This window comes from Streptomyces sp. NPDC002055 (genome assembly GCF_040296705.1).
Taxonomy (GTDB): domain Bacteria; phylum Actinomycetota; class Actinomycetes; order Streptomycetales; family Streptomycetaceae; genus Streptomyces.
Genome location: NZ_JBEOXS010000039.1, coordinates 1 through 57,671, shown reverse-complemented (window position 1 = coordinate 57,671; position 57,671 = coordinate 1). Strand labels below are relative to the sequence as shown.

At 71.4% G+C, this 57,671-nt stretch carries 48 protein-coding genes, 5 tRNA genes and 1 pseudogene (1 of these 54 running past the window's edge); 33 read left to right on the top strand and 21 right to left on the bottom strand.

From position 1 onward, the window contains the following. Positions 1-648 carry the end of a helix-turn-helix transcriptional regulator gene (locus ABT112_RS23450; protein ID WP_351512587.1) on the top strand. Its footprint begins 2,673 nt before the window's first position, so 648 of the gene's 3,321 nt are visible here — the last part of the coding sequence; its start codon lies beyond the left edge, outside the window; it ends in the stop codon at positions 646-648. Positions 649-880: 232 nt separating this feature from the next. Here ABT112_RS23450 and ABT112_RS23445 read toward each other — a convergent pair whose 3' ends face one another. Together ABT112_RS23445 and ABT112_RS23440 are read right to left on the bottom strand one after the other, a co-directional pair. Beyond that, positions 881-2,047: a PQQ-dependent sugar dehydrogenase gene (locus ABT112_RS23445; RefSeq protein ID WP_351512567.1), complete on the bottom strand. Its 1,167-nt coding sequence runs from the start codon at positions 2,045-2,047 to the stop codon at positions 881-883. Positions 2,048-2,461: 414 nt separating this feature from the next. After that, a complete protein-coding gene (locus ABT112_RS23440; RefSeq protein WP_351512565.1) occupies positions 2,462-3,499 on the bottom strand; it encodes an aldo/keto reductase in 1,038 nt (345 codons plus the stop codon). A gap of 174 nt (positions 3,500-3,673) precedes the next feature. On the opposite strand from ABT112_RS23440, the gene ABT112_RS23435 reads away from it, so the two are divergent. The 6 genes from ABT112_RS23435 (at position 3,674) to serA (ending at position 13,783) form a co-directional block, all read left to right on the top strand. Beyond that, complete coding sequence (locus ABT112_RS23435) at positions 3,674-4,612, top strand: 2-hydroxyacid dehydrogenase (RefSeq protein WP_351512563.1); 939 nt, start codon at positions 3,674-3,676, stop codon at positions 4,610-4,612. A gap of 331 nt (positions 4,613-4,943) precedes the next feature. Further along, the gene (locus ABT112_RS23430) at positions 4,944-7,907 is read left to right on the top strand and encodes a putative bifunctional diguanylate cyclase/phosphodiesterase (RefSeq protein ID WP_351512561.1); all 2,964 of its coding nucleotides are present in this window, start codon (positions 4,944-4,946) and stop codon (positions 7,905-7,907) included. Between the two features lie 244 nt (positions 7,908-8,151). Next, the gene (locus tag ABT112_RS23425; RefSeq protein WP_351512559.1) at positions 8,152-10,029 is read left to right on the top strand and encodes an acetolactate synthase large subunit; all 1,878 of its coding nucleotides are present in this window, start codon (positions 8,152-8,154) and stop codon (positions 10,027-10,029) included. A 43-nt stretch (positions 10,030-10,072) separates the two neighbouring features. Next, positions 10,073-10,597 carry an acetolactate synthase small subunit gene (ilvN, locus tag ABT112_RS23420; RefSeq protein ID WP_351512557.1) on the top strand — a complete coding sequence of 175 codons (525 nt, stop codon included), beginning with the start codon at positions 10,073-10,075 and terminating at the stop codon, positions 10,595-10,597. A gap of 101 nt (positions 10,598-10,698) precedes the next feature. Next, positions 10,699-11,697: a ketol-acid reductoisomerase gene (gene ilvC, locus ABT112_RS23415; RefSeq protein ID WP_351512585.1), complete on the top strand. Its 999-nt coding sequence runs from the start codon at positions 10,699-10,701 to the stop codon at positions 11,695-11,697. A 493-nt stretch (positions 11,698-12,190) separates the two neighbouring features. Next, positions 12,191-13,783 (top strand): phosphoglycerate dehydrogenase, encoded by a 1,593-nt coding sequence (gene serA / locus ABT112_RS23410; RefSeq protein ID WP_351512555.1) that lies wholly within the window; start codon positions 12,191-12,193, stop codon positions 13,781-13,783. Between the two features lie 164 nt (positions 13,784-13,947). Here the strand turns inward: serA and ABT112_RS23405 are convergent, their stop codons facing one another. Continuing rightward, on the bottom strand, positions 13,948-15,180 hold the full coding sequence (locus tag ABT112_RS23405; RefSeq protein WP_351512553.1) for a PucR family transcriptional regulator: 1,233 nt from the start codon (positions 15,178-15,180) through the stop codon (positions 13,948-13,950). 209 nt (positions 15,181-15,389) lie between these two features. Between ABT112_RS23405 and ABT112_RS23400 the strand changes: the two genes are divergently transcribed. Beyond that, on the top strand, positions 15,390-16,316 hold the full coding sequence (locus ABT112_RS23400; protein WP_351512551.1) for a proline dehydrogenase family protein: 927 nt from the start codon (positions 15,390-15,392) through the stop codon (positions 16,314-16,316). Positions 16,317-16,367: 51 nt separating this feature from the next. Continuing rightward, the gene (pruA, locus tag ABT112_RS23395) at positions 16,368-17,999 is read left to right on the top strand and encodes an L-glutamate gamma-semialdehyde dehydrogenase (protein WP_351512549.1); all 1,632 of its coding nucleotides are present in this window, start codon (positions 16,368-16,370) and stop codon (positions 17,997-17,999) included. Positions 18,000-18,239: 240 nt separating this feature from the next. Here the strand turns inward: pruA and ABT112_RS23390 are convergent, their stop codons facing one another. The 3 genes from ABT112_RS23390 to ABT112_RS23380 all read right to left on the bottom strand — a co-directional run bounded on the left by ABT112_RS23390 (position 18,240) and on the right by ABT112_RS23380 (position 20,486). Beyond that, positions 18,240-19,277 (bottom strand): hypothetical protein, encoded by a 1,038-nt coding sequence (locus ABT112_RS23390; protein ID WP_502975419.1) that lies wholly within the window; start codon positions 19,275-19,277, stop codon positions 18,240-18,242. Then, positions 19,265-19,915, bottom strand: coding sequence for a hypothetical protein (locus ABT112_RS23385; RefSeq protein ID WP_351512545.1), 651 nt, complete (start codon positions 19,913-19,915; stop codon positions 19,265-19,267). The genes ABT112_RS23390 and ABT112_RS23385 overlap by 13 nt, the downstream gene beginning before the upstream one ends. A gap of 277 nt (positions 19,916-20,192) precedes the next feature. Continuing rightward, positions 20,193-20,486: a hypothetical protein gene (locus ABT112_RS23380; protein WP_351512543.1), complete on the bottom strand. Its 294-nt coding sequence runs from the start codon at positions 20,484-20,486 to the stop codon at positions 20,193-20,195. Between the two features lie 459 nt (positions 20,487-20,945). Here ABT112_RS23380 and ABT112_RS23375 point away from each other — a divergent pair, with 459 nt between their 5' ends. Beyond that, positions 20,946-21,077 carry a hypothetical protein gene (locus tag ABT112_RS23375; RefSeq protein ID WP_351512542.1) on the top strand — a complete coding sequence of 44 codons (132 nt, stop codon included), beginning with the start codon at positions 20,946-20,948 and terminating at the stop codon, positions 21,075-21,077. A 398-nt stretch (positions 21,078-21,475) separates the two neighbouring features. Here the strand turns inward: ABT112_RS23375 and ABT112_RS23370 are convergent, their stop codons facing one another. After that, entirely contained in the window at positions 21,476-23,113 is a 1,638-nt protein-coding gene (locus tag ABT112_RS23370; RefSeq protein ID WP_351512540.1) for a purple acid phosphatase family protein, read from the bottom strand. A 154-nt stretch (positions 23,114-23,267) separates the two neighbouring features. On the opposite strand from ABT112_RS23370, the gene ABT112_RS23365 reads away from it, so the two are divergent. From ABT112_RS23365 to cimA, 4 genes are all read left to right on the top strand, one after another. Continuing rightward, positions 23,268-24,305 carry a 3-isopropylmalate dehydrogenase gene (locus ABT112_RS23365; protein ID WP_351512538.1) on the top strand — a complete coding sequence of 346 codons (1,038 nt, stop codon included), beginning with the start codon at positions 23,268-23,270 and terminating at the stop codon, positions 24,303-24,305. Positions 24,306-24,649: 344 nt separating this feature from the next. Next, positions 24,650-25,753, top strand: coding sequence for a branched-chain amino acid aminotransferase (locus ABT112_RS23360; protein ID WP_351512536.1), 1,104 nt, complete (start codon positions 24,650-24,652; stop codon positions 25,751-25,753). A gap of 269 nt (positions 25,754-26,022) precedes the next feature. Next, on the top strand, positions 26,023-27,357 hold the full coding sequence (locus ABT112_RS23355) for an MFS transporter (RefSeq protein WP_351512534.1): 1,335 nt from the start codon (positions 26,023-26,025) through the stop codon (positions 27,355-27,357). A gap of 490 nt (positions 27,358-27,847) precedes the next feature. Beyond that, positions 27,848-29,461, top strand: a complete 1,614-nt coding sequence (gene cimA / locus ABT112_RS23350) for a citramalate synthase (RefSeq protein ID WP_351512532.1) — start codon at positions 27,848-27,850, stop codon at positions 29,459-29,461. Positions 29,462-29,700: 239 nt separating this feature from the next. Here cimA and ABT112_RS23345 read toward each other — a convergent pair whose 3' ends face one another. Then, the gene (locus tag ABT112_RS23345; protein ID WP_351512530.1) at positions 29,701-30,321 is read right to left on the bottom strand and encodes a YceI family protein; all 621 of its coding nucleotides are present in this window, start codon (positions 30,319-30,321) and stop codon (positions 29,701-29,703) included. A 335-nt stretch (positions 30,322-30,656) separates the two neighbouring features. On the opposite strand from ABT112_RS23345, the gene ABT112_RS23340 reads away from it, so the two are divergent. The 3 genes from ABT112_RS23340 (at position 30,657) to ABT112_RS23330 (ending at position 35,065) form a co-directional block, all read left to right on the top strand. Continuing rightward, positions 30,657-33,089 (top strand): polysaccharide lyase 8 family protein, encoded by a 2,433-nt coding sequence (locus ABT112_RS23340; RefSeq protein WP_502975420.1) that lies wholly within the window; start codon positions 30,657-30,659, stop codon positions 33,087-33,089. Between the two features lie 174 nt (positions 33,090-33,263). Then, on the top strand, positions 33,264-34,847 hold the full coding sequence (locus tag ABT112_RS23335) for an acyl-CoA carboxylase subunit beta (RefSeq protein ID WP_351512526.1): 1,584 nt from the start codon (positions 33,264-33,266) through the stop codon (positions 34,845-34,847). Positions 34,848-34,858: 11 nt separating this feature from the next. Next, a complete protein-coding gene (locus tag ABT112_RS23330) occupies positions 34,859-35,065 on the top strand; it encodes an acyl-CoA carboxylase epsilon subunit (RefSeq protein ID WP_351512524.1) in 207 nt (68 codons plus the stop codon). Positions 35,066-35,205: 140 nt separating this feature from the next. Here ABT112_RS23330 and ABT112_RS23325 read toward each other — a convergent pair whose 3' ends face one another. The 8 genes from ABT112_RS23325 to ABT112_RS23290 form a co-directional block, all read right to left on the bottom strand. Further along, positions 35,206-35,784, bottom strand: a complete 579-nt coding sequence (locus ABT112_RS23325; protein ID WP_078650299.1) for a GTP-binding protein — start codon at positions 35,782-35,784, stop codon at positions 35,206-35,208. Continuing rightward, positions 35,765-36,316: a DUF742 domain-containing protein gene (locus tag ABT112_RS23320; RefSeq protein WP_351512521.1), complete on the bottom strand. Its 552-nt coding sequence runs from the start codon at positions 36,314-36,316 to the stop codon at positions 35,765-35,767. The genes ABT112_RS23325 and ABT112_RS23320 overlap by 20 nt, the downstream gene beginning before the upstream one ends. Positions 36,317-36,410: 94 nt before the next feature. After that, positions 36,411-36,824, bottom strand: a complete 414-nt coding sequence (locus ABT112_RS23315; protein ID WP_098749732.1) for a roadblock/LC7 domain-containing protein — start codon at positions 36,822-36,824, stop codon at positions 36,411-36,413. A gap of 10 nt (positions 36,825-36,834) precedes the next feature. Continuing rightward, positions 36,835-39,924 carry a sensor histidine kinase gene (locus tag ABT112_RS23310; RefSeq protein WP_351512519.1) on the bottom strand — a complete coding sequence of 1,030 codons (3,090 nt, stop codon included), beginning with the start codon at positions 39,922-39,924 and terminating at the stop codon, positions 36,835-36,837. Between the two features lie 328 nt (positions 39,925-40,252). After that, positions 40,253-40,831 (bottom strand): GTP-binding protein, encoded by a 579-nt coding sequence (locus ABT112_RS23305; protein ID WP_351512517.1) that lies wholly within the window; start codon positions 40,829-40,831, stop codon positions 40,253-40,255. Then, positions 40,812-41,219 carry a DUF742 domain-containing protein gene (locus ABT112_RS23300; protein ID WP_351512515.1) on the bottom strand — a complete coding sequence of 136 codons (408 nt, stop codon included), beginning with the start codon at positions 41,217-41,219 and terminating at the stop codon, positions 40,812-40,814. The genes ABT112_RS23305 and ABT112_RS23300 overlap by 20 nt, the downstream gene beginning before the upstream one ends. Before the next feature lie 117 nt (positions 41,220-41,336). After that, positions 41,337-41,750 (bottom strand): roadblock/LC7 domain-containing protein, encoded by a 414-nt coding sequence (locus tag ABT112_RS23295; protein WP_098749732.1) that lies wholly within the window; start codon positions 41,748-41,750, stop codon positions 41,337-41,339. Positions 41,751-41,759: 9 nt separating this feature from the next. After that, the gene (locus ABT112_RS23290; protein ID WP_351512513.1) at positions 41,760-45,386 is read right to left on the bottom strand and encodes a sensor histidine kinase; all 3,627 of its coding nucleotides are present in this window, start codon (positions 45,384-45,386) and stop codon (positions 41,760-41,762) included. A gap of 466 nt (positions 45,387-45,852) precedes the next feature. On the opposite strand from ABT112_RS23290, the gene ABT112_RS23285 reads away from it, so the two are divergent. The 3 genes from ABT112_RS23285 (at position 45,853) to gltX (ending at position 48,438) form a co-directional block, all read left to right on the top strand. After that, on the top strand, positions 45,853-46,038 hold the full coding sequence (locus ABT112_RS23285) for a hypothetical protein (RefSeq protein WP_351512512.1): 186 nt from the start codon (positions 45,853-45,855) through the stop codon (positions 46,036-46,038). Positions 46,039-46,187: 149 nt separating this feature from the next. Beyond that, positions 46,188-46,970 carry a fumarylacetoacetate hydrolase family protein gene (locus tag ABT112_RS23280; protein ID WP_351512510.1) on the top strand — a complete coding sequence of 261 codons (783 nt, stop codon included), beginning with the start codon at positions 46,188-46,190 and terminating at the stop codon, positions 46,968-46,970. Beyond that, entirely contained in the window at positions 46,963-48,438 is a 1,476-nt protein-coding gene (gltX, locus tag ABT112_RS23275; RefSeq protein ID WP_351512509.1) for a glutamate--tRNA ligase, read from the top strand. The genes ABT112_RS23280 and gltX overlap by 8 nt, the downstream gene beginning before the upstream one ends. Before the next feature lie 69 nt (positions 48,439-48,507). On the opposite strand, the gene ABT112_RS23270 is transcribed toward gltX, so the two are convergent. Both ABT112_RS23270 and ABT112_RS23265 read right to left on the bottom strand, forming a co-directional pair. Then, positions 48,508-48,834: a DUF397 domain-containing protein gene (locus ABT112_RS23270; protein ID WP_351512507.1), complete on the bottom strand. Its 327-nt coding sequence runs from the start codon at positions 48,832-48,834 to the stop codon at positions 48,508-48,510. Continuing rightward, a complete protein-coding gene (locus ABT112_RS23265) occupies positions 48,831-49,676 on the bottom strand; it encodes a helix-turn-helix domain-containing protein (protein ID WP_351512505.1) in 846 nt (281 codons plus the stop codon). Before ABT112_RS23265 ends, ABT112_RS23270 begins: the two co-directional genes overlap by 4 nt. 108 nt (positions 49,677-49,784) lie before the next feature. On the opposite strand from ABT112_RS23265, the gene ABT112_RS23260 reads away from it, so the two are divergent. From ABT112_RS23260 to ABT112_RS23220, 9 genes are all read left to right on the top strand, one after another. Beyond that, positions 49,785-50,252 carry an ATP-binding protein gene (locus ABT112_RS23260; protein ID WP_351512503.1) on the top strand — a complete coding sequence of 156 codons (468 nt, stop codon included), beginning with the start codon at positions 49,785-49,787 and terminating at the stop codon, positions 50,250-50,252. Between the two features lie 39 nt (positions 50,253-50,291). Next, complete coding sequence (locus ABT112_RS23255; RefSeq protein WP_351512501.1) at positions 50,292-50,555, top strand: hypothetical protein; 264 nt, start codon at positions 50,292-50,294, stop codon at positions 50,553-50,555. Further along, entirely contained in the window at positions 50,552-50,923 is a 372-nt protein-coding gene (locus ABT112_RS23250) for a PIN domain-containing protein (RefSeq protein WP_351512499.1), read from the top strand. Before ABT112_RS23255 ends, ABT112_RS23250 begins: the two co-directional genes overlap by 4 nt. Positions 50,924-51,027: 104 nt before the next feature. After that, positions 51,028-51,747, top strand: a complete 720-nt coding sequence (locus tag ABT112_RS23245) for an HAD family hydrolase (RefSeq protein WP_351512498.1) — start codon at positions 51,028-51,030, stop codon at positions 51,745-51,747. Positions 51,748-51,834: 87 nt separating this feature from the next. After that, positions 51,835-51,906: transfer RNA gene (locus ABT112_RS23240), tRNA-Gln, on the top strand. Positions 51,907-51,947: 41 nt separating this feature from the next. Continuing rightward, a tRNA-Glu gene (locus ABT112_RS23235) sits at positions 51,948-52,020 on the top strand. Between the two features lie 67 nt (positions 52,021-52,087). Beyond that, positions 52,088-52,160 (top strand) — tRNA-Glu (locus tag ABT112_RS23230). A gap of 51 nt (positions 52,161-52,211) precedes the next feature. After that, positions 52,212-52,283 (top strand) — tRNA-Gln (locus ABT112_RS23225). A gap of 5 nt (positions 52,284-52,288) precedes the next feature. Next, positions 52,289-52,361 (top strand) — tRNA-Glu (locus tag ABT112_RS23220). A 288-nt stretch (positions 52,362-52,649) separates the two neighbouring features. Here ABT112_RS23220 and ndgR read toward each other — a convergent pair. Continuing rightward, positions 52,650-53,366: an IclR family transcriptional regulator NdgR gene (gene ndgR / locus ABT112_RS23215; RefSeq protein ID WP_351512496.1), complete on the bottom strand. Its 717-nt coding sequence runs from the start codon at positions 53,364-53,366 to the stop codon at positions 52,650-52,652. A 176-nt stretch (positions 53,367-53,542) separates the two neighbouring features. Between ndgR and leuC the strand changes: the two genes are divergently transcribed. The 4 genes from leuC (at position 53,543) to ABT112_RS23195 (ending at position 56,718) form a co-directional block, all read left to right on the top strand. Beyond that, complete coding sequence (gene leuC / locus ABT112_RS23210; RefSeq protein ID WP_351512494.1) at positions 53,543-54,973, top strand: 3-isopropylmalate dehydratase large subunit; 1,431 nt, start codon at positions 53,543-53,545, stop codon at positions 54,971-54,973. Between the two features lie 6 nt (positions 54,974-54,979). Continuing rightward, a complete protein-coding gene (gene leuD, locus ABT112_RS23205; RefSeq protein WP_351512492.1) occupies positions 54,980-55,588 on the top strand; it encodes a 3-isopropylmalate dehydratase small subunit in 609 nt (202 codons plus the stop codon). Between the two features lie 116 nt (positions 55,589-55,704). Beyond that, the gene (locus ABT112_RS23200) at positions 55,705-55,932 is read left to right on the top strand and encodes an SCO5555 family protein (RefSeq protein ID WP_351512490.1); all 228 of its coding nucleotides are present in this window, start codon (positions 55,705-55,707) and stop codon (positions 55,930-55,932) included. A gap of 144 nt (positions 55,933-56,076) precedes the next feature. Then, a complete protein-coding gene (locus ABT112_RS23195; RefSeq protein WP_351512488.1) occupies positions 56,077-56,718 on the top strand; it encodes an HU family DNA-binding protein in 642 nt (213 codons plus the stop codon). Between the two features lie 159 nt (positions 56,719-56,877). Here ABT112_RS23195 and ABT112_RS23190 read toward each other — a convergent pair whose 3' ends face one another. Together ABT112_RS23190 and ABT112_RS23185 are read right to left on the bottom strand one after the other, a co-directional pair. Further along, on the bottom strand, positions 56,878-57,081 hold the full coding sequence (locus tag ABT112_RS23190; RefSeq protein WP_351512486.1) for a hypothetical protein: 204 nt from the start codon (positions 57,079-57,081) through the stop codon (positions 56,878-56,880). Between the two features lie 158 nt (positions 57,082-57,239). Continuing rightward, positions 57,240-57,671: pseudogene (locus ABT112_RS23185) on the bottom strand (2-phospho-L-lactate guanylyltransferase); the annotation flags it as partial.

The following is a 57,671-nucleotide window of genomic DNA, read 5'->3' as shown; positions in this document are numbered from 1 at the left end:
GACACCGGAGCGGTACGGGAACGGGCGGGCGCACTGCTGGGACAGGCCTACGCCGTCGCCACCCGCCTGCAGGCCGCCCCGCTGCGCGAAGAGATCGAACACCTCGCCCGCCGCGCCCGCCTGCCCCTGGCCACCGAGTCCGTGACCGAGTCCGTGACCGATGCGGGGACCGGGGCGGTGACCGGTGCGGGGAGCGGGGCCGTGACCGAGGCGGTGACAGGGGCGGTGACGGGGGCGAGGACAGGGGTCGTGACCGACGCACTCGCTGTCGGCCGCTCGGGCTCCTCCGATTCTCCGGCGGAGGTGGGCAGCACATCGGCAGATGCCGGCCACAGGGGCGTCGGCAGCCATCCGGAGTCCGGCGGGCAGGGGCGACCCGGGGCGGGCACCGGCGGCCTCCGGGACTCGGGCAGCCCGTCCCGTCCGGACGACGGTTCCGGCCTGACCCGGCGTGAGCGGGACGTGCTCCGGCTGGTCGCCCTGGGCCACAGCAACCGTCGGATCGCCGAAGAACTCTTCATCTCACCGAAGACCGCCAGCGTCCACGTCTCCAACATCCTGGCCAAGCTGGGCGTTTCCAACCGGGGCGAGGCGGCGTCCGTCGCCCACCGCATGCGTCTCTTCGCCGGAACGGAACCCACCGTCTGAACGGGTCCGGGCACGGGGCCTGTCCCAGGTCCGGGCTCCGGGTCCGGTTCTGGGTCCTGTTCCAGGTCCGGGGTCAGGTCCGGGTCCGGGTACGGGTCCCGTTCCAGGTCCGGGTTCAGTTCCCCGTGCCGGGGCCGGTCCGGGACCAGGTCCGGGGGCCATAACGAGGTCCAGGACGCGGGTGGGGCCGAGGCGGGGAGCAGGGAGCGCGCGGGGGGCGGGGCAAGACGGCTCAGGACACCTTCACCTGCAGGATGCGGTCGTCCCCCTTCTCCGGTGTTCCCCGGGAGTCGGTCTCGCTCGTCACCAGCCACAGTCGATCCGCTCCGTCGGACACGACGGTGCGGAGCCGTCCGTACCTGCCGTCCAGGAAGGACTGCGGCTTCGCCACCGGCTTCGTGCCGTCCAGCGGAATGCGCCACAGCCGCTCGCCGCGCAGTCCCGCCATCCAGATCGAGCCCTGGGCGTAGGCGATGCCGCTGGGTGAGGCATCCTCGGTCGACCATTGCTCGACCGGGTTCACGAATCCGGGCTTGTCGCCCTCCCCCTCCACAACGGGCCAGCCGTAGTTCTTTCCGGGAGCGATGAGATTCAGCTCGTCCCAGGTGTTCTGCCCGAACTCCGCGGCCCACAGCCGCTTGTCCGCGTCCCAGGCCAGGCCCTGCACATTGCGGTGGCCGTAGCTGTAGACCACGGAATCCGGGAACGGATTGCCGTGCACCGGCTCCCCGTCCGGTGTCATCCGCAGGATCTTGCCGCCCAGCGAGTCCTTCTCCTGCGCGAGGCCCTGGTCGCCGCTCTCGCCCGTCCCCGCGTAGAGCATCTTGTCCGGGCCGAACGCGATCCGGCCTCCGTTGTGGATCTGGCCCTTGGGAATGCCCTTGAGGATGGTGTCCGGCGCGCCGAGACGGCTCCCCGCCGGCTTCTTCTCGTCGTAGACCAGGCGGGCGATGCGGTTGTCGGATTCGGTGGTGAAGTAGGCGTACACCAAGTGGTCCGCCCCGAACGTGGGCGCGACGGCGATCCCCAGGAGACCGCCCTCACCACCTGCGGAGACGCCCGGAACCGACCCCAGCTCGGTCTTCTTCCCGCTGTCCGCCGCGATCAGAAAGATCTTCCCGGTGTCGCGGGAGGACACCAGCAGGTCACCTCCCGGCAGCGCGGCGAGCCCCCAGGGGGACTTCAGCCCCGTCGCGACCGTGCGCTCCACCGTCACCGAGCCCTTCGCGGGCGCCGGGGAGGACGTGGCGCCGCCGGGTGGTGAGGAGCCGGGTGCCGAGGACGACGCCGCGGATCGCTCCGGCGGTCCGGAGTCGCCGTCCGACGAGCAGCCGGAGACGAACAGGAGGGCCGCAGCGGCCACCACGGCGGTCAGAGCAGTCACAACAGGTCGTCGCATGACGAACGATCCTCTCGGTCACATCCAGTGCATCACACTGCTTCATACACCGCCGTGCTCCGAGAGGTTCCCGATCCACTCACGCGGATCCGCCTCGCCGCCGCCGCACCCGGACCGCCCCGCGAACTGCCCCTCTCCGTCTCGGAATCCAGCCCGAGAGATACCGTCCTGCCTTTCCGAAAAGCCGGCCCGCAGCCCCGTCAGCATGCCCCGCCGGCACCGTCCCGCCCACCTCAAAAGCCCTTGGGCGCCTCGGAAGACCCCACCCCGCAAGGCCCGCTCCCGCCTCCGGAATCAGCCCGTTCTCACGATCGCCCCGCGCCCGCGGCCGCCACCTTGGCCCACCCGAGCACCCCACCCGCGCACCACTCCCGCACACCCCGGCCACGCTCCCCGCCCGCCCGCGGCCGCCGGTCAGTCCCAGGACCTCTGCACCGGCGGCAGGTCCGCGATCTCCGCCAGGTCCTCCCCGCTCAGCCGGAGAGCTGCGGCCGAGGCGTTCTCGAACGCCCAGCGTTCCTTCTTCGTCCCCGGCACCGGGACCACATGCCGGCCCTGCGCCAGCACCCAGGCCAGCGCCACCTGCGCCGGGGTGGCCCCGTGCCGCTGCGCGACCCGGCGCAGCCCGGCCACGATCGGCTGGTTCGCCGCCATCACGTCGGCCGTGAACCGCGGATGGCGGGCCCGGGCGTCATCCGGCTCGAACCCCTGGCCCGGTGTCAGGGTGCCGGTGAGAAAGCCGTTCCCGAGCGGCATCGCCGCGAGAAAGCCGATACCGCGCGACTCGCACCACGGCAGCAGCGACTCCAGCGCCTCGGGCGACCAGACGGACAGCTCGGCCTCCACCGTGCTCACCGGGAAGACCTGCTGCACCCGGGTCAGCTGGCGGATCGTGGAGTCGTGCATCCGGGCGCCGGGGCTCCGCTGCGCCTCGTCCCTGCCGTGGGCCGCCGCTCGCCGCCGGACGCGCCGCTCCTCCTTCTGGAACGCGCACCACCCCAGCGCCCGCACCTTGCCCGCCGTGACCAACTCGGCCATCGCGCCCCAGGTCTCCTCCACCGGCACCTCCGGGTCGGGGCGGTGCAGCTGGTAGAGGTCGATCACATCGGTCTGGAGGCGGCGCAGCGAGGCGTCGCAGGCCCGTTTCACATAGCCGGGACGCCCATTGGCGACGATGTGCTGCTCGCCCACCAGCAGGCCGCACTTGGTGGAGACGAAGGCGTCCGCGCGGCGCTCCTTGAGCACCCGCCCGACCAGCAGCTCATTGGTGAACGGGCCGTACATGTCGGCGGTGTCGAGAAGCGTCGTACCGCGGTCGAGAGCCGTGTGCACCGCGCGCAGCGAGCTCTCCCCGCTCTGCTGCGAGGTGGTGTAGGCCCAGCTCATCGGCATGCACCCGAGGCCGACCGCGCCCACCGACAGCGCCTCCGCGCCGATTGTCCTGCGCTCCACCTGGTCCTGCACCCCTCCCTTGCGTGATCCCCAAACTAACCTCTGCCACCGGCCCGGACGCGCAGCGGAGCCGCCCGGGCCGCTGCCGCCACGGAAGATCGGCCGGAGCCGCCCCGGGACCCGCCCGCGCGCGGACACGGCAGTTCTGCGATGACCGGCCGTAACCTCCTGACCATGACTGCTGATGTATGGCTGCCGGTGCGGCCCGATCTCTTCGACGGCCTCCCCGACGGGTTCGCCTACCACTTCTGGGACGGAGAGCCGGACTTCCCGGCGGACCCCGCCCGCTGTGTGTTCTACGGCGTTCCCTACATGAAAGGCTCAGCCGTCTCCGTCCGGCCGCTGCCGGAGATGACGGCGGTGCGGGTGGTCCAGACCCTCACGGCCGGTATCGACGACGTGCTCCCCGCCCTGTCCGGGCTGCGCCCCGGCGTGCAGCTCTGCAACGCGCGCGGCGTCCACGAGGCGAGCACCGCGGAGCTGGCCCTCACCCTCATCCTCGCGTCGCTGCGCGGCATCCCGGACTTCGTCCGTGGACAGGACGCGGAGGAGTGGCGGTCCGGGTTCCGCCCCGCGCTCGCCGACCGCTCCGTCCTGATCGTCGGATACGGCTCCATCGGCAGCGCGGTCGAGGACCGGCTCGTCCCCTTCGAATGTGCGCGGGTGGCGCGCGTCGCGCGCTCTGCCCGTACCTCCCCGCGCGGCCCGGTGCATCCACTCGCCGAACTCCCCGCACTCCTGCCCCAGGCCGATGTCGTCGTCCTCACCACTCCGCTCACCGATGACACCCGCGGCCTGGCGGGTGCCGCGTTCCTCTCCCGGATGAAGGACGGCGCCCTGCTGGTGAATGTCGCCCGCGGCGGGGTCGTCGACACCGAGGCCCTGCTCGCGGAGGTACGGACGGGCAGGCTGCGGGCGGCGCTGGACGTCACCGACCCCGAGCCGCTGCCCGGCGGACACCCGCTCTGGCACGCTCCCGGGGTGCTCATCACGCCGCATGTGGGCGGACCCACGTCGGCCTTCCTGCCCCGCGCGAAGCGGCTGCTGCACGAGCAGTTGGTCCGTTTTGCCGCTGACGAGCCGCTCGCGAACGTGGTCGCCACGGCGGGCTGACCGGGAGCGGAAGCCCACCCTCCGGGGCGCGTTCAGTACGCTCCGAGTCCGTTCGACTGCGCTGAGTCGCCGCAATCCCGCTGGTAGTTACGCTGTGTAGAGATGCTATGTCCCTGAGTGACCGGACTGGTGTATCGTCCCGACGGGGACTGTGCCCGGGGGCAGTGCGACGGGCGCAGCGATGGACCGGAACTCGAGGGGGGCGACGGGCGATGCACGGCCAATGGATCAACCACCCAGTCAGTCGGATGAGGCGCGACAGTCACCGGAGACTCCGGAGCGTTGTCGCGCGCAGACCTCAGCGGAGGACGGTGCCGCCAAGGACGGTGCGGTGAGCACCCCGGGGGCGGTGCTCTCCCGGCCGCCGGCTTCCGGCGGCGGGACGGGCCTGCTTCCCCAGCTGCTGCTCGCCCTGGTCTGCGGCGGGTATGCCACCGGTGCCGCCCTGGGCTGGGGATCGCCCCGATGCGCGGTCGTCATGGGGGACTTCGGCCTCGCCGCCGCCGCCCTCGCGGGAGCCGTCTCCTGCTTCTGCTACGGCCGGTCCCGCACCAGCTGCGTGCGCCCCGCCTGGCTGCTGTTCGCCCTCTCCTCCGCGATGGCCGGCTGCGGCAACGCGATCTGGGGCTGGTACGAGGTCGTCCTGCGGGAGCCCGTACCGAGTCCGTCCGGGGCCGACTTCTGCTTCCTGCTCTTCGCGCCACCCGCCATCGTGGGGCTGCTCGTCCTCGCCAAGCGCCCCGCGAGCAGGGCGGGCTGGACCTGCCTGGCCCTCGACGCCTGGCTCATCGGCGGCTCCCTGCTGACCATCTCCTGGAGCCTCGCGCTCGCCCACACGGCGCACCAGGAGGGCGAGAGCGTCGCCCGCGCCGCGCTGTCCCTGGCCTATCCGCTGCTGGACATCGTGCTGGTCAGCATGGTGCTGGCGTTGCACTTCCGCAGGTCCTCCGCCAACCGGTCGGCGATCAACACCGCCATCGCGGCGCTCGCCCTGACGGTGCTGTGCGACGCGCTGTTCACCTCACCGCTGCTGCGGGAGCACTACCGCTCCGGGCAGCTCCTCGACGCCGGCTGGTTCGCCGGCTCGATGCTCCTGGCCTACGCCCCCTGGGTCGCCCGGCAGCCGGATGCGGACGCCTGCGCCCGGAGCCGCCGCGAGCCGCACCCGAGCCGCCCGACGGCGGGCTCGCTGGCCGCCCTCACCCCGTATCTCGCCGCGGCCGTCTGCACGCTCGGGATCCTCTACAACGTCATCGACGGCAGCCGCATCGACCGCGTCGTGATCTTCACGGCCTGCACCGTCGTGCTCGCCCTCGTGGTGCGGCAGGGCATCATGCTGCTCGACAACATGAGCCTCACCCAGGAACTGGCCCAGAAGGAGAACCACTTCCGTTCCCTGGTGCAGGGCTCCAGCGACGTCATCATGATCGCCGCGCCGACCGGAGTGCTGCGCTACGTCAGCCCGGCCGCTGCGGGGGTCTACGGCATCGACCCGGAGGAGCTCATCGGCTCCGAGTTCGCCTCGCTCATCCACCCCGAGGACCTCGGCGGTGTGGTGCACGAGGTGCGCCGGTTCCTGGCCGCGCAGCCGGAGGACGAGCCCACCACCCGCATCGAGTGCCGGTTCCGTGCCGGTGCCGGCCGGGCGGGGCACGACGGCTGGCTCAACGTCGAGTCCACCGTCAACCGGCACCACGGCGGCCTGATCTTCAACAGCCGCGACGTCACCGAACGGGTCCGGCTCCAGGCTCAGCTGCGGCACAGCGCCGAACACGACCCGCTCACCGACCTGCCGAACCGCGCCCTCTTCACGGAGCGCGTGCGGCGGGCGCTCGGCGGCCGCCGGGCCACCGACCCGGGCACCGCCGTGCTCTTCATCGACCTCGACGGCTTCAAGGCGGTGAACGACACCGTCGGCCACCAGGCCGGTGACGAACTCCTGGTCCACGCCGCCCGCCGGCTCCAGGAGTCCGTCCGGGCCGGGGACACCGCGGCCCGGCTCGGCGGGGACGAGTTCGCGGCCCTCATCCTCGGCGACGGCACCCAGGACACGGCCGCCCGCGAGTACCGCATCCTCGAGGTCGCCGAGCGGCTGCGCACCGGCCTCTCCCGCCCCTACCGCGTCTCCGGCACCGAGGTGCGTGTCGCCGCCAGCATCGGCGTCGCCTTCGCCGACCCCGGGATCAACCCCACGGAACTCATGCGCAACGCCGACCTGGCCATGTACCGCGCCAAGGCCGCGGGCAAGGGCCGGGTCGAGCTGTACGCACCGCAGATGCAGGCCGAGGTGGTCCGCCGCGCCGAAGTCGCCACCCGGCTGCGGAACGCCCTCCACGACGGCGGGTTCGCCCTGCTCCACCAGCCCGTGGTGGAGCTCGGCAGCGGCCGGATCACCGCGGTCGCCGCGCAGGCCCGCTGGCGCTCCGAGCAGGGCATCCTCTTCACCCCCGACGAGTTCCTCCGGGTCTCCGACCGGGTGCGCGGCGACCGCGCACGAGGCGAGGACGGGGCGCGCGCGGCCGACATCGGCCGGTGGCTCCTGGAGGAAGCAGTGGAGCAGGCGGCGGAGCGGCACCGTGCCGGGTACCCGGCACCGGTCGCCGTCCGCCTCTCCCCGCACCGCCTCACGGAGCGGGGCCTGGGGCCGGGCAGTGTCGAGGCACTGCTCACCCGCCACGGGCTGCCGTCCGGCGCCCTCCTGCTGGAGCTGGCCGACACCGACCCGCGCGTTTCCCTCGACGAGCTCGAACGCCGGCTGACCGCGCTGCGGCGGCTCGGCGTACGCATCGCCCTCGACGGCTTCGGCAGCGGGTGTGCCGCCATCAGCGCCCTGCGCCGGCTCCCGGTCGACGTGCTCAAGCTCGACCGCGAGCTGGTGGAAGGCGTGGTCGAGTCCGCCCGGCTGCACAAGATCACGTCCGGGCTGCTGCGCATCGCGGGCGACCTCGGCCTGCAGACCGTCGCGGACGGCGTGGACCTGCCGGAGCAGGTGGCGGTGCTGCGGGCGATGGGCTGCACCCACGGCCAGGGCATGGCCTTCTCCGGGCCGCTCGACGAGCACCGGCTGCGGCGCGCCCTGGACCGTGGCGACTACCCCGTACCGGGCTCCGCGGACTGCCTCGAAGCGGGCCGGGAGGCCGTGCTCACCACCAGTGCCCTGCCGGTGAAGGTGGGGGTGCAGGGGAGGGAGGCGCTGCCGAAGCGGATCGCCGTGAGCGACGGCCGGGAAGGGCCGGATTCCCTGGTGCATCCGCCATTGCGCTCAAATAGTGAGACCTCCGTCCCACCCACTTGACACCCGTAGTGCGCCGGGGAGAAGGTCAAGCCATGCGCACCCGAATTCTCGTACTTGGAAAGCGCGTCGGCTGAAGCAGGGTCACGATGAAACCCTGCGGACCACACCCGGCGCGCTCCCCTCGCTTGCCTCACGGCACGAGGGGTTTTTTGTTGCACTGGTTACCTCGAACCGCCCCGCCCCGCACTTCCCGCCGGGGCGGCCACCTACCCAGCCAGACCTCATCTTCGAGAAGAGATTGCCGATGACCGAGCAGGCCACCGGGGCCCACCATCCGCAGCAGCGGGCCCGTAACGGCGGACAGCAGCCCACCATCACCGAGCAGGTCACGGGCGCGCAGTCCCTCATCCGCTCTCTCGAGGAAGTCGGCGCCGACACCGTATTCGGCATTCCGGGCGGCGCGATCCTCCCCGCCTACGACCCGCTGATGGACTCCTCGAAGGTCCGTCACGTCCTGGTGCGCCACGAGCAGGGCGCAGGCCACGCCGCCACCGGCTACGCCCAGGCCACCGGGAGGGTCGGCGTCTGCATGGCGACCTCCGGTCCGGGCGCCACCAACCTGGTCACCCCGATCGCCGACGCCCACATGGACTCGGTCCCCATGGTCGCGATCACCGGCCAGGTGGCGTCCAAGGCCATCGGCACGGACGCCTTCCAGGAGGCGGACATCTGCGGCATCACCATGCCCATCACCAAGCACAACTTCCTGGTGACCGACCCCGCCGAGATCCCGAAGACCATCGCCGAGGCCTTCCACATCGCCTCCAGCGGCCGCCCCGGTCCGGTCCTCGTCGACATCGCCAAGGACGCGCTGCAGGCGCGGACCAGCTTCGTCTGGCCGCCGCAGACCGACCTCCCCGGCTACCGCCCCGTCACCAAGCCGCACGCCAAGCAGATCCGCGAGGCCGCGCGCCTGATCGCCGAGGCGCGGCGCCCGGTGCTCTACGTCGGCGGCGGTGTCCTGAAGGCCGGCGCCACCGAGGAGCTGCGGATCCTCGCCGAGCTGACCGGCGCCCCCGTCACCACCACCCTGATGGCCCTCGGAGCTTTCCCGGACAGCCACCCGCTGCACGTCGGCATGCCGGGGATGCACGGGGCCGTCACCGCGGTCACCGCCCTGCAGAAGTCCGACCTCATCGTCGCGCTGGGCGCCCGCTTCGACGACCGGGTCACCGGCAGGCTCGACAGCTTCGCCCCGTTCGCAAAGATCGTCCATGCGGACATCGACCCGGCCGAGATCGGCAAGAACCGCGCCGCCGACGTCCCGATCGTCGGCGACGCCCGCGAGGTCATCGCCGACCTGGTCGTGGCGGTCCAGGCGGAGCGCGACGAGGGCCGCTCCGGGGACTACACCGAGTGGTGGCAGCACCTCACCCGCTGGCGTGACACCTACCCGCTCGGCTACGACCTGCCGGACGACGGCAGCCTCTCCCCGCAGCAGGTCATCCAGCGGATCGGCCGGCTCGCCCCGGAGGGCACCATCTACGCCGCCGGCGTCGGCCAGCACCAGATGTGGGCCTCGCACTTCATCGACTACGAGAAGCCCGGCACCTGGCTCAACTCCGGCGGCGCGGGGACCATGGGCTACGCGGTCCCGGCGGCGATGGGCGCCAAGGCCGGCGCCCCCGGCCGCACCGTCTGGGCGATCGACGGCGACGGCTGCTTCCAGATGACCAACCAGGAGCTGGTCACCTGCGCGCTGAACAACATCCCGATCAAGGTCGCGATCATCAACAATGGCGCGCTCGGCATGGTCCGCCAGTGGCAGACCCTCTTCTACAACCAGCGCTACTCCAACACCGTGCTGCACTCCGGACCCGAGGGGACCGGCGACGCGGCGGAGCCCGGCACGGTCACGGGGCCGAGCGGCGGCACCCGCGTCCCCGACTTCGTGAAGCTGGCCGAGGCCATGGGCTGTGTCGGCATCCGCTGCGAGGACCCGGCGGAGCTGGACGCCGTCATCGCCAAGGCCAACGCGATCAACGACCGGCCCGTCGTCGTGGACTTCATCGTCCACGAGGACGCGATGGTCTGGCCGATGGTCGCCGCCGGCACCTCCAACGACGAGGTCATGGCCGCCCGCGGCGTCCGCCCCGACTTCGGCGACAACGAAGACGACTGAGTCCAGGACCGGAAAGCCCCCGAGAAGCAGAGAGAACGAGCCCATGTCCAAGCACACGCTCTCCGTCCTGGTGGAGAACAAGCCCGGTGTCCTCGCCCGGATCACCGCGCTGTTCTCCCGCCGCGGATTCAACATCGACTCCCTCGCGGTCGGCACCACCGAGCACCCCGACATCTCCCGCATCACCATCGTGGTGAATGTCGAGTCGCTCCCCCTGGAGCAGGTCACCAAGCAGCTCAACAAGCTGGTCAACGTGCTCAAGATCGTCGAGCTGGAGCCGGCGGCGGCCATTCAGCGGGAACTCGTCCTGGTGAAGGTGCGGGCCGACAACGAGACGCGCTCCCAGGTCGTGGAGATCGTCCAGCTGTTCCGCGCCAAGACCGTCGACGTCTCCCCGGAGGCCGTCACCATCGAGGCCACGGGCGGCAGCGACAAGCTCGAGGCCATGCTCAAGATGCTGGAGCCCTACGGCATCAAGGAACTGGTCCAGTCCGGCACGATCGCCATTGGGCGCGGCGCCCGCTCCATCACCGACCGGTCGCTCCGCGCGCTCGACCGATCCGCATAACGAGACCCACGATCCCCACCCCGCCGAACCGTCATACGGTGGGAAGCGGGCCTCTGCACCAGCAGATCCCCCGCGACGGCAGAAACAAGGAGATACCCGAAGTGGCCGAGCTCTTCTACGACAACGACGCCGATCTGTCCATCATCCAGAACCGCAAGGTCGCGGTTCTGGGCTACGGCAGCCAGGGCCACGCACACGCGCTCTCCCTGCGCGACTCGGGCGTCGATGTGCGCGTGGGTCTGCCCGAGGGCTCCAAGTCCCGCGCCAAGGCCGAGGAGCAGGGCCTGCGGGTCACCACGCCGTCCGAGGCCGCCGCCGAGGCCGACGTGATCATGATCCTGGTGCCGGACCCGATCCAGGGCAAGGTCTACGAGGAGTCCGTCAAGGACAACCTCAAGGACGGCGACGCGCTGTTCTTCGGCCACGGCTTCAACATCCGCTTCGGCTTCATCAAGCCCCCGTCCAGCGTGGACGTGGCCATGGTCGCCCCCAAGGGCCCCGGCCACCTCGTCCGCCGCCAGTACGAGGAGGGCCGCGGCGTGCCGTGCATCGCGGCCGTCGAGCAGGACGCGACCGGCAACGCCTTCGCGCTGGCGCTCTCCTACGCCGCGGGCATCGGCGGCACCCGTGCGGGTGTCATCAAGACCACCTTCACCGAGGAGACCGAGACCGACCTGTTCGGTGAGCAGGCCGTCCTCTGCGGTGGCGCGTCCGCGCTGGTCAAGGCGGGCTTCGAGACCCTGGTCGAGGCCGGCTACCAGCCGGAGATCGCGTACTTCGAGTGCCTCCACGAGCTCAAGCTGATCGTGGACCTGATGTACGAGGGCGGCCTGGAGAAGATGCGCTGGTCGGTCTCCGAGACCGCCGAGTGGGGCGACTACGTCACCGGCCCGCGGATCATCACCGACCAGACCAAGGCGGAGATGAAGAAGGTCCTCACCGACATCCAGGACGGCACCTTCGCCCGCAACTGGATGGAGGAGTACCACTCGGGTCTGCCGAAGTACAACGAGTACAAGAAGACCGACGCGAACCACAAGCTGGAGACCACCGGCAAGGAGCTGCGCAAGCTCATGAGCTGGGTGAACGAGGAGGCCTGATCCTCACCGGCGCGAGGAGTGACGGCGGGATCCGGCGGCCGGGCGCCGCGGATCCCGCCGGACGCCCTGTCCGGCCCGGTGCGGCCGTCCGCGCCACGCCGGGCCCGGGCCGCCGGCCCCTCGGCGCCGCCCGGCCCGCGGCCCCTCGCCGCCCGCCGGTCCGGACCCCGCCGCTCCGGACCCCGCAAGGCCGGACCCCGCAAGGCCGGACCCCGCAGCGCCGCCCCGGCCGTCCGGAGGCGGGCCGGGCCACTCCGCTCGCACCGTTGTCCACCGCGTCGAGCCCCGACCGGGTGATCCTTCCGCGAAGGCGCAAGACTCACCCGCTACCGCCAGTACACTGCATTGCACAAGCGCGTCAGGCTCACAGCGTCGTGCGTCTTCTCGCGGCTGCCCCCTTCACCGCCTTCGGCCGTCGGGACGGCCGTCCTCCCCCGCGGCTTCCGGGTGCGGGAGGGGCCCCCAAAAGGACTTAGTGAGGACTGAGGACCACGTGAGCCCGAAACCTGTCGTACTCATCGCTGAAGAGCTGTCGCCCGCCACGGTCGACGCCCTCGGCCCGGACTTCGAGATCCGGCACTGCAACGGCGCCGACCGCGCCGAGCTCCTCCCCGCCATCGCCGACGTGGACGCGATCCTCGTCCGCAGCGCGACCAAGGTCGACGCCGAGGCCATCGCCGCGGCGAAGAAGCTCAAGGTCGTCGCCCGGGCCGGCGTCGGTCTGGACAACGTGGACGTGCCCGCCGCCACCAAGGCCGGCGTGATGGTCGTGAACGCCCCGACCTCCAACATCGTCACCGCCGCCGAGCTCGCCTGCGGCCTTCTCGTCGCCACGGCCCGCAACATCCCGCAGGCCAACACCGCCCTGAAGAACGGCGAGTGGAAGCGCAGCAAGTACACCGGTGTCGAGCTGGCCGAGAAGACCCTCGGCGTCGTCGGCCTGGGCCGGATCGGCGTCCTGGTCGCCCAGCGGATGTCCGGCTTCGGCATGAAGGTCGTCGCCTACGACCCGTACGTCCAGCCGGCCCGCGCCGCGCAGATGGGCGTCAAGCTCCTCACCCTCGACGAGCTGCTCGAGGTCGCGGACTTCATCACCGTCCACCTCCCGAAGACCCCGGAGACCGTCGGCCTGATCGGCGACGAGGCGCTGCACAAGGTCAAGCCCGAGGTCCGGATCGTCAACGCCGCCCGCGGCGGGATCGTCGACGAGGCCGCGCTCGCCTCCGCCCTCAAGGAGGGCCGGGTCGCCGGTGCCGGCCTCGACGTCTTCACCAAGGAGCCCTGCACGGACTCCCCGCTCTTCGAGTTCGACAACGTGGTCGCCACCCCGCACCTCGGGGCCTCGACCGGTGAGGCGCAGGAGAAGGCGGGCATCGCCGTCGCCAAGTCCGTCCGCCTGGCCCTCGCCGGCGAGCTGGTGCCGGACGCGGTCAACGTCCAGGGCGGCGTGATCGCCGAGGACGTCAAGCCCGGCCTCCCGCTCGCCGAGAAGCTCGGCCGGATCTTCACCGCGCTGGCGGGCGAGGTCGCGGTCCGGCTGGACGTCGAGGTGTACGGCGAGATCACCCAGCACGATGTCAAGGTGCTCGAACTCTCCGCGCTCAAGGGCGTGTTCGAGGACGTCGTCGACGAGACCGTCAGCTACGTCAACGCCCCGCTGTTCGCGCAGGAGCGCGGTGTCGAGGTGCGGCTGACCACCAGCTCGGAATCGGCCGAGCACCGCAACGTGGTCACCGTGCGCGGCACCCTCACCGACGGCGAGGAGGTCGCGGTCTCCGGCACCCTGGCCGGCCCCAAGCACCTCCAGAAGATCGTCGCCGTGGGCGAGCACGATGTGGACCTGGCCATGGCCGACCACCTCGTCTTCCTCCGCTACGCCGACCGGCCAGGTGTCGTCGGCACCGTCGGCCGCATCCTGGGCGAGGCCGGTCTGAACATCGCCGGCATGCAGGTCTCCCGCGCCGTGCCGGGCGGCGAGGCGCTGGTCGTCCTCACCGTGGACGACAACGTTCCGGCGGCCGTGCTCACGGAGATCGCCGAGGAGATCGGCGCAACGTCGGCCCGTACGGTCAACCTCGAGAACTGATCCTCCGCGGTCGGCTGCGTACGCTTCCGGGCCCGGCCCCGCTCCGGCGGGGCCGGGCCTCGCGTATGCGCGGACCGTGCCATGGGGTGTTCCGCCCGGCCCACGGGCCGGCCCGTACGCCCGGCCCCGCGGCTCGGCCCCTACAGCAGCGCGACCGCGCCACCTCAGAGCCGCTGCCCCTTCAGCGCCATGTGCAGCAGCAGCCGGTCCTCGCCCTCCGCCAGGTCCAGGCCGGTGAGCTGCTCCACCCGGGACAGCCGGTAGTAGAGCGTCTGCCGGTGGATGCCCAGGGCCGCCGCCGCGCGCCCGGCCTGCCCCGCGCAGTCCAGGAAGACCTCGGCCGTCCGCGCCAGCTCCCGCTGCGCGGTCCCCAGCAGCGGCACCACCGCCGGATCGGGGGCGGCGGGCGCGGGCAGACCGGTGAGCAGCCGGTACGGGCCGATGGCCGCCCACCGCGCGACCGGTCCCAGCCGCGCGTCGGCGCGGGCGGTACGGGCCGCCGCCACCGCCTCGTGCCACGCGGCGGGCAGGTCGTCCGGGCCCCGGCGGGGATCGCCGATCCCGGCCGCGGCACCCGGCCGTGCCGTCCGGACACCCGCGCGTGGCGAGCGCAGCAGGCGCTCGGCAGCGGTGTGCGCCGGTTCCAGCACGTTGGCGCCGCGCAGCCGCACCAGCGCGGCCAGCCCGTCCACCCCCGCGCCCGGAACGGCCGGGGTCACGCACATCGCCGCCACCCCCGGCTGCCCCGCGAGCACCGAGCCCGGCCCCTCCGCCACCGCGCCCTCGCCGTCGTCACCGCTGCGCCACGGCAGCACCGCGATCACGGCCAGCGGTCCGTCCGCCGCCGAACCGAGAGCGGCCCGCAGCCCGGCCGCGGCCGCCTCCCGGCCTGTCGCCGGCCCGGTGAGCAGGTCGTACAGCAGCTCGCCGGTCTCCGCGCCGGCCCGTGCCTCGGCGGCCAGGAGCTCGCCGATGCGGGCCGCGGTGCCCATCGCCTGGGCCAGCCGCGGGTCGGGCGGTGTGCCGGGGCCGCCGGTCTCCAGCACCGAGAGGTGCCCGTCGTCGAGCAGCCAGACATAGCCGAGGACCTGTCCGCGGTGCCGGACGGGCAGGCAGATCCGGCCCATCAGCACCCCGGCGGCCGGGTCCGGCGGGATGCGGACCGGGCCGGTGGCGCGGGCGATGCCGAACGCCTCGAACCACGCCCGCACCGCCGCCGTGGAGCGCCGGTGCAGGATCGAACGGGTGCGGACCGGGTCCATGGCCGGTTCACCGTCCGCGCCCTCGCTGTCGTGCGCCCCGAAGGCGATCAGCCCGAAGTCGCGGTCCTCCAGGGTCGCGGGGGCCCCGAGCACCGCCGAGATCTCGTCCACCAGCTGCTGATAGTCCCCGCGCACCGCCGATCCGGTCCCTTCCCGCCGCGCCTTCCGAGCCTTCGTTCCGCCGCCGAAGACCATTCTCATACAACTGTCTGAGATCCGGGCCACGGATGCGTGACAGCTGTTTATGGCCGCCGATCGGAGCGATCCTTAGGTTTCACGGTGGTTCTCCTTGCCGTTCCGGGCTGTTCCGTCGCGGCAGTCCGTACTTCTCGTGGAGGTGCCCCGTGCTGGGTCCCGTGCTCCTCGCCGCCGCGCGCAGCGACAGCATCCGCCGTATCGTCTCCGCCGCGCCGGTCACCCGCCCCGTGGTGGACCGTTTCGTCGCCGGTGAACGGCTGGACGAATCCATGGCGGCCGTGCGCGCGCTCGCCTCCCGCGGCCTGGAGGTCACCCTCGACCACCTCGGCGAGGACATCACCGACCCGGCGGAGGCCCTGCGCAACCGCGACGCGTACCTCGCGCTCGCCGAAGCCCTCGCCGGAGAGGGCCTGGGCGTCCGGGCCGAGATGTCGGTCAAGCTCTCGGCCTTCGGGCAGGCCCTGCCGGGCGGCCACGACCTGGCGCTGGCCAATGTCACCCCCGTCGTCGAGGCGGCCGCCGAGGCGGGCACCACGGTCACCCTCGACATGGAGGACCACACCACCGTCGACTCCACCCTCGCCATCCTCTCCGAGCTGCGGAAACGCTTCCCGCAGACCGGCGCCGTCGTGCAGTCCTACCTCTTCCGCACCGAGGACGACTGTCACGCGCTGGCCGGAGAAGGGTCGCGGGTGCGCCTGGTCAAGGGCGCCTACAAGGAGCCGGCGTCCGTCGCCTTCCAGGACAAGCGCGAGGTCGACCGGGCCTACGTCCGCTGCCTCAAGATCCTCATGGCCGGCGACGGCTACCCCATGATCGGGTCGCACGACCCGCGCATGGTCGCCATCGGCCAGGAGCTGGCCCACCAAGCGGGCCGCAAGCTCAACGAGTACGAGTTCCAGATGCTGTACGGCATCCGCGAGGCCGAGCAGCAGCGGCTCGTCGCGGAAGGGCACCGTATGCGGGTTTACATTCCGTATGGAACAGACTGGTATGGGTACTTCATGAGGCGTCTCGCGGAGCGCCCGGCCAACATGGCGTTCTTCCTGCGCTCACTCGCCACCCGCGGCTGAGCCCCACCGATCCCGTCCCCACCCACTCGATCGAAGGAGACAACGGCCACTATGGACGCTGTGACCCAGGTCCCCGCGCCGGTCAACGAGCCGGTGCACAGCTACGCACCCGGCAGCCCCGAGCGTGAGCGGCTCGAAGCCAAGCTCAAGGAGCTGGCCGACAACCCGATCGACCTTCCGATGACCATCGGCGGGGAGAAGCGGATGGGCGGCGGTGAGCGCTTCGACGTGGTCCAGCCGCACAACCACGCCTCCCGGCTCGGCACGTTCGGCAACGCCACGGAGCAGGACGCCCAGGACGCCGTCGACGCCGCCCTGGCCGCCGCCCCCGCCTGGCGCGCGCTGAGCTTCGACGACCGCGCGGCGATCATCCTCAAGGCCGCCGAGCTCCTGTCCGGCCCCTGGCGCGAGACGCTGGCCGCCTCCACCATGCTGGGCCAGTCCAAGACCGCGCAGCAGGCCGAGATCGACACGCCCTGTGAGCTCATCGACTTCTGGCGCTTCAATGTGCACTTCGCCCGCCAGATCATGGCGGAGCAGCCGATGGCCAACGCTCAGGGTGTCTGGAACCGCTCGGACCACCGGCCGCTCGAGGGCTTCGTCTACGCGATCACGCCCTTCAACTTCACCGCGATCGCGGGCAACCTCCCCACCGCCCCGGCCCTGATGGGCAACGTCGTGGTGTGGAAGCCGTCCCCGACCCAGACCCACGCCGCCGTGCTGCTGATGCAGCTCCTGGAGGAGGCCGGTCTGCCGAAGGGCGTCATCAACCTGGTGACCGGTGACGGCAAGGCCGTGTCCGACGTGGCCCTGAACCACCCGGACCTGGCCGGTATCCACTTCACCGGCTCGACCCGCACCTTCCAGTACCTGTGGAAGACGGTCGGCAACAACATCGAGAAGTACAAGACCTACCCGCGCCTGGTCGGCGAGACCGGTGGCAAGGACTTCATCGTCGCCCACCCGTCGGCCGACCCGGCGGTGCTGAAGACCGCGATGACCCGCGGCGCCTTCGAGTTCCAGGGCCAGAAGTGCTCCGCCGCCTCGCGTGCCTACGTGCCGCGCTCCATCTGGGAGAACGGCTTCAAGGAGGAGTTCGCGTCCGAGGTCGACTCGCTGACCATGGGCGACGTCGCCGACCTGTCGAACTTCATCGGCGCGGTGATCGACGACCGTTCCTTCGCCAAGAACAAGGCCGCCATCGACCGGGCCACGTCCGACCCGACCATCGAGGTCGTCGCGGGCGGTACCTACGACGACAGCGAGGGGTACTTCGTCCGCCCGACGGTCCTCGTCTCCACCGACCCGGAGAACGAGATCTTCAAGGACGAGTACTTCGGTCCGATCCTCGGCGTGCACGTCTACGACGACGAGAAGTACGACGAGATGCTGGAGCAGATGGAGTCCGCCTCGGCGTACGGCCTGACCGGCTGCGTCATCGCCCAGGACCGCGCCGCCGCGGCGGCCACCGGTGAGGCGCTGCGCTTCGCCGCGGGCAACTTCTACATCAACGACAAGCCGACCGGCGCGGTCGTCGGCCAGCAGCCGTTCGGCGGCGGTCGTGCCTCGGGCACGAACGACAAGGCCGGCGCCAAGCAGAACCTGATGCGCTGGACCTCGACCCGCTCCATCAAGGAGACCCTGGTCCCGCCGACGGACTACCGCTACCCGCACATGGGCTGACCCGGCCCCGCCGGTCACCCCGGCAGGTCCGGCCGCCCAGGCCGCCGCCCCCGCTCGGATCCCTTCCGGGCGGGGGCGGAGTGCGTTCGGCCCCGGCGGCAGGCGCGGGGGAGCGGGCGGGTGGCGGTGCGCCGGCCGGGCCCGGAACGGCAGGTGGTGTTCACCGTCCGGGCCGGGAACGGCGGGTGGTGTTCACCGTCCACGCCCGGGTGCGTCACGCTCCGCTCCGGGCCGGGCGCGTCAGCGGTTGACGGCCTGAGCCTCCTGGACCGTGACCTCGGTCGTCGTGCCGAACGTGCCGTCGGGGAGGTCACCGCCCTGGCCGTCGGAGCCCTCCCAGGAGATCTTCCAGGTGAGCGTGGCCTTGAACGGGAACGGCCCGTCCTGGGAGGCCCGCAGATAGGTCAGCCCGCACGGCGGTGTGCGGTCGCCCTGGCCCTTGGTGTACGGCGTGCCGATGCGGCCGTCCTCGATCGGGCACTCCCCGGAGGCCGGGTGCAGCTCGGCGTCCTCGGTACCGGGGTCCAGCCGGAGGGAGACCGGGGTGGCGGTGGTGGTCGCGGAGATGCCCAGGGCGTCGATGGACGCGGTGACGGACACGGGCTTGAACGCGGCCTCGTCCAGCCAGGCCCAGGTCGGCAGATTCACCGTCTGCCGGGCGTCGGGGGAGAGCTCCACCTCGGTGTCCGGGACACGGATCTTGTCGTACGCGAGCTCGCCGAGCATTTCCGGGGTCACGGCGTTGGGGACGTTCGGCGGGTCGCCCTTGTCCACCCAGAAGGTGGGTTTGTCGCAGGAGAGCGCGGCCGGTTCCGCGATGCGGTCCGGATTGGCCACCGAATCCCACCAGAAGCCCTCGTCCTGCTTGTCGAGGTTGAAGTCCTTGTAGGGTTCCCCGCCTTCATAGCGTTTGCGCTGCGCCGCGTCCCACTCATAGCCGGTGGAGCCGGCCTCCCAGATGGGTTCGACATAGGCCTTGAACTGCTTCGCCGTCCACTTCGGCTGGTACCAGCACGGTGGCGGGGTCCAGTCGCCCGCCGGCGTGACCGGCCCGGCCCCGCCGCCCTTTCCGTTCCGGGACTGGTCGAAGTGGATGGCCATGGCGGAAGCGGAAATGTCGTTGCCGGACTTGTCGCCGGAGGTGTGCTCGCTCGGATTCTGCGATCCGTTGCCGAAGTCGTCCGCCGCCAGAGCGACCGACGGAACGGTCATCACGATTCCGAGAGCCGAGGCCACGACAGCCGCGACCGCAGAGCGGTCCTTCCTCACGGCCGGCACTGTGCGGCCCCTCTCTGCGAGAGCATCTTCTCAGTGACCCAGACGCCCTGGTCGTTCTTCCTCATCGAGGTGTTGTAGAACACGTAACTGTTCTTGGTCACCGGTGTTTTGTCGACCTTGTCGGTCTTGATGTACCGGTTGAACGCCTTGCTCTGGTCCTCGCAATACACCAACGACGCCGTCCCGCCCTTCACCGAGACCGCTGCTTTGAAGAAGCGGTAGGTTCCTGTGGTGCGTGCCTTGTGGTCGACAAAGCGCTTCACATAGACCTCTGTTCCTGCTGCGGCCTCTCCCTCGGAGTAGAAGCGGTAGGCCTCGTGCAGCGGGTCCTGCTCGGCGAGCGCCATGTCCGTGGCCTTGATGAACTGTTCGCCGTCATGGAGTACGGCCTTCTCCGTGGCATCACCGGTGGACGGCCAGTTGAAGATGTACGTCAGGTCCTTCGGCAGAGCGATCTTCGGTCTGTCCGTCGATTCCTCCGTCTTGGACGCGCTCGGGGAGGCCTGTTCCTTGCTGTCCCGGGCTCCGGCGATCCTGTCGCCGTCCTTGGTCTTGTCGTCACCTCCCCCGCAGGCGGTCAGCAACAGTGCTCCGGCTGCGGCGAGTGCGGCGGCAGCGGGCAGGGAAGGGCGGTTCACGGTCGACTCCCGGTGGGGCGAGGGCTGAATGGGTGACGTGACGCTATCGGTGGGCCCCGGCCACCGCCAGTGTTTCTGTGGTCTCCCGGAGTCGTATACCGCCCTTTCGTAATCCTTTCGTGTGGTGTTCACCGGCGAGGTCGCAGATATCAGGAAGGTCGACCGGCTCCGCGGTCGGCATCGCGGGGCGGCTGCTACGCCACCGCCCGGCGGAATGCGGCAGTTTGCGCGCTACGTGGGCCGGAGTCCCTGCAACAGCGTTGATTCCACCGGGCGTTCACCACATGCGCCGAGAGTCGCCCGCCACGGCTGCGGCCCTCTTCATCGCCGGCACTCCGCCGCCCCTCGCCGGGAAACGATGCGGGTCGTCCGCCATACGCCTGCGTCGCTCTTCCTCGGGACGGTGTTGTAGACCACATAGCTGTTCTCGCCGGCCCGGAGTGATCTTCGCCTTCCCGGTCCTCAGGTCCTTGCTGTAGCCCTTGCTCTCGTCCGCGCAGTAGCTGAGCGAAGCGGTATCGGCGTTCTTGATCGTCACCTTGCGGTCGAAATGGTGAACCGTGCCGGTCATGCCGAGCCGCGCGTCCTTGAATTGCCGGACCCAGTCCTTGCCCGCCCGGAGCGCTCGCCTTGCGGAGCAGTGGGCGAGTGTCCGGTGCTGCAGGTCTGTGCCCGTGATGGCCGCGTCGACGGCTCGGATGGTGGAACGCTACCGGTGGGTCCGCTCGCAGCCCATGGGTGTCCGCTCTCTCCCCGCACTTGGAGACAGGCCTTCCGTAGCCCGTTCGTGTGATGTTCGCCGTCGGCGTCTCAGATAGTAGGAAGTCCGAGTAACTGTGCAGACAGCGCGAGCCGGCTGTCTTACGTTTGTAGAAGCCGAACGTCTTCGCTCCATCCAGCGACAGGCGGGTGAGTGGTGGTGCCCCCACGCAGGTGACCCCTGCCGCACCGCAGCCCCGCCCTCCGGCGATCCGATCAGATCCGCATGTTCTCGGGGATCTTCTCTTCGCTCTGGTATTGGAGACGCGTCATGACTGAGCCCACCCGTCGGGTCCGCCACGCCGCCCACCGCACCGCCGACACCACCGCCCGGAAGAACGCCGCCGCCGCTCTGCAGCGCGCGCTGGACCGCCGGGACAACGGCGGTTCCACCGGGCACTGACCCGCCCGTCCGCCGCAGGCTGCCTGCGGCGGACCCGCCGGCCGGGCCCGCGGCCCGCACCCCGGCTCCTCTCGACACCGTCATCCGGCAACACCGTCATCCGGCGACCCGGTGCTCCGCCCCACGTGATTCCGCATGCGTGAGGTGTGGGCCCGGGTCTCCGGTGTTTCCTCCGCGCGCTGATGGGCCGGAGGCCGCCCGGTCCTGCCAGGCGCTCGGTCTCGCCCAGCGCCCGGTCCCGCCCAGCGCTCGGTCCTGCCCACCGCTCTGCCTCACCGAGCGGCCGCCCGCTGCGACGCCGCCGTACGGCCCCCGCGACAGCCGAGCGGCCCTCCGTTGCGGAGGACCGCCCGTGCCGCGTGCCGGTCACCCGCCGTCCGGCCGGTGACCTCCGGCGCTCAGCTCTGCCGGTTCTGCCCGCTCTGCCCGCGCGCGATCTCGAAGGCGTCGATGCGCTCGCCGCTCTCCGCCAGCGCCGTCACCTTCAGCTTCGGCCGTGCCCCCGGCACCGCCTCCACCGCCAGGAACGAGAAGCCGGTGTAGCGGACGCGTGACCACTCCACGGTGTCCGGGTTCGGGATCCGCGACTTGGTCCAGTGGAAGGTGACGATGTGGTCGCGGTCGTCCACGTGTCCCTCGTAGCTGTCCGGAACGCCCGGCCCGAAGCTGTAGAGCTCCTTGCCCGCGCCGCCCGCCGTGACGTACACGATGCCGTCGCGGGTCGGGTCGGTGGTCGCGCCGACCGGGACCGGCTTGCCCACCTCCCCGTCCTTGATCGCGTCGGTCCGCTCGTAGACGTGGTTGTGCCCGTTGATCACCAGGTCGACCTGGTGCTTCGCGAGCAGGTCGCCCCAGGCGTCCCGCACACCGCCGTCCGAGGCGTGGGTGGCCGTGGAGTACATGCAGTGGTGGAAGAAGACCACGACGAAGTCGATGCCGGGCTGCGCGCGCAGCTGCTTCAGACGCTTGTCCAGCCAGGCGGTCTGCTGGCCGCCGGTGCAGTCCTGGTTCGCCGGGATCTCGTAGCTGACGTCGTTGGCGTCCAGGGCCACCACGCCGACGTTCCCGTAGGTGAAGGCGTAGATGCCGGGCGCCTTCGACGAGTCGGGGCCGTTCTCCGGGAGCGACCAGCGGGCGGCCTGGCCGCCGTAGCCGTCGGGGGAGTACCAGGCCTCCATGTCGTGGTTGCCGGTCGTCACCATCCACGGCACGCTCGCCGCCACCGACTCGGTCTGGGCCAGGAACTGGTCCCAGACCCGGGCGTCGTAGGTGTCCGACTCCTTGCCGTGGCCGGAGGAGTCGGCGTAGCAGATGTCGCCCGCGTGCAGGTGGAACGACGGGTTCTGGCCCAGGATCAGCTGGTCGTTGGCGAGGGCGTCGTAGCTCACGCCCTGGTCGCCGAAGGCGGTGAAGACGAACTTCTCCGGCTCGGCCGGGGCGGTGCGGAAGGTGCCGATGGTGGACAGGCGGCTCGCCTCGGTGGGGTCGAAGCCGTCGTGCCCCACGCCGTAGTAGTAGGTGGTGCCCGGGCGCAGGCCGTCCAGCGCCGCGTGCAGGTAGTACTGGTCGACGGCGGGGAGGTCCTTCGACAGCGAGGGGGTGTGCAGATCGCGCACCTCGGCCTCGATCTTCCGGCTCAGCTCCCAGGGCTTCAGCCCCACGCGGAGGTACGGCCGCTTGACGGCGAACGGGACCTGCCAGGAGATCCGCATCTGGGTCTTCGGGTCGGCGCCGAAGGCCAGGTGGCGGCCGAACGGGGCGACCAGGGAGCCGTCGACCTTCGCGGTCGCGGCGGCGGTGATCAGGGTGGGGGTAGCGGCGCCGGCCGTGGTCGTACCGGAACCGGCGAGCAGGCCGACGCCCCCGGCGGCGGCCGCGGTGGCGGCGCTGCCGCGCAGAATGCGGCGGCGCGACAGCTTGCTGCGCAGATATTCGTGCTGCTCGGGCATGCTCATCCGGTCCTGGAGCTGGTCCGGTATGCCGACCCGGGGGGTGTGGGGGGACGCGGGACGGGCCCCGCGGTGCGATGGGGTCATGCGGAACAACTTGCCAGTAACTTCCAACTCCCCGCTATACAAAGGGTGAACGAATTGCGTCGACCAAGCGGGAAACGGAATCCCGCCGGAGACCGCCTGTCCGTATGGCGGACACCGCGTGTCGGTACATGGGACGCGGGAGTAGGGTGCGGACATGTCTCGCAGCATCGATCTCGCAGTGATCCCCGGTGACGGCATCGGCCAGGAAGTCGTGGCCCAGGGCCTCAAGGTCCTCTCCGCGGTGCTTCCGCAGGACACGAAGCTGGAGACCCGGAGTTACGACCTCGGCGCCCGCCGCTGGCACGCCACGGGGGAGACCCTCCCCGACGCGGATCTGGAGTCGCTGAAGCAGCACGACGCGATCCTGCTCGGCGCGATCGGCGACCCGTCCGTGCCGTCCGGCGTGCTGGAGCGCGGGCTCCTGCTGAAACTGCGCTTCGCCTTCGACCACTTCATCAACCTGCGGCCGTCGAAGCTGTTCCCGAACACCGCGACGCCGCTTCAGGGCCGCCCGGACATCGACTTCGTCGTGGTCCGCGAGGGCACCGAGGGCCCGTACGTCGGCAACGGCGGCTCCCTGCGCACCGGCACCCCCGCCGAGGTGGCCACCGAGGTCAGCCTGAACACGGCCTACGGGGTGGAGCGGGTCGTACGGGACGCGTACGAGCGCGCCCAGGCCCGGCCGCGGAAGAAGCTGACGCTGGTCCACAAGAACAACGTGCTGGTGCACGCCGGGCACCTCTGGAAGCGGATCTTCGACACGGTCGGCGCGGAGTACCCCGAGGTCACCACCGACTACCTGCACGTGGACGCGGCGACGATCTTCTTCGTCACCCAGCCCGAGCGGTTCGACGTGATCGTCACCGACAACCTCTTCGGCGACATCCTCACCGACCTCGCCGCCGCCGTCACCGGCGGGATCGGCCTCGCCGCCTCCGGCAACATCAACCCGACCGGGGCCTTCCCGTCGATGTTCGAGCCGGTGCACGGCTCCGCGCCCGACATCGCGGGCCAGGGCAAGGCGGACCCGACCGCCACGGTGCTCTCCGTCGCGCTCCTCCTCCGGCACCTCGGCTACACCGCCGAGGCCGCCCGGATCGAGGAGGCCGTGGCCGCCGACCTCGCCGAGCGGGACGGCGCCCGGACGACCGACGAGATCGGCGACGCGCTCGCCGCCCGGGTGTCCGGCTGACCCACGCCCGTACCGCCGGGCCGCAGGCCCGGTGACAACCCGAATTGCGCACCGGCCCCCGCCCTCCGACGGCGGGGGCCGACGCGTGAGCGCCGCGCGCGAGCGCGGCATGCCGGTGACATATCTCGCGCCGGAGCGCCCGGCCGCTGGGCAAGGGCGGTGCCGGGTGCGACCATGTTGCGGGCCGCGCCGTCGACCCCGCGCGGGCGCCGGTTTCCGCTCCGCGACGCGTGCCCTGATAATCGGACACGTGGCCGCACCCGGGAAGCAGCTCGGACGTCACTCACAGCGCCGGAGGCGAAGCGTGCGGTCCGACACGACCTCTTGGTGAAGGACACGCAGACATGACGACGCCCTCGATCGAGCTCAAGCCCTCCTCGCACCCGCTGTCGGCAGCGGAGCGGGAGGCCGCGCTGGCCAACCCCGGCTTCGGCCGCCACTTCACCGACCACATGGTCACGATCAGGTGGACGGAGGGCCGCGGCTGGCACGACGCGCAGCTCGTGCCGTACGCGCCGCTGTCGGTCGACCCGGCCAACATGACCCTGCACTACGCCCAGACGATCTTCGAAGGGCTGAAGGCGTACCGGCAGCCCGACGGCACCGTCGCCACCTTCCGGCCGGAGCAGAACGCCCAGCGCTTCCAGGCCTCCGCCCGCCGGATGGCCATGCCGGAGCTCCCGGCCGACCTCTTCATCGCGGCCTGCGACGCCCTGGTGGCCCAGGACGAGGCCTGGGTGCCGGGCGAGGGCGAGCAGTCGCTCTACCTGCGGCCCTTCATGTTCGCCACCGAGGTCGGCCTCGGGGTCCGGCCCGCCAACGAGTACCTCTTCATGGTCATCGCCTCGCCCGCCGGCGCGTACTTCCCGCGCGGCGTGCAGCCGGTCTCGGTGTGGCTCTCCGAGGAGTACGTCCGGGCCGCCCCCGGCGGCACCGGCGCCGCGAAGGCGGGCGGCAACTACGCCGCGTCCCTCGTCGCCCAGGCGCAGGCCGCCGAGCAGGGCTGCGACCAGGTGGTCTGGCTGGACGCCATCGAGCGCCGCTGGATCGAGGAGATGGGCGGCATGAACCTGTACTTCGTGTACCGCGGGGCGGACGGCGCGCGGCGCATCGTCACCCCCGAGCTGTCCGGCTCGCTGCTCCCCGGCATCACCCGCGCCTCGCTGCTGCAGATCGCCGAGGACCTCGGCTACGAGGTCGCGGAGAGCCGGATCTCGGTGGAGGACTGGCGCAACGGCAACGCCGACGGGTCGCTGACCGAGGTCTTCGCCTGCGGCACCGCGGCCGTGATCACCCCGGTCGGCTCGGTGAAGTCGGCCCGGGGCGACTGGACCGTGGGCGACGGCGAGCCCGGTGAGGTCACCATGCGGCTGCGCAGGGCGCTGCTGGACATCCAGACCGGCGCGGCCCCCGACACCCACGGCTGGATGCACCCGCTCGGCGGCTGACGCACCGCCCGGAACGGCAGGGGACGTAGGCCCCGGAATGACAGGGGACGTACGGCCTGGAACGACAGCAGACGGCGGCACCGGAGGGATCCGGGGCCGCCGTCCGTCGTTGCTGCCGCCGGCCACCGGTCCACGCGGCGTCGGGCCCGCCGCGCCGCCGGGTACGCCCGGTCCGCCCCACCACGGTGAACGCAACGTACGCAAGTACGCGTGATCGTTGCGGCGGGCACCCTTGCCGCGCACCGCCCGCTCCGGCAGCGTGACCCGCCATGGGACGACAGCACTGGAAGAAGATCTGGGTCGGCTCGGCCGGCAACATGGTCGAGTGGTTCGACTGGTTCGTGTACGCGAGCTTCGCCACCTATTTCGCCGGCTCGTTCTTCCCCAGCGGCAACCCCACCGCGCAACTGATGAACACCGCGGGCATCTTCGCCGTCGGCTTCTTCATGCGCCCGGTCGGCGGCTGGCTGCTGGGCCGGGTCGGTGACCGCAAGGGCCGCAAGGCCGCGCTGACGCTCACCGTCACCCTGATGTCGGCCTCGGCGGTGCTCATCGCCGTCGCGCCGACCTACGCGGTCGCCGGCTACGGCGGCGCGGCCGTGCTGCTCGTCGCCCGCCTCCTCCAGGGACTCTCGGTCGGCGGCGAGTACGCGGCCAGCGCGACCTACCTCACCGAGGCGTCCGCCCCCGGCCGCCGCGGCTTCGCCTCCAGCTTCCAGTACGTCTCGATGACGGCCGGCCAGCTCGTCGGCCTCGGGCTGCAGATCGTGCTCCAGCGCACCCTGTCCGACGAGGCGCTGCACAGCTGGGGCTGGCGCATCCCGTTCATCATCGGCGCGCTCGGCGCCGCGGTGGTCTTCTACCTGCGGCGGAACATGCTGGAGACCGAGGTGTACGAGGCGGCCGACGGCTCCGGCGGCCCGGCGGAGGAGCAGCGCGGCACGCTCACCGCGCTGTGGCGGCACCGGCGCGAGGCGTTCCTGGTCATCGCCCTGACCATGGGCGGCACGGTGGCGTACTACACCTACACCACCTATCTGACGAAGTACCTCTCCAACTCGGCCGGTCTCCCCAAGCAGACCGCGACCCTGGTCAGCTTCTGCGCCCTGCTGGTCTTCATGTGCCTGCAGCCGCTCGCCGGGCTGCTGTCCGACCGGATCGGCCGCCGCCCGCTGCTGATCACCTTCGCGGTCGGCTCCACCTTCCTCACCGTGCCGATCATGACGATGCTGCGGGACGCGGGCAGCTTCTGGCCGGCGTTCGGCCTGGCCCTGCTCGCCCTGGTGGTCGTCACCGGCTACACCTCGATCAACGCCTGTGTGAAGGCCGAGCTGTTCCCGACCGGCATCCGCGCCCTCGGCGTCGCGCTGCCGTACGCCATCGCCAACGCCCTGTTCGGCGGTACCGCGGAGTACGTCGCCCTGTGGTTCAAGGACGGCGGCATCGAGTCCGGCTACTACTGGTACGTCGCAGGCTGCGCGGCGGTCTCCCTCGTCGTCTACCTGACCATGCGCGAGACCCGGGACATCGATCTGCACCGCGTCGGCTCGGACCCGGCCGCCACGGCGGACCCGGGCGAGCAGGCCACCGTCGGCGCCCGCTGAGTTGGACGGCTGCGGCCGGCGCGCGGTGGACGGCCCCGCGCGCGGCCACCACCCGGCACCGCCAACCCGCTGCGCCGGCCCGGCTCCGGGGAGGGGCGCGCCACCGGTCCGTTCCGGCGGCGCGCCCACATGGTGAGACCCTGTCCCGTGTCGGGAGCATTCCGTGCCAGACTGCCCCCGTGCTCTCGTTCGTCATGATTATTGGCAGCAGGCGCGCCGGTCCGCAGTGACCGCACCGTGGTGACGACCACCCGGAGCGGACACCGTGTCCTCAGACCCGCGCGCAGACCTCTCGCTACCCGCGAGGGGTTTTTTCGTTTCCCGGCCACCTTCACCGGGGGCGGAGCGCAAGGGACCCTTGGGAGGGACTCCTCCAGCCACCGCTGGCGGACCCCACCGAGCGGCTGGGGGAGGTGGAGCCGGTCTTCCCCTGGCCTTCGGCACGGGGACCCCAGGTAGACCGAGATCCCGACACAGGAGTCAGATCAGCATGAAGGACGCAACCGGCCCCGATCGTCCCGGGGACGACTTCCACGTCTTCGACACCACCCTGCGCGACGGCGCACAGCGCGAGGGCATCAGCCTCACCGTCGCGGACAAGCTGACCATCGCCCGGCACCTGGACGACTTCGGCGTGGGCTTCATCGAGGGCGGCTGGCCCGGCGCCAACCCCCGGGACACGGAGTTCTTCGCCCGCGCGCAGGCCGAGATCGACTTCCGGCACGCCCAGCTCGTCGCCTTCGGCTCCACCCGCCGGGCCGGCGTCGCCGCCGCGGACGATCCGCAGGTCAAGGCGCTGGTCGCCTCCGGCGCCCCGGTGATCACCCTGGTCGCCAAGTCCCACGACCGGCATGTGGAGCTGGCGCTGCGGACCACGCTGGACGAGAACCTGGCCATGATCCGGGACACCGTGGAGTACCTCCGCTCCGAGGGCCGGCGGGTCTTCCTCGACTGCGAGCACTTCTTCGACGGCTACCGGGCCAACCCCGGGTACGCCAAGCAGGTCGTGCGCACGGCGTCCGAGGCCGGGGCGGACGTGGTGGTGCTCTGCGACACCAACGGCGGCATGCTGCCCGCCCAGATCCAGGCGGTCGTCGCCACCGTCCTGGCCGACACCGGCGCCCGGCTGGGCGTCCACGCCCAGGACGACACCGGCTGCGCCGTCGCCAACACCCTGGCCGCCGTGGATGCGGGCGCCACCCATGTGCAGTGCACCGCCAACGGCTACGGCGAGCGGGTGGGCAACGCCAACCTGTTCCCCGTGGTGGCCGCGCTCCAGCTGAAGTACGGGCGGCAGGTGCTGCCGGACGGCGCGCTGGCGGAGATGACCCGGATCTCGCACGCCATCGCCGAGGTCGTCAACCTCACCCCCGCCACCCACCAGCCCTACGTCGGCGTCTCCGCCTTCGCGCACAAGGGCGGGCTCCACGCCTCGGCGATCAAGGTCGACCCGGACCTGTACCAGCACATCGACCCCGAACTGGTCGGCAACACCATGCGGATGCTGGTCTCCGACATGGCCGGCCGCGCCTCCATCGAGCTCAAGGGCAAGGAGCTGGGCGTCGACCTCGGCGGCGACCGCGACCTGGTCGGCCGGGTCGTGGCACGGGTCAAGGAGCGGGAGCTGGCGGGCTACACCTACGAGGCCGCCGACGCCTCGTTCGAACTGCTGCTGCGCGGGGAGCTGGAGGGCCGGGACCGGCGCTACTTCCGCGTCGAGTCCTGGCGGTCCATCGCCGAGACCCGCCCGGACGGCACGCACGCCAACGAGGCCACGGTGAAGCTGTGGGCCAAGGGGGAGCGGATCGTCGCGACCGCGGAGGGCAACGGTCCGGTCAATGCCCTCGACCGGGCGCTGCGCATCGGACTGGAGCGCATCTACCCCCAGCTGGCGCAGCTGGAGCTGGTCGACTACAAGGTCCGCATCCTGGAGGGCAAGCACGGATCGGAGTCCACCACCCGGGTGCTGGTCTCGACGAGCGACGGCAGGGGCGAGTGGTCGACCGTCGGCGTCGCGGAGAACGTCATCGCCGCGTCCTGGCAGGCGCTGGAGGACGCGTACACCTACGGGCTGCTGCGGGCGGGCGTGGAGCCGCAGGAGTAGCAGGAGCAGCCGGCCCGGGACAGCGGCGTGCCCCGGCGGGACCGAGTGGTCACCGCCGGGGCACGGCTGTGCGCGGCAGGCTCCGGCGCGCGGGCCGGAGCCTGAGCGGGGGGCAGCACTCGGGCCGACCCTGGGCCCGGCCCTGGGCCCGGCCCGCGGAACCGCAGCGCGGGCTCCGGACCGCAGCTCGGTTCCGCGGGCTCAGGGCTGCGGCCAGGGCTGCGGCCCAGGGCTGTGGCTCAGGCCTGCGGCGCCGACCGGATCGCGGAGATGTCGAACGTCAGCTTCACCTTGTCGCTGACCATGACCCCGCCGGTCTCCAGCGCGGCGTTCCAGGTCAGGCCCCAGTCCGAGCGGAGGATCTCGGCGCCGCCCTCGAAGCCCACCCGCTCGTTGCCGTAGACGTCGGTGGCGGAGCCGTGGAACTCCAGGTCGATGGCGAGCGGCCGGGTGACGTCCTTGATCGTCAGGTCGCCGGTGATCCGGTAGGAGTCGCCGCCGGTCCGCTCCGCGGCGGTGCTGCGGAAGGTCATCAGCGGGAACCGCTCGGCGTCGAAGAAGTCGCCGCCCCGCAGATGCCCGTCGCGGTCCGCGATCCCGGTGTCCACGCTCGCGATCCGGACGTCCAGGGACGCGCCGGAGCGCGCGGGGTCGCCGCCGTCCAGGCGCAGGGTGCCCTCGTAGTCGCCGAACGCGCCGCGGACGTTGGTGACCATGGCGTGCCGGACCGTGAAGCCGATGGTGCTGTGCGCGGGGTCGATGGTGTAGTCGCCGGTCAGCGCGGCCAGGGCGGGGTCCGCCTCGAGCACGGCGGCTGCGGTGGCGGTACGGGTGTTCTGCTTGCGGTTGAACAGAGCCATGGCTCCTCCTCGAAGCGATTTTGTTTAACCTTCAACGAGATGCACTGTAGACCCATGTTGTTCAATGTTCAACCTTCGGGGTGGGGGTCTTCGTGCGCCCCGGCCGCGCGCCGCTCCGGAGTGTCATGCGCATTGCCGCCGCATGCCCCGAGTGCTACGCCTGGTCCGACACATGGCGCCATCGGCCCGGACACCACCGCCCGGACATCGCCGCCTGGACACCACCGCCCGGGCGGGAGGCGCCGGACGAGGCCCGCACGAGGCCCGGACCGGCGAGCGGCAGCCGCACCGCCGCGACCGCCCCCGCGCCGGGCGCCCCGACGGAAGGACTCGCCGTGCCCCTGCCGCCCGACCGGTCCCGCCGCAGCCTCCTCGCCGCCCTCGGCGCGACCGCGCTCACCTGGGCGGTCGCCGAGCCCGGCCGGGCCGCCGCGGCCCCGCCCCCCGATGGCCGGCTCCCCGACGGCCGGCTCCCCGGCGACCCGCCCCCCGACGACCCGTTCGCCGCGCTCCGGCAGCGCTGGCTCACCCTCCTGCTGGGCACCGGCTACGACCCGGCCGCCGAGCCGTACGCCTCCCGGCTGCGGGAGACCGGCGGGCTCGCCCGCACCTTCCGGTCGGGCATGCGGCCGGACGAGCGGTCCCTGTGGCCCGACTGTCCCTTCGACCCGCCCGCCGGCATCACCCGCAGCTACCAGCGGCTCGCCACCATGGCGCGGGCCTGGGCCCAGCCCGGCACCGGCCTCACCGGGGACGCCGGCCTCGCCGCCGATGTCGTCCGCGGCCTGGACCACCTCGACGCCCGGATCTACCACCCCGCCACCACGCCCTACGGCAACTGGTGGGAGTGGCGGATCGGCAGCCCCCGGCTGCTGCTCGACACCCTGGCGGTGCTGGACGACCGGCTCGACCCGGCCCGGCGCTCGGCGTACCTGGCCGCCGTCGACCACTTCGTCCCGGACTCCGCGCTCGGCGACTACACCGGCACCAGCACCGGCGCCAACCGGGTCGACCTGTGCCGCGTCGTCGCGCTCCGCGGCCTCCTCGGCCGGGCACCCGCCAAGCTGGCGCTGGCCCGGGACGCCCTCTCGCCCGTCCTCCCGTACGTGACCAGCGGCGACGGCCTCTACGCCGACGGCTCGTTCATCCAGCACAGCTGGGTCGCCTACACCGGCACCTACGGCCATGTCCTGCTGGACGGGCTCGGCCGGCTCCTCACCCTGCTCGCCGGGTCGGCCTGGGAGGTCACCGACCCCCGGCGGCAGATCGTCCTCGACAGCGTGGAGCGGGCCTTCGCCCCGTTCCTGCTGGACGGCCTGGTGATGGACAGCGTCAGCGGGCGCGCCATCAGCCGGGGCGTGCTGCTGGCGGACGAGCGCCGCGTCATGCGCAGCGACCACTACCACGGCCACCAGCTCGTCGCCGCGATCACACTGCTCGCCGGGGCCGCCTCCGCCGCCGAACGGGACCGCTGGCACGCCATGGTCCGCGGCTGGATCGCCCGGGACACCACCAGTCCCGTCCTCACCGACCCGCAGTTCGACGTGGCGGACCTGGCCCGGCTGGCCGCGGTCGCGAAGGCCCCCGGGCCCGCCGCCCCCGAGCCCGTCGGCCACCGGCTCTTCCCCGCGATGGACCGGGCCGTCCACCGGCGCCCCGGCTGGGCCGCCAACCTGTCGATGGCGTCGGCGCGCATCGCCCACTACGAGAACGGCAACGGCGAGAACCCCCGCGGCTGGCACACCGGCTCCGGGATGCTCCTGTGGTGGGCGGACGGCGGCGGAGGCCAGTACACCGACTGTTTCTGGCCGACCGTCGACTGGTACCGGCTGCCCGGCACCACCGTGTCCGCCAAGCGCCTCGCCGACAACGAGGGCGGCGGCTGGGGCGAGCCCAGGCCCGACGCCCGGTGGGTCGGAGGCGTGAGCGACGGCGAGTTCGCGGCCGTCGGCCAGCATCTGAAGGGCCTGGCGAGCACCCTCGACGCCCGGAAGTCCTGGTTCTGCGCCGACGACGCCGTCATCTGCCTCGGGGCCGGGATCACCGCCCGGGACGGCGCCCGGGTGGAGACCGTGGTGGACAACCGCAACCTGGGGGAGCGGGGCACTCCGGCGCTCACCGTCGACGGCTGGATCCAGCCGTCCGCCCCCGGCCGCCGGCGGACCTTCCGCCGCGCCCACTGGGCCCACCTCGCCGGCCACGGCGGCTATGTCTTCCCCGGCGGCGCCCGGCTCGACGCCCTGCGCGAGGAGCGCACCGGCTCCTGGCACGACATCAACACCGGCGGCTCACCCGACCCGCTCACCCGTCGCTGGCTCACCCTCTGGCACGACCACGGCACCGACCCCGAGGGCGCCTGCTACGCGTATCTGCTGATGCCCGGCGCGAGTCCGCGGGCCGTCGCCGCCCGCGCCGCCGACCGGCACTGGCTGACCGTCCTCGCCAACACCCCCCGGTGCCAGGGCGTCGCCGTGCCCTCGCTCGGCCTGACCGCGGCCAATTTCTGGACGGGCGGCTCGGCCGGCCCGCTCACCGTCTCCGGGCCGGCCGCGGTCCTGGTGCGCCGCCGCGGACCGGACGCCGAGGTCCGGATCGCCGACCCCGCGCGGTCCGGGGTTCCGCTGGAGCTGTGCTGGGCGCGGCCGGTCCGCCGGGTCACCGCCCTCGACCCCGGGGTCGAGGTGCTGGCCACCGGGCGGTCCCTGCGTTTGCGGGTCGCGGCCGGTACCGCGGGTCACACGTATGGCTGTACGGTCGCCCTCGGGTGAACGCCGGGGGCACGCGGGCGCACAGTTGTGGGATCCTCACAGCCAGGGCCGCCCCCAGTCGTGAATAGTGGGGCGTTCAGGTGGTGGTTCTGTCCAAGGGTTCCAGGAAAACCGGCGGGACACTGTACGAAGTCGACGGGCCGTTTTCGGGGGACCTGTTCGTAGGGTCGATACATGACCCTTCTCGACGAGACGCCCAGTGGGGCGAGCGATACCCGTGGGCGGGTGGCCGAGCTCCGCGCGATCCGTGAGCAGGCCCACCGCGGGCCCAGTGACCGGGCGACCGAGGCCCAGAAGGCCAAGGGCAAGCTGACCGCGCGCGAGCGTATCGACCTCCTCCTCGACGAGGGGTCGTTCCGCGAGGTGGAGCCCCTGCGGCGGCACCGCGCGACCGGCTTCGGCCTGGAGGCGAAGAAGCCCTACACCGACGGTGTCGTCACCGGGTGGGGCACGGTCGAGGGGCGGACGGTCTTCGTCTACGCCCACGACTTCCGGATCTTCGGCGGCGCGCTGGGCGAGGCCCACGCCACCAAGATCCACAAGATCATGGACATGGCCATCTCCGCGGGTGCTCCGCTGGTGTCGCTGAACGACGGCGCCGGCGCCCGTATCCAGGAGGGCGTCTCCGCCCTCGCCGGCTACGGCGGCATCTTCCAGCGCAACACCAAGGCCTCCGGCGTCATCCCGCAGATCTCGGTGATGCTCGGCCCCTGCGCCGGCGGCGCGGCCTACTCCCCGGCCCTCACCGACTTCGTGTTCATGGTCCGGGACACCTCCCAGATGTTCATCACCGGCCCGGACGTCGTCCGTGCGGTGACCGGTGAGGAGATCACCCAGAACGGCCTCGGCGGCGCGGACGTGCACGCCGAGACCTCCGGCGTCTGCCACTTCGCGTACGACGACGAGGAGACCTGCCTCGCCGAGGTCCGCTACCTCCTCACGCTGCTCCCGCAGAACAACCGGGAGAACCCCCCGACGCACACCGCCGAGGACCCGGCCGACCGGCGCGGCGAGGCGCTGCTGGACCTGGTCCCGGCGGACGGCAACCGGCCGTACGACATGCGCAAGGTCATCGAGGAGCTCGTCGACGACGGCGACCTCCTGGAGGTCCACGAGCGCTGGGCCACCAACATCATCTGTGCGCTGGCCCGGCTCGACGGACAGGTGGTCGGCATCGTCGCCAACCAGCCGCAGTCGCTGGCCGGCGTGCTGGACATCGAGGCGTCCGAGAAGGCCGCCCGCTTCGTCCAGATGTGCGACGCCTTCAACATCCCGATCGTCACCCTGCTCGACGTCCCCGGCTTCCTGCCCGGCGTCGGCCAGGAGCACGGCGGCATCATCCGGCACGGCGCGAAGCTGCTCTACGCCTACTGCAACGCCACCGTGCCCCGGATCTCGGTCGTCCTGCGCAAGGCCTACGGCGGCGCCTACATCGTCATGGACTCCCAGTCCATCGGCGCCGACCTCACCTACGCCTGGCCGACCAACGAGATCGCCGTGATGGGCGCCGAGGGCGCCGCCAACGTCATCTTCCGCAAACAGATCGCCGAGGCCGACGACCCCGAGGCCATGCGGGTGCGCATGGTCAAGGAGTACAAGGCCGAGCTGATGCACCCGTACTACGCGGCCGAGCGCGGGCTCGTCGACGACGTCATCGACCCCGCCGACACCCGCCACGTGCTGATCAGCTCGCTGGCCATGCTGCGCACCAAGCACGCCGACCTGCCGTCCCGCAAGCACGGCAACCCCCCGCAGTGACGGAGACCGACATGAGCATCGATCACCACCTCGTCCGCGTCGAGAAGGGGCACGCCGAGCCGGAGGAACTCGCCGCGCTGACCGCGGTGCTGCTCGCCCGGGCCGCCGCGGGCGCCGATCACCACCCGGCCGGGGTCCGTCCCCGCCGCAGCACCGCAGGCTGGCGCCGGCTGGAGCGCACCCCGGGCTTCCGGGCGCCGCACAGCTGGCAGGGCTGACCCACCGCGGGCCGCCGCCCGGCGCGGCGGCCCGCACCCGCCAAGAGGCGCCCGCACCCACCACGAAGAAGTCCCCGTCCTCCGAGGAGGGCGGGGACTTCTTTCGTGTCGTCGTCCGTGCTTACCGGAGCCGTGCGTGCCTACCGGAGCCGTGCCATGAGGGCGTGCTCGACGAGGGTGATGAGCGCGCTCTTGGCGTCCGCGCGGTGGCGGGCGTCGGTGGTGATGATGGGGGCGTCGGGGCCGATCTGGAGGGCTTCCCGGACCTCTTCGGGAGTGTAGGGCTGGTGTCCGTCGAAGCCGTTGAGGGCGATGACGAAGGGGAGCCCGCTGTTCTCGAAGTAGTCGACGGCGGGGAAGCAGTCGGCGAGGCGGCGGGTGTCGACGAGGACGACGGCGCCGATGGCGCCGCGGACGAGGTCGTCCCACATGAACCAGAAGCGGTCCTGACCGGGGGTACCGAAGAGGTACAGGATCAGGTCCTGGTCCAGGGTGATACGGCCGAAGTCCATCGCCACGGTCGTCGTCGTCTTGTCCGGCGCGTGCGTGAGATCGTCGATCCCCGCCGACGCGGAGGTCATCACAGCTTCGGTACGCAGCGGGTTGATCTCCGAGACCGCGCCGACGAACGTGGTCTTGCCCACGCCGAAGCCGCCCGCCACCACGATCTTCGCGGAGGTGGTGGAGCGGGCTGCACCGCTAGAGCTTCCGAAGTCCACTGAGCACCCTTTCGAGCAGTGTCACATCTGGCTGGCCGCCGGCGGACTCGTCGCCGCCGGGCTGGTGAATGGCGACGAGTCCGGCCTCGGCCAAGTCGGCGACGAGGATTCGGGCGACGCCGAGGGGAATGGTGAGCAGGGCGGAGATCTCAGCGACCGACTTGATCTCCCGGCAGAGGTGGCAGATGCGCTGGTGCTCGGGCAACTGCCCCTGCAGCTGGGCCGGTCCCGCCGTGGTGTGCACCAGTGCCTCGATGGCGAGCTGGTAGCGCGGACGGGTCCGGCCCCCGGTCATGGCGTACGGCCGCACCAGCGGATTGGAACTGCCGCCGGCGGGGGACGCCTGCGGCCGCTGGCGCTGTGGCTGCACCGGCTGGATGCGCGGTGCCTGCGGCTGGTCGTACGGCTGCTGCGGCTGCCGGTGCGGGGAGTGGTGGCTGGGCGTGGAGGGGAAGTTGAAGCGGTTGTGGTCATCACCGTGCGGTGACTGCTGCCCACCGCCATACGGGTAACCGCTCGGGGGTGTTGCCACGTGTCCTCCTCCAACTGCCGGTCTGCCGATCCCCGCTGAGGGGCCGCGCCACCGCACCCTATGGCGCGGTGGCGCGAAACGCACTGCCTCTTCGTTAGTTGAGAAGGCTGCCCTGGAGTTCCGCGCGCAGATCCGGGGTGAGGACGCTGCCCGCTCGGTCGACCAGGAGGGCCATCTCGTAGCCCACGAGGCCGATGTCGCACTCGGGGTGGGCGAGTACGGCCAGCGAGGAACCGTCCGAGACGGACATGATGAAAAGGAAGCCGCGTTCCATCTCGACGACGGTCTGGTTGACCGATCCGCCCTCGAAGATACGGGAGGCGCCGGCCGTCAGCGAGGTCAGGCCGGAGGCCACGGCCGCAAGCTGATCGGCGCGGTCGCGCGGGAACCCTTCGGACATCGCGAGAAGGAGTCCGTCGGCGGAGACCACCACGGTGTGGGACACACCCGGGGTGTTGTCCACGAAGTTGGTGATCAACCAGTTCAGGTTCTGCGCCGCCTGGCTCATCGGGCTCACACTAACGCTCCTGATCGTAGGTGCTGCCGCCGGGGCCGAAGCCCTGGCCGTTGGTGTCCGTCCCTGCGTTGCGTCCCTGCTGGACACCCCGCCGCAGGTTGCTCAACCTGCCGCGGATGTCCTCCGGGGCGCGGGAGACCTGAGGGCCGCCCTGCGGGGTCTGCTCTGCGGTGCCCTCGACCAGATTGGCCTTGGGCACCCGCCGGGGAAGTCCGGAGGAAGTGACTCCACCGGCCTTCGGCTCCCGGAGCTTCTCGGCACGCTGCCAGCGGTCGTCGTTGGCCGACCGCCAGTCCGTGCCGTTCTCCTGGGGGACCTGAGGGACCGACTGGGTCCGCTCCGGCTCCTCGGGCTGCTGCCCGCCCCGGTCACGGCGCGGAAGGCCGGCGCCGGTCATGGAGTGGGTGCCGCCCGGGGAGGGTCCCGGCCGTTCGAAGCCTACGCGGTCCGGCGCCCCCGCGGCACTGCCGCGAGATTCCGATTCCGCTCCGTAATCCGGCTGGTAACGGCTCTCGTACGAAGCGGACCCGTCCCACTCGGCCTGCTGCGACTGGCCTTCGTACTGCGAGTACGCAGCGCCGCCGGTGGCCTCGGGCTCGCTGTAGGCCGCCTCCTGGTAACCGGACTCCGCGTAGCCGTGCTGCTCGTAGCCGGATTCCGGATAGGCCGCCTGCGGGAACTCCGCGGTGTCGTAGCCCTGCTGCTGCCCGTAGCCGTTCTGCTCGGGGTACGAGGGCTGCTCGTGGTAACCGGTCTGCTCGTTCTCGTCGCGGAACAGCGGACGGTCGTCGGTCCGGTTCTCCAGCTGCGCCTTGCGCTCCTCGCGCGCCAGCGAGCGGCCCATCGGGTCCAGTTCGCGGATGTCGTCCGGCACGTCGCCGTAGCGCGACTCGTCGAAGCCGAGCTCCGCCGCGGTGCGCATCGGAGCGGGGCCCTGGTCGTAGGACTGCTCCTGCTCCGGCACGATCCGGGAGACCGTGAAGTCGCCCTCGGGCTGCTGGTCGCCGCCACCGCCGTGGGTGATGGCGTCCGGGAGCATGACCAGCGAGGTGGTCCCGGCCTGCTCGCCCGAGGGGCGGAGCTGGACGCGGATGCCGTGCCGGTCGGCCAGCCGGCCGACCACGAACAGGCCCATGCGCTGGGAGATCGCGGCGTCCACGGTCGGCGGGTTGGCCAGCTTGTGGTTGATGTCCGCGAAGTCCTCGGCGGTCAGGCCGATGCCCTTGTCGTGGATCTCGATCATGACGCGGCCGTCGGGCAGCCGGGTCGCGGTGACCTTGACCTTCGTCTGCGGCGAGGAGAACGACGTGGCGTTCTCCAGCAGCTCGGACAGCAGGTGCACGAGGTCGGTGACGGCGGTGCCGTGGATCTCGCTCTCCGGGACCCCGGTGAGCTGGATGCGCTCGTAGTTCTCCACCTCGGACGCGGCGGCCCGCAGGACGTCCACCAGGGGCACCGGCTGGTTCCAGCGGTGGCCCGGCTCCTCGCCCGCGAGGATGAGGAGGTTCTCGCCGTTCCGGCGCATACGGGTCGCCAGGTGGTCCAGCTTGAAGAGGTTCTCCAGCTGGTCCGGGTCGGCCTCGTTGTTCTCCAGGTCGGTGATCAGGGTGAGCTGCCGCTCGATGAGGCCCTGGTTCCGGCTGGAGAGGTTGGTGAAGATCGCGTTGACGTTGCCCCGCAGCAGGGCCTGCTCGGCGGCGAGCCGGACGGCCTCGCGGTGCACCTGGTCGAAGGCCCGGGCGACCTCGCCGATCTCGTCCCGGCTGGTGATCGGGATGGGCCGGACACGGGTGTCCACCCGGCCCGGGTCGGTCCGGGAGAGCTGGTCGACCAGCATCGGCAGCCGCTGCTCGGCGACGTCGAAGGCCGCGGTGCGCAGCTGGCGCATGCTGTTGCTCATCGAGCGGGCCATCATCCCGGCGATGATGAACGCGGCGAGGAGGGCGATCACCACGATGGCGCCGTTGACGATCGCGTCCTGCTGGGCGTCCTCGGAGATCTGCGCGGCCTCGTCCACGGCCCGGTCGACGAGGTCCTTCTCGATCGAGCGGTAGGCGTCGAACTTGCCGGTCGCGGTGGCGAACCAGGTCTTCGGGGTGATGCCCTTCTGCTTCAGCGACTCCGGGCCGCTGAACTGGCCGATCGAGGTGACCATGTCCTTCATCGGCGGCGGCGTCACGAACGGCACACCGGCGGCGTCCGCCTGCTGCTTGGCCGCGGCGACCTGCTGGCGGCCCTTGGCCTGGGCGGCCTTGAGGGAGTCCTTCAGCCGCTCCTGGTCCTCGGCCGTGCCACCGGAGACGTACTCGCCGAGGGCGATGTTCTCCAGGTACGCGTAGGAGGTGAAGGCGGTGACCTGGGCGCTGCGGCTCTGGGCACTCGGGCCCGACTTGACCAGCAGGTGCATGCCGATGGAGCGCTGCAGCGACTCCGCGGCCTTGGCCAGCGAGATCGCGTAGACCGTACGGCCGTAGCTGGTGATGTTGCCGGTGCCGAGACCGAGCTCGTTGGCGAACTCCATCAGCGGGTGCTGGACCTGGACGTAGCCCTCTTCGGTCTTCACCCCGGGCAGCGCGGAGGTGTAGGCGCCCTGCCGGAGCTGGCCGAGCTTGCCCTCGCTGTCCTGGAAGATCTTCAGCCGGCGCTGCAGGCCTGGCTTGTCGGGCATGTCCTTGACCCGCGCGTCGAACTCTTCCTTCGCGGCGTCGGTCTTCGCCCGCGCGTCGGTGACCACCTTGCTGTTGCGGTCCCCGTTGAGCAGCGGGACGGCGGTCCGGTCGCGCTCGTCGATCAGCGCCTGGCCGTAGGCGGCGGCGGCCCGCACCAGCAGGGCGGTGCGCTCCGCGTCCTGGGCCTCGCGCCAGGTCTGAATGGAGCTGTTGACCTGGAATCCGCCGAAGACCAGTCCGACGAGTACCGGGATCAGCAGAATCGCATTCAGCCGGGTGGGTACGCGCCAGTTCCGCGGCGACAGCCGGCCGCCGCTCGCGGGAGCGGGTTCGGGCGTATCGGCGGGCGACGCCGCTTCCCGCGGCGGCGGGGTGAAGTTGCCTCGCGCCTGCTGCGCGGGGCCAGGCTTGCTTCGCCTCACTCGACCAACAACCTCTCGGCGTCGGCACCTACGGTGTGCCGTTTATCTTCTGGGCCGTATCTACTCGGCAGTTCATGAATTGCAGCACGTCAGGGGCGTGCTCACCAAACACCCGGCGGCAGTCGTTCCGGGGGCGATAAGCCCGAGATAAATGGGGCATTAAGCGCGAGGCCCGGCAAATGGCAGGGTGATTGTGCGCACAGCGAAGCCAGCTGAATGCGTCGGGTGCCGATGCGCAGCCAATTCTCTGTCGAAACGTTATGAACACAGCAGCGGGCCGTGTCGTAGGACACAGCCCGCCGGTGGTTCAACTTCCGCTCCCCGTTACCTACTTGAGCCGGGCCATGAGCGCGTGCTCGACGAGGGTGATGAGCGCGCTCTTGGCGTCCGCGCGGTGGCGGGCGTCGGTGGTGATGATGGGCGCGTCGGGGCCGATCTGGAGGGCTTCCCGCACCTCCTCGGGAGCGTAGGGCTGGTGTCCGTCGAAGCCGTTGAGGGCGACGACGAAGGGGAGCCCCGAGTTCTCGAAGTAGTCGACGGCGGGGAAGCAGTCGGCGAGGCGGCGGGTGTCGACGAGGACGACGGCGCCGATCGCGCCGCGGACCAGGTCGTCCCACATGAACCAGAAGCGGTCCTGACCCGGAGTACCGAAGAGGTACAGGATCAGGTCCTGGTCCAGGGTGATACGGCCGAAGTCCATCGCCACCGTGGTGGTGGTCTTGTCCTGGACGTGGCTCAGATCGTCGATGCCCGCGGACGCGGAGGTCATCACAGCTTCGGTCCGGAGCGGGTTGATCTCCGAGACCGCGCCGACGAACGTGGTCTTGCCCACGCCGAAGCCGCCCGCCACCACGATCTTCGCGGAGGTGGTGGAGCGGGCTGCACCGCTAGAGCTTGCGAAGTCCACTGAGCACCCTTTCGAGCAGTGTCACATCCGGCGTGCCGCCGGCCTCGTCGCTGCCGCCCGGCTGGTGGATCGCCACCATGCCGGCCTCCGCCAGGTCGGCGACGAGGATGCGCGCCACGCCCAGCGGTATCGCCAGCAGCGCGGAGACCTCCGCCACGGACTTGACCTCGCGGCACAGATGGCAGATCCGCTGGTGCTCGGGGAGCAGCCCGCCCAGGTGGGCAGGATCGGCCGTGGTGCTGACCAGCGCCTCGATGGCGAGCTGGTAGCGCGGACGGGTCCGGCCGCCGGTCATGGCGTACGGCCGCACCAGCGGCTGATCGCCTTCACCCCCGTACGACGCCTCGTGCGAGGCACCGTACGGGCCGGGCGAGTGGGGCGGGGTCATGAATCGATTCCTCCGGGCTGGACAACAGGTGTCGTCTGGCGGGCCGGTGGGGGGAGGGCGATCAGCCGGACGTTGGTCATGCGTACGAGCTTGTATCGGTTGGTCGGTTCGGTTCGGTCAGTTCAGCAGGCTGCCCTGGAGTTCCGCGCGCAGATCCGGGGTGAGGACGCTGCCCGCCCGGTCGACCAGGAGGGCCATCTCGTAGCCCACCAGGCCGATGTCGCACTCGGGGTGTGCGAGTACGGCGAGCGAGGAACCGTCGGAAACGGACATGATGAAGAGGAACCCCCGCTCCATCTCCACCACTGTCTGATTGACCGAGCCACCTTCGAAGATACGCGAGGCTCCCGCGGTCAGTGACGTCAGCCCCGAGGCCACCGCCGCCAACTGGTCGGCGCGGTCACGCGGAAAGCCTTCGGACATCGCCAGAAGGAGTCCGTCGGCGGAGACCACCACCGTGTGGGACACACCCGGGGTGTTGTCCACGAAGTTGGTGATCAACCAGTTCAGATTTTGCGCCGCCTGGCTCATCGGACTCAACTAACGCTCCTGCTGGTAAGTGGGGCCGAAGCCTTGATTGTTACTGCCACGGGTGTCCTGACCGGCGGTCGTACCGGCCTGACGGCCCTGCTGGATGCCCCGTCGGAGGTTGGTCAGTCGGCCGCGCACGTCGTCGGGCGCACGCGAGACCTGCGGACCGCTGCGTTCCGGCTGCGACTGCGTGGCGGTGCCCGCGACCAGGTTCGCCCGCGGCACCCGGCGCGGCAGCCCGGAGGTGGTGACCCCGCCGGCCGCCGGCTCGCGGACCCGCTCGGCCTGCTTGCCGAGCTCGTCGTTGGGCGAGACGCGCCAGGCTCCGCTGCCGCTGTCCCCGCGGCCGGCGTCGCTCCGGCCGCCGTCCCCGCGGGCGGGCTCGTTGCGCGCCGGCGGCACCGCCGAGGCGGGCCGGCCCTGCGGAACGGGCGGTGCCGCGGGCGGCGTGGCGGGCCCACCGGGCTGCTCGCCGCCGGGGCCGCGGAACCAGTCCGACTCCAGGGTGTCGAAGAGCGGCGTGCGGCCGTCGCCGGGACCGGCGGGCGACAGCGGCGCGTCCAGCTCGGACGACGGAAGCGCGTACTGGCCGGTCTCCTGCGGCTGCTGCGGCCGCTGCTGCTGGTGCGGCGCCGCCGGGGCCGGGCGCTGGAACTGCTGGGTGGACGCCGCCTCTTCGTGACCCCGCGGGGTCTCCGCGGCGTCCTGGGGAGCCGCGGTCGGCCAGTCGTCGGCCGAGGCGCCGGCGGCGCGGCGCGCCTCCCAGTTGGTTCCGGGCTGCTGCCCGCCCCGGGAGCCGGCACCGGCCGGGGAGCTTCCCGGCAGTTCGGCGGCCGGTCCGCGCGGCGGCAGCTGCGGGCGCTCGCCCTGCGGGCCGGAGGCGGGGCCACGGCCCTGCACGGGCGCACCGGACGGCGGCGCGACCGTCGGGCCGGCATCCCCGCCGCGCGGCGGCAGCGCCGGACGGCGTCCGCTGTCCTGCGGAGTCTCCCGCTGGGCCGGGGCGTTGCCGCGGGGCGGGGCCTCCTGGCGGTTCTCGGCGGCGTACCCGTTGCCCGGGCGCCCGGAGTCGCCGGGACCGCGGCCCGGGGCGCCGCCCGCACCCGCGGGGGCGCCGGAGCGGCCCGCGGAGCCGAACGCGCCGGCCATGCCGCTGCCGCCGCCCGGACGGCCCGCCGGGTCGAAGCCCGGACCGTCGTTGCCGGGGCGGCCCTGGCCGCCGGGGCCTGCCGGGGCACCCGCGCCCGGACGGTTCGGGGCACCGCCGCCGGGACGGCCGCCCTGACCGCCGGGGCCGCCCTGACCGCCGGGACCTGCCGGTCCGCCCTGGCCGCCGGGGCCTGCCTGACCGCCGGGACCGCCGCCGTCGCGCGCCGGGAGCGCCGGCCGGGGACCGCCCGAGACCTGGCCGCGCGGCTGCATACCGGCGAGCCGGCTGCTGCCCTGACCGGAGTTGTTGGTGCCGCCCGAACCCCCGACGGGGGCCGGCGGCTTGTTGCCCTTGGCGCCGCCCTGGGCGACGTCCACGGGAAGCATGACCAGCGCGGTCGTACCGCCGGAGTCCGACGGCCGCAGCTGGATCCGGATGCCGTGCCGCAGGGACAGCCGGCCGACCACGAACAGACCCATCCGGCGGGACACCGAGACGTCCACGGTCGGCGGGCTGGCCAGCCGCTCGTTGATCGCCGAGAGGTCCTCGGGGGAGAGGCCGATACCGGTGTCGTGGATCTCGACCAGCACCCGCCCGTCGGGCAGGGCGTGACCGGTCACCTTCACCTTGGTCTGCGGCGAGGAGAACGAGGTGGCGTTCTCCAGCAGCTCGGCGAGCAGGTGCACGAGGTCGTTGACGACCCGGCCCGCGACCTCGGTGGTCGGGACCGAGCTCAGTTCGATCCGCTCGTACTGCTCCACCTCGGAGGCCGCGGCGCGCAGCACGTCGACCAGCGGGACCGGGCGGGTCCACCGGCGGCCCGGCTCCTCGCCCGCGAGGACGAGGAGGTTCTCGCCGTTCCGGCGCATACGGGTCGCGAGGTGGTCCAGCTTGAACAGCGAGGACAGCTGGTCCGGGTCGGCCTCGCGGCTCTCCAGCTCGGAGATGAGCGACAGCTGACGCTGGATGAGGCCCTGGCTGCGGCGCGAGAGGTTGGTGAACATCGCGTTGACGTTGCCCCGCAGGAGCGCCTGCTCGGCGGCGAGGCGGACGGCCTCGCGGTGCACGTCGTCGAAGGCCGCGGCCACCTGGCCGATCTCGTCCCGGCTGTGCACACCGACCGACTCGACGGAGGTGTCCACATCCTGCGGGTCGGACTCGGAGAGCTGCTTGACGAGCTCCGGCAGCCGCTTCTGCGAGACGTCCTGCGCGGTGTCCTGGAGCCGGCGGAGCGAGCGCACCATGGAGCGCGCCACGACGAACGCGCCGACCAGCGAGACACCGAGCACCAGCAGGATCAGCGCACCGTTGATGATGGCTTCCTGCTGCGTCTCGGAGCGCAGCTCGCGGGCCTTGCCCTCCATCTCGGAGAGCAGCGTCTGCTCGATCCGGGACATCTCGTCGATCTTGGTGGTGTCCTGGTCGTACCAGTCCTTGTACGACCGCTTCTCGGCGGATATCGCGCCGTTGGTCTTCAGGACCCGTCCGGCGTAGGTGTCCGCCAGGATGATCTCGGAGTTTCCGCCGTCCTCCAGCGCCTGGAGCAGCTCCTGGGAGCTGGACTCACCGGAGTACACCTGGATGAACTGCGCGAGCGAGGACTCCTCGCTCTGCTGCGAGGACTGGCCGTACAGCCGGTCGTTCGGGGACAGCTTCGGCTTCGGCTCGTGCGCCAGACCCGCGCTGATCACCGCGCGCTGCATGGAGGCGTACTCCTTGGCCAGCGAGAACGCGGCCAGCGCACGGGTGCTGCGGATCATGTCGCTGTTGCTGGTCGCCTGCGCCATGTCCTGGGAGAGCGAGAGCAGCGAGGTGATGAGCTCGTTGTAGTTGCTGACGGTCTGCGCGATGTAGTTCTCGTCGTCGTACGCGGTCGCGCGGATCGTCTTGATCTTCTCGAGCTGCTTGAGGATGTTGACCAGCGAGGAGTTGACGCCGACCAGTTCCTCGGAGTTCGAGGCCTCGATCTCCTGGGTCGCCTCGCGGAACGCCTGCTTCGCCCGGTCGGTCTTGATCCGCGGGTAGACGACGTCGTCGTTCTTGGCGTCGCCGCTGACCAGCGGTCCGGCCGAGTGGTCGCGCTCCTCCTGGAGCGCCGAGGCCAGCTCGGTCGCCTGCTTGGTCATGTCCGTCAGCAGCTTCATGTTCTCGAGCTGCTGGAGGTTGTCCATCGAGGTGCTGATCCGCATCGCGCCCAGCGTGGTCGCCGCGACCACGGGGAGGGTCAGCAGCGCGACCAGGCGCGTGGAGATGCGCCAGTTGCGCAGTGCCACGCGGGAGCCCGGGCCGGACGGCATGGTCACATCCGGCGTGTCGGGTGCCTCCGCGCCGCTCAGCGCACTCGGGCGCGTGGCGCGATCGGAGCCCTGGCCGCCCGGACCGGTTCCGGTGCCCTGGGTGCGCTGAGGCGAGGAGCCACGGTCGGTTCCACCGCGCGGCTCGGATTCCGCCGCAGCGCTGCCATCCCTCTTGAAACGTCCCTGCACTAGCGTCGCAACCTCTGGACCAGGCGCCCTCGCCGCGAGCGGCGGAGCGGTGTCGAGTCATGGGGACAGTGGCCCCGGCGGTCCGTGGAATTCCAGCACAGTGGCGGATCTCCAACAAGGGCGGCGGGTCGGGCCGCGACGCGGGTGACGCTATGTGCGGACCGCACTACCGGACGTAGAAACTCATGTTGGCGATAACGGACTTCTCTGGACGAGTCGCGCACGTGGGGCGGGTGTTTACGTACCGGTAATCAAGAGCGGAACATTCGCTTCGGTGGCGCAATGTCCGTTTAGGGGCGCACGGATGACTGACCGTTATGCCTCATTTGGCGGCGAGTTCGTGAGCAAACTCACATGCCCATCCTGGCTTCTTCTTCGAATCCCCTGGGAAACGCGCGTCTAGCCTGACGCTTTACAGAGATGTCCGAAACGCCGAACGACGAATGACAAGGCGAGGCAGAACCCGGTGAAGACCACGATGCTGTTCCGCAACATAGCCAACCCGCGCCGCACCACCCTGGCCCACCTCGACGACGCCGAGGGGCTGCGCACGGTCGACTCTGTCGCCGCCGATGAGCAGGTACCCACCGAGCTGCCCGCCGTGACCGCGAACCCGCGGCGCACCGTTCTGATGGACGCCCCGCAGGGCTGACCTTCCCGGCGCGCACCCGGGCGGGCGTGAGCCCCGGCACGGAGCGCCGGGGCCGGTTCCCTTGAGGCGCCGCACCGGCCACCGCGGCCCCCCGCGATAGCCTGGAGTGTCAGTCTCCAGCAGTGATCAGTGAGGGGCAGCGGCTTCCCGTGCGCATCGCCAGGTTCTCCATCGACGGCAACGTCGCCTTCGGCGTCGTGGAAGGGGATCCCTCCGACGCGGAGGGACCCGTTCTCGACATCATCAAAGGCCACCCCTTCGCCGAGTTCGAGCGCTCGGGGCAGCGGATCCCGCTGAACAAGGTCCGGCTGCTGCCGCCCGTCCTCCCCAACAAGGTGATCGGGATCGGCCGCAACTACGCCGAGCACGCCGCCGAACTGGGCCACGAGGTCCCCGAGGTACCGGTCGCCTTCTTCAAGCCGTCCACCGCGGTGACCGGCCCCGGCGACCCCGTCCCGTACCCGTCGTTCTCCGCCGAACTGCACCACGAGGCGGAGCTCGCCGTGGTCATCGGCCGGATGTGCCGCGAGGTCCCGCGCGAGCGCGTGCAGGACGTCATCCTCGGCTACACCTGCGCCAACGACCTCACCGCCCGCGACGTCCAGCGGCGCGAGAACCAGTGGGCGCGGGCCAAGGGCTTCGACGGCTCCTGCCCGCTCGGGCCCTGGGTGGAGACCGAGCTCGACCCGTCCGACCTCGGCATCATGTGCACCGTCAACGGCGAACAGCGCCAGCTCGGAAGCACCGGCGACATGGTCCACTCGATCGCGGACCTGATCGTCCACATCACCGAGGCGATGACGCTGCTCCCCGGCGACGTCATCCTCACGGGCACCCCGGCAGGGGTCGGCCCGCTCAACGTCGGCGACGAGGTCGCCGTCACCATCGAAGGCATCGGCACTCTCACCAACAAGGTGATCAAGCGTGGCTAGCGCACCCGTACGCGTACGTTTCTGTCCCTCGCCGACCGGCAACCCCCACGTGGGCCTGGTCCGCACCGCCCTCTTCAACTGGGCGTTCGCCCGCCACCACGGCGGCACCCTGGTGTTCCGCATCGAGGACACCGACGCCGCCCGGGACTCCGAGGAGTCCTACGAGCAGCTGCTCGGCGCGATGCGCTGGCTCGGCTTCGACTGGGACGAGGGCCCCGAGGCCGGCGGCCCCCACGAGCCGTACCGCCAGTCGCAGCGCATGGAGATCTACGCGGACGTCGCCCGCCGCCTGAAGGAGGCCGGCCACGCGTACGAGTGCTACTGCACCACCGAGGAGCTGGAGCAGCGCCGCGAAGCCGCGCGCGCCGCGGGCAAGGCGTCCGGCTACGACGGGACGTGCCGCGAGCTGACCGCCGAGCAGGCCGCCGCCCACCGGCGCGAGGGCCGCGAGCCGATCGTCCGCTTCCGGATGCCCGACGAGCCGATCACCTTCACCGACCTGGTGCGCGGCGAGCTCACCTTCGCCCCGGAGAACGTGCCGGACTTCGGCATCGTCCGGGCCAACGGCGCCCCGCTCTACACCCTGGTCAACCCGGTCGACGACGCGCTGATGGAGATCACCCACGTGCTGCGCGGCGAGGACCTGCTGTCCTCCACCCCGCGGCAGATCGCCCTCTACCGCGCCCTCGCCGGGATCGGCGTCGGCAACGGCACCACCCCCGCGTTCGGCCACCTGCCGTACGTCATGGGCGAGGGCAACAAGAAGCTCTCCAAGCGCGACCCGCAGGCCTCGCTCAACCTCTACCGTGAGCGCGGCTTCGTCCCCGCCGGCCTGCTCAACTACCTCTCGCTGCTGGGCTGGTCGCTCTCCGCCGACCGGGACGTCTTCAGCATCGACGAGATGGTCGCCGCCTTCGACATCGACGGCGTCAACGCCAACCCGGCCCGCTTCGACCTCAAGAAGGCCGAGGCGATCAACGCCGACCACATCCGGATGATGGAGGTGGCGGACTTCGTCGCGGCCTGTGAGCCGTGGCTGCAGGCCCCGCACGCCCCCTGGGCGCCCGAGGCGTTCGACGCCAAGGCCTTCGAGGAGCTGGCCCCGCTGGCCCAGACCCGGCTGACCGTCCTGTCGGACATCACGGCCAACGTCGACTTCCTCTTCCTGGACGAGCCCGTCGAGGACGAGGCGTCCTGGACCAAGGCCATGAAGCCGGGCGCCGACGCCCTGCTCAAGACCGCCCGGGAGAAGCTGGCCGACGCCGACTGGAACGCTGAAGCGCTCAAGCAGGCCGTCATCACCGCAGGTGAGGAGCACGGCCTCAAGCTCGGCAAGGCCCAGGCCCCGGTCCGCGTCGCGGTCACCGGCCGGACGGTCGGCCTGCCGCTCTTCGAGTCCCTGGAGGTCCTGGGACGCGAGCGCACCCTGGCCCGGGTGGACGCGGCCCTGGCGAAGCTCGCCGCGTAACCCGCACCGCCGCTCACGCGAGAGGCCCGGAAGCCGACGGCTTCCGGGCCTCTCCGCATCCACCCCGGCTTACGGCTTGCTGTGCCGGGCGAAGTCGACAAACGCCGACCAGGCGTCCGGGGCGAAGCACAGAACCCCACCGTCGGGGTCCTTGGAGTCCCGGACGTGCACGGCAGCGGGGGCGGCGGCTACCTCCACGCACTCGCCGCCTTCGCCGCCGCTGTGGCTGCTCTTGATCCACGTCGCGGCCACCTCGACGCAGTTGCCGCCGTCGCCACCGCTGTAGCTGCTCTTGACCCATTCGGCAGCTACCTCGACGCACTCGCCGCCCGCTCCGCCGCTGTAGCTGCTCTTGAACCAGGCGAGCGGACGGCCGATGGACTGCTCGTTCTTCATAGCTCTCCTTGCAGCAACTTCTCGATGTGGCACCGGGATTCACGCGGGGACAGTGCCTGCGCCCGCAGGATTCCATAGCGTACGGCGAACCCGCGTACGGTTTCCCGGTCCGTGATCACTCGCCCATTGCCCTGGCTCTCCATGTAGCCGACCTGTTCCCCGTCCTTGGGGGTCATGAGAGTGAATGGGCCGTCCACGCCGGCGTGGTCGGTCACCCGCGTCGGCATCACCTGGATCTCCACATGTGGGTTGTCCCAGACCAGTAGTAGCTGTTCCAGCTGCCCCCGCAGCACCTGCACTCCGCCGAACGGCCGCTGGAGCACGACCTCCTCGATCACGAAGCTCAGGGTGGGCGCGGGCTTGCGGTCGAAGATTGCGTGGCGAGCCAGCCGAGCGGCCACCAACTGCTCGATCTCTGCATCGGTGCGCCGAGGGCGCCGCACCGTGAACATGGTCCGCGCGTATTCCTCGGTCTGAAGCAGACCGGGAACGGCCAACGTCGCATACGCATGGAACTCTGCGGCCTCCTCCTCGATCCGCGCCGCATCCCGGAAGAACGCCGGATACCGGGCCCTGCTCACCTCCTTCTTCCTCGCGAGCAGCACCCCGCCCGCGTCCAGGACCTCGTCCGCCAGCTCGATCAGCTCAGGCCGGGCGATCCGCCGGCCCTGCTCCACCGCCGCGATCAGCGCCTCGCCGTAGCCGAGCTGCTGGCCCGCCTCGGCCTGGGTGAGCCCGGCCTTCTCCCGGAAGATCTTGAACTGTCGGCCGAAGGACCGCAGCAGCTCATCGGCCGGGTCCTCGCGCTGCGCCGTCCCGCCCTGCTCCGGAATCCGCGTCATCAGCCTCCCCTTTCCATGCCCGACAGCGGGCCGCCCCCACTGGACGGACACGCTGTGTAGGGGTGTCGTCACTGGTGACGCTAGGCGTCCCCGGCCAGGCTCGGGGGCATGACCACCCGATCTCCCTCGTCCGAGTGCGTCCCCGATGCAGCGGGCGCCGAATTCCCCACACCCTCACACCACTTCGCCATGTCCTTCACCTCCACGCCCCGTGGCGCGCGCCTGGCGCGACGGCTCGCGGCGCAGCGGCTGGACGACTGGGGGTATCCGCACGGCACCCGGCTGAACGACGCCGTGACCCTGATCGTCGCCGAGCTCACCGGCAACGCCGTCCGGCACGGCCACGTCCCCGGCCGCGACTTCCGGCTCGTCCTCACGGCCGGCCCGGAGTGCGTACGGATCGAGGTGAGCGACGCGTGCGGCGACCGCTTGCCGCCCACCGAGGTGACCGAGCCCCGCCCGGAGGCGGAGTCCGGCCGCGGACTGTGGCTGGTCTCCCGGCTGGCGGCCCGCTGGGAGGTCGTCCCCCGCCCGGGCGCCCCGGGCAAGACGGTCCGCGCCGAGGTCATCCCGTAACCCGCCGGTCAGCGGTGTATTCAGTTGTATTCTCGCGCCATGGCGGACACGACGATAAAGATCTCCGAGGAAGTCCGGGACCGGCTGCGGCTGCTCGCGGAGGAGCGCGGGCTGAGCACGCGCGCCTTGGTCGAGCGCCTGGCCGGGGCGACGCCGACGGAGGCCGAACGCACCGAACGCACCGCCCGCGGCATCGCCTACCTCCGGGCCCATCTGGGAGTCGCGCTCACCGACGAGGATCTGAGCGAGGGCGAGGCGTGGCGGAACGCCATCGCGGAGGGCCGCGTCGGGAGGCAGCGGTGATCATCCTCGACCACACCGCCGCCATCGCCCTGTGCAAGGGGCACCGGCTGCTCGCGGGCATCGCCGTGGTCGAGGTCGACGATCCGGCGCAGCGGGCGCACGTCCCCGCTCTCTGCCTGGTCGCCGCGGGGCTGGAACTGCCGGGCATCGCGGCGCATGTCGGCGCGCTGCCCGGCCTGGAGTTCCTGCCGCTCGACTTCGCCGCGGCCACGGCCGTCGAGCAGGCGGTGTCCGCCGGTGCGGACTGGGCCTTCGCGCACGCGATGTACGCCGCGGCCGCGGACCCGGCCGGCGGGCAGGTGCTGACCGCCGTTCCCGAGGCCTACGACGGCTCGGGGGTGTGGACGGTCGGGATCGGCAACCCCTGAGCCCCGGCCCGGCGGTTCACCCCGGCGGCGCGCACCGGACCGTACGGAACGTGCGCCCTCGCGGGCCGTACGGCCACCCGCCCGCTCGCGGTAGCGTCGGCCGCATGGCGATCCGTGCGGTGCTCTGGGACATCGACGACACCCTCTTCGACTACACGGGATCCGACCGGACCGGTGTGCTCCGGCACCTGGCGGCCGAAGGTCTGCTCACCGCCCAAGAGAGCGAGGAGCACGCCCTGCGGCTCTGGGGCGAGGTCATGGAGAGCGCCTTCGGCCGCTTCCTCGCCGGGGAGCTCGGATTTCTGGAGCACCGCCGCGAGCGGGCCCGGGGCTTCCTGGGTGAACCGCTCCCGGATGACGAGGCCGACGCCTGGTTCGGCCGGTACGTCGAGCACTACGAGGCGGCCTGGACGCTGTTCCCTGACGCCCTCCCCGCGCTCGACGCCCTGGCCGACGGCTACCGGCACGGCGTCCTCTCCAACTCCAGCCTCTCCAACCAGGACCGCAAGCTGCGGATCCTCGGACTCCGCGACCGCTTCGAGGTGCTGCTCTGCGCCGACGAACTGGGCTGCGCCAAGCCCGCCGCCGAGGCGTTCCTCGCGGGCTGCGACGCGCTCGGGCTGCCCCCGGAGCAGGTGGCGTACGTGGGCGACCGGGTCGATGTCGACGCCCGCGGGGCCACCGAGGCCGGGCTCCTCGGCATCTGGCTGGACCGCGCGGATGCCGGTGACGTGAGCGGGCTGCCGCGGATCACCGGCCTCGACCGGCTCCCCGCGCTGCTCCGTGGCGATACGCGTTTTGGAGCGCCGTCCACCATCGGGTAATGTTCTTCCTGCGCCGCCCGAGCGGGCCGAAAAGGCCGGACCGGGAAGCGTAACCCAAACAAAGCCCCCCAGGGGGTTGCGTTTTGGTGGGGTATGGTGTAATTGGCAGCACGAGTGATTCTGGTTCACTTAGTCTAGGTTCGAGTCCTGGTACCCCAGCGAGAGATACGCCCAGCGAATCTCTTGATCAGCAGTGCTGAGCCCCCGTTGTGTAGCGGCCTAGCACGCCGCCCTCTCAAGGCGGTAGCGCCGGTTCGAATCCGGTCGGGGGTACAGATCCTTTCCTTCCGTCACCATCCGGGTCGCTCCCGGAGGCGGCGACGAGACAAGGATCACCAAGGCCCCCGTTGTGTAGCGGCCTAGCACGCCGCCCTCTCAAGGCGGTAGCGCCGGTTCGAATCCGGTCGGGGGTACAGGTACGTGGGAGCCTCCCGCATCATCGTGGGAGGCTTTTGCGCGCCCCATGGGGTATGGGGTAATTGGCAGCCCGGCTGATTCTGGTTCAGTTAGTCTAGGTTCGAGTCCTGGTACCCCAGCTCAAGCCCCCGTTGTGTAGCGGCCTAGCACGCCGCCCTCTCAAGGCGGTAGCGCCGGTTCGAATCCGGTCGGGGGTACGCAACGAAAGCCCCTCCTCGCGGAGGGGCTTTCGCGTTTCCAGGGGCGGTCCCGACGGATCTCCCGGGGCGCGCCGGCTGCCGTACCGGGGCGGCCACGGACCGGGGTGCGCGGCGGTAGGCTCATGAGGGCAGTGCGGAAACGGGCACCCGTGGGCAGCCCTCGACCCCGCCGGTGGAGGTGCCTGTCGGTCGTCCCGCCGGTCATCGCGCCGGGGCGGCGCGGGCCCGGACCCCTACTGCGGCCCGGACTCTGTGCCGCGGCCCGAGCCGTGCGGCCGGAATCCCTCAGCCCGAGCGGCGCAGCGCCTCGCTCAGCCGGCCCGCAGCGTCGATCACGGCCTGGGCGTGCATCCGGCCCGGGTGCCGGGTCAGCCGCTCGATCGGTCCGGAGACCGAGACGGACGCCACCACGCGGTTCGACGGCCCGCGCACCGGCGCGGAGACCGAGGCCACGCCCGGCTCCCGCTCGCCGATCGACTGGGCCCAGCCCCGCCGCCGTACGCCGGAGAGCGCCGTCGCGGTGAACCGGGCACCCTGCAGACCCCGGTGCAGCCGCTCCGGCTCCTCCCAGGCCATCAGGATCTGGGCCGCCGACCCGGCCTTCATCGGCAGGGTGGAGCCGACCGGCACGGTGTCCCGCAGTCCGGACAGCCGCTCCGCCGCCGCCACACAGATGCGCATGTCGCCCTGGCGCCGGTAGAGCTGCGCGCTCTCGCCGGTCACGTCCCGCAGGTGGGTGAGGACCGGTCCGGCCGTGGCGAGCAGCCGGTCCTCGCCCGCCGCCGCGGCCAGCTCGGCCAGGCGCGGGCCCAGAATGAACCGGCCCTGCATGTCCCTGGCCACGATCCGGTGATGTTCCAGTGCCACCGCGAGCCGGTGGGCCGTGGGGCGCGCGAGACCGGTCGCCGCGACCAGCCCGGCGAGGGTGGCCGGACCGGACTCCAGAGCGCTCAGTACCAGCGCTGCCTTGTCGAGAACGCCGACGCCGCTAGAGTTGTCCATGCAACGATACTCGCGTCTCACTCTGTGAAACGCAAGTTCAATTTTCTGCGGAACCCGTCACTCTGGGAATGGCGGGCGTGGACCACGACCCGTATTGCCCCTCCCGGCACTGGGGGTTCGGGCTGGGCACAGGGAATCGAGCGGGGCCGGCAATGCGGCCGGCCGGAGGGAAAGCGATGGGACGGACACTGGCGGAGAAGGTCTGGGACGACCATGTCGTCCGGCGCGCCGAGGGCGAGCCCGACCTCCTCTTCATCGATCTGCACCTGCTGCACGAGGTGACCAGCCCGCAGGCCTTCGACGGCCTCCGGAAGAACGGTCGCCGGGTGCGCCGCACCGACCTCACCATCGCCACCGAGGACCACAACACCCCCACCCTCGACATCGACAAGCCGATCGCCGACCCGGTCTCCCGTACTCAGTTGGAGACGCTGCGTAAGAACTGCGCGGACTTCGGCGTGCGGCTGCACCCGCTCGGCGACGTCGAGCAGGGCGTCGTCCACGTCGTGGGACCGCAGCTGGGGCTGACCCAGCCGGGCACCACCGTGGTCTGCGGCGACAGCCACACCTCCACGCACGGCGCGTTCGGCGCGCTGGCCTTCGGTATCGGGACCAGCCAGGTCGAGCACGTGCTGGCGACCCAGACGCTGCCGCTGGCCCCCTTCAAAACCATGGCGATCACCGTGGAGGGCGAGCTCCCCGACGGCGTCACCGCCAAGGACCTCATCCTGGCGATCATCGCCCGCATCGGCACCGGCGGCGGCCAGGGCTACGTCCTGGAGTACCGCGGCTCCGCCATCGAGAAGCTCTCGATGGAATCCCGGATGACCATCTGCAACATGTCGATCGAGGCCGGCGCCCGGGCAGGCATGATCGCCCCGGACGGGACCACCTTCGACTACCTGCGCGGCCGCGACCACGCCCCGCAGGGGGAGGACTGGGACGCCGCCGTCGCGTACTGGAAGACCCTGCGCTCCGACGAGGACGCCGTCTTCGACCACGAGGTCGTCATCGACGCCACCGAGCTGGCGCCGTTCGTCACCTGGGGCACCAACCCGGGCCAGGGCGCGCCGCTGTCGGCCGCGGTGCCCGACCCGGCTTCGTACGAGGACGCCTCGGAGCGCTACGCCGCCGAAAAGGCTCTGGACTACATGGGGTTGACGGCCGGTCAGCCGCTCCGTGAGATCTCCGTGGACACCGTCTTCGTGGGCTCCTGCACCAACGGGCGGATCGAGGACCTGCGCTCCGCCGCCTCGATCCTCGACGGGCGCCAGGTCGCCGAGGGCGTCCGGATGTTGGTCGTCCCCGGCTCGGTACGGGTCGCGCTGCAGGCCGTCGAGGAGGGGCTGGACAAGGTGTTCACCGCGGCCGGCGCCGAATGGCGGCACGCGGGCTGCTCCATGTGCCTGGGCATGAACCCGGACCAGCTGGCCCCGGGGGAGCGCTCCGCCTCCACCTCCAACCGGAACTTCGAGGGGCGGCAGGGCAAGGGCGGCCGCACCCATCTGGTCTCCCCGCAGGTCGCCGCCGCCACCGCGGTCCTGGGGCACCTCGCCTCCCCGGCCGATCTGTCCGATGTCGCCGCAACCGTTCCCGTGGGGGCCTGAGAAACCATGGAAGCTTTCACCACGCACACCGGCCGGGCCGTCCCGCTGCGCCGCAGCAATGTCGACACCGACCAGATCATCCCCGCCCACTGGCTGAAGAAGGTCACCCGGGACGGGTTCGAGGACGGGCTGTTCGAGGCCTGGCGCAAGGACCCCGAGTTCGTGCTGAACCGGCCCGAGCGGCAGGGGGCGTCCGTGCTGGTCGCGGGCCCCGACTTCGGCACCGGCTCCTCCCGTGAACACGCCGTCTGGGCGCTGCAGAACTTCGGCTTCAAGGCCGTCGTCTCGTCCCGCTTCGCGGACATCTTCCGCGGCAACTCGCTCAAGAACGGCCTGCTCACCGTCCTGCTGCCGCAGGAGACGGTGGACCGGCTGTGGGAGCTGACCGAGGCCGACCCGGCCGTCGAGATCACCGTCGACCTGGTCGAACGCCAGGTCCGCGCGCCGCGCCCCGACGGCTCCGTGCTGACCGCGGAGTTCGAACTGGACGAGAACGCCCGCTGGCGGCTGCTGGAGGGGCTGGACGACATCAGCCTCACCCTGAAGAACGAGGCCGACATCGCCGCCTACGAGGCCTCGCGGCCCGCGTTCAAGCCCCGCACGGTGGTGGTCTGATCCGCCTGGCACCACCCGGAGCGCCCCCTGTCGACCGACAGGGGGCGCTCCGGCGTTCCGGGACACTGTTGGGGCCCCATCAAGCGACAACTCGCCGCAGATGGCACAATCGGTGCATGGAACGCGACAGCCAACTCGAGCTCTACGAGGCCGTCGCCGCCAGACTCAAGGAAGCGCACAGCAGGGTGCGCTCGCTGCAAGTCCCGGAGGGCGTACGGATGGCGCTGTCCCGGAAGCTGCTGGTCATCACGGCGGGGGCGAAGCACGATCTCGCCCGAGCGGCAAGCCGTCTGGACCGGTTCATGAAGGACCTCGACGAAGGTCGTTTCCCCGAAGGCGGCTGAGGCCGACGGAACTCCGTGCCGGTCGAGTTCGTTGCGGCACAAGGGTGATTAGCCCGTTTCGTGTTTGATTTGCGGTATATATCTGCCTAACGTGCGAAAAAGCTTGAACACTTTCGTTCCGGCAATGTCTCCGAAGGGGAAGACGTGAACAAGGCGCAGCTCGTAGAAGCAATTGCCGACAAGCTCGGCGGGCGGCAGCAGGCCGCCGATGCTGTCGACGCGGTTCTGGATGCCATGGTGCGTTCAGTTGTCGCCGGGGAACGGGTCTCCGTCACCGGCTTCGGATCGTTCGAGAAGGTGGACCGCCCGGCCCGGTACGCCCGGAACCCGCAGACCGGCGAGCGCGTCCGGGTCAAGAAGACCTCGGTGCCCCGCTTCCGCGCAGGCCAGGGCTTCAAGGACCTGGTGGCCGGGACGAAGAAGCTGCCCAAGGGCGGCGAGGTCTCGGTGAAGAAGGCACCCAAGGGCAGCCTCAGCGGAGGGGTTACCGTCAAGAAGGCCACCACCAAGAAGGCGGCGGCCAAGAAGGCGGCGGCGAAGCGGACCACCGCGGCCAAGAAGGCGGCGGCGAAGAAGACCACCGCGGCCAAGAAGGCAGCGGCGAAGAAGACGACGACGGCGAAGACGACCGCAGCGAAGAAGACCGCGGCCAAGAAGACCACCGCGAAGAAGGCCACCGCCAAGAAGACGGCACCGGCCAAGAAGGCCACGGCGAAGAAGGCCCCCGCCCGCAAGGCCAGCGCCCGCAAGACCACCGCCAAGAAGACGACCGCGAGGAAGAAGTAGCACCTCACGCGCCGGGCCGGACTCCCTCCGGGGAGCCCGGCCCGCGGTGTGTCCGCACCCGTGGCGGGCGGCCGGCGGCACCGGGTGCCCGGTGTCCCCGCCTCGTCCGGGCGTGTGGAGCGCCCGCGGTCGTAGTGCCTGTGGTCGTAGCGCCCGCGGTCAGAGCGTCTGCAAGGTGACCAGGGTGATCCGGCGGGCCTCGCCCTCGCCCTCCACGTCGATCCGCACCCGCTGGCCCGGCCGCAGCAGCAGCAGCCCGCCGGCGTCGAAGGCCGCGGCCCCGAACGGCACCGGGGTGCCGTCGTCGAGCAGCACACTGCCCGTGCGGGTATCGGAGTCGTACGTATAAGCGGTCGCCTGCATACGCACCAGCCTAAGGGGTCCTTGCACGATGACCGCCCGGGTCGACGCTCATAGTGCAAGGACCCCTAAGGCTGGTGCGTCGGGGTTCTGCGGCAATCCCCGCGGCGCGCGCCCGCCCTCGCCATTGTGCCGTCCATTCCGCCCGGGCCGGCTGTCCGTTATTCGGTGATCAGCAGCCCGGCCGCCACGGCTGCCGTGCGCGGACCCACCCCCAGCGCCAGTGCCGTGCGCAGATCCTCACCGGTGTCCACGTCCCGGCGTACGGAATCGACACCGGGCAGCGTGATTTCCACCGCCCCCGAGGCCCGGTGCCGTGCCCGTGACGGGCCGCCGAATGCCGGTTCCAGCTCCACTCCCGGGGCCGCCGAGAGGAATGTCGTCCCCACTCCTGCCGCATCCGCCAGAAATGCCCGGGGAAATGCGGTCGCCGCGGTCAGAACCCGCGCGAGTTCGCCGGGGCGCAGCGCCGGCAGGTCCGCGTTGAGCGCCGCCACGGGGGCCGCCGGACGCGCCCGGCGGACCGCGCGGGCGTCGTGGAGAAGATCGCCGCGATGGCCGCCCGGGACGTACCCGGCATCCACGACCTCGGA

Coding starts and splice junctions, on each gene's coding strand:
- ABT112_RS23445 (WP_351512567.1), bottom strand. CDS start 2,047: ATGCGACGACCTGTTGTGACTGCTCTGACCGCCGTGGTGGCCGCTGCG.
- ABT112_RS23435 (WP_351512563.1), top strand. CDS start 3,674: ATGACTGCTGATGTATGGCTGCCGGTGCGGCCCGATCTCTTCGACGGC.
- ABT112_RS23425 (WP_351512559.1), top strand. CDS start 8,152: ATGACCGAGCAGGCCACCGGGGCCCACCATCCGCAGCAGCGGGCCCGT.
- ilvN (WP_351512557.1), top strand. CDS start 10,073: ATGTCCAAGCACACGCTCTCCGTCCTGGTGGAGAACAAGCCCGGTGTC.
- pruA (WP_351512549.1), top strand. CDS start 16,368: ATGGACGCTGTGACCCAGGTCCCCGCGCCGGTCAACGAGCCGGTGCAC.
- ABT112_RS23380 (WP_351512543.1), bottom strand. CDS start 20,486: ATGACCGGCACGGTTCACCATTTCGACCGCAAGGTGACGATCAAGAAC.
- ABT112_RS23375 (WP_351512542.1), top strand. CDS start 20,946: ATGACTGAGCCCACCCGTCGGGTCCGCCACGCCGCCCACCGCACCGCC.
- ABT112_RS23370 (WP_351512540.1), bottom strand. CDS start 23,113: ATGACCCCATCGCACCGCGGGGCCCGTCCCGCGTCCCCCCACACCCCC.
- ABT112_RS23365 (WP_351512538.1), top strand. CDS start 23,268: ATGTCTCGCAGCATCGATCTCGCAGTGATCCCCGGTGACGGCATCGGC.
- ABT112_RS23360 (WP_351512536.1), top strand. CDS start 24,650: ATGACGACGCCCTCGATCGAGCTCAAGCCCTCCTCGCACCCGCTGTCG.
- ABT112_RS23355 (WP_351512534.1), top strand. CDS start 26,023: ATGGGACGACAGCACTGGAAGAAGATCTGGGTCGGCTCGGCCGGCAAC.
- cimA (WP_351512532.1), top strand. CDS start 27,848: ATGAAGGACGCAACCGGCCCCGATCGTCCCGGGGACGACTTCCACGTC.
- ABT112_RS23345 (WP_351512530.1), bottom strand. CDS start 30,321: ATGGCTCTGTTCAACCGCAAGCAGAACACCCGTACCGCCACCGCAGCC.
- ABT112_RS23335 (WP_351512526.1), top strand. CDS start 33,264: ATGACCCTTCTCGACGAGACGCCCAGTGGGGCGAGCGATACCCGTGGG.
- ABT112_RS23330 (WP_351512524.1), top strand. CDS start 34,859: ATGAGCATCGATCACCACCTCGTCCGCGTCGAGAAGGGGCACGCCGAG.
- ABT112_RS23315 (WP_098749732.1), bottom strand. CDS start 36,824: ATGAGCCAGGCGGCGCAGAACCTGAACTGGTTGATCACCAACTTCGTG.
- ABT112_RS23300 (WP_351512515.1), bottom strand. CDS start 41,219: ATGACCCCGCCCCACTCGCCCGGCCCGTACGGTGCCTCGCACGAGGCG.
- ABT112_RS23295 (WP_098749732.1), bottom strand. CDS start 41,750: ATGAGCCAGGCGGCGCAAAATCTGAACTGGTTGATCACCAACTTCGTG.
- ABT112_RS23270 (WP_351512507.1), bottom strand. CDS start 48,834: ATGAAGAACGAGCAGTCCATCGGCCGTCCGCTCGCCTGGTTCAAGAGC.
- ABT112_RS23265 (WP_351512505.1), bottom strand. CDS start 49,676: ATGACGCGGATTCCGGAGCAGGGCGGGACGGCGCAGCGCGAGGACCCG.
- ABT112_RS23260 (WP_351512503.1), top strand. CDS start 49,785: ATGACCACCCGATCTCCCTCGTCCGAGTGCGTCCCCGATGCAGCGGGC.
- ABT112_RS23255 (WP_351512501.1), top strand. CDS start 50,292: ATGGCGGACACGACGATAAAGATCTCCGAGGAAGTCCGGGACCGGCTG.
- ABT112_RS23245 (WP_351512498.1), top strand. CDS start 51,028: ATGGCGATCCGTGCGGTGCTCTGGGACATCGACGACACCCTCTTCGAC.
- ndgR (WP_351512496.1), bottom strand. CDS start 53,366: ATGGACAACTCTAGCGGCGTCGGCGTTCTCGACAAGGCAGCGCTGGTA.
- leuC (WP_351512494.1), top strand. CDS start 53,543: ATGGGACGGACACTGGCGGAGAAGGTCTGGGACGACCATGTCGTCCGG.
- leuD (WP_351512492.1), top strand. CDS start 54,980: ATGGAAGCTTTCACCACGCACACCGGCCGGGCCGTCCCGCTGCGCCGC.
- ABT112_RS23200 (WP_351512490.1), top strand. CDS start 55,705: ATGGAACGCGACAGCCAACTCGAGCTCTACGAGGCCGTCGCCGCCAGA.
- ABT112_RS23190 (WP_351512486.1), bottom strand. CDS start 57,081: ATGCAGGCGACCGCTTATACGTACGACTCCGATACCCGCACGGGCAGT.